Consider the following 57,470-nt stretch of genomic DNA (forward strand, 5'->3'; position numbering starts at 1 on the left):
TGACTCTGCGCCGAAAATGTACCGGGGCTAAATACACCACCGAAGCTGCGGATTGATACCAATGGTATCAGTGGTAGGGGAGCGTTCTAAGGACAGTGAAGTCAGACCGGAAGGACTGGTGGAGTGCTTAGAAGTGAGAATGCCGGTATGAGTAGCGAAAGACGGGTGAGAATCCCGTCCACCGAATGCCTAAGGTTTCCTGAGGAAGGCTCGTCCGCTCAGGGTTAGTCAGGACCTAAGCCGAGGCCGACAGGCGTAGGCGATGGACAACAGGTTGATATTCCTGTACCACCTCTTTATCGTTTGAGCAATGGAGGGACGCAGAAGGATAGAAGAAGCGTGCGATTGGTTGTGCACGTCCAAGCAGTTAGGCTGATAAGTAGGCAAATCCGCTTATCGTAAAGGCTGAGCTGTGATGGGGAAGCTCCTTATGGAGCGAAGTCTTTGATTCCCCGCTGCCAAGAAAAGCTTCTAGCGAGATAAAAGGTGCCTGTACCGCAAACCGACACAGGTAGGCGAGGAGAGAATCCTAAGGTGTGCGAGAGAACTCTGGTTAAGGAACTCGGCAAAATGACCCCGTAACTTCGGGAGAAGGGGTGCTTTCTTAACGGAAAGCCGCAGTGAATAGGCCCAAGCGACTGTTTAGCAAAAACACAGCTCTCTGCGAAGCCGTAAGGCGAAGTATAGGGGGTGACACCTGCCCGGTGCTGGAAGGTTAAGGAGAGGGGTTAGCGTAAGCGAAGCTCTGAACTGAAGCCCCAGTAAACGGCGGCCGTAACTATAACGGTCCTAAGGTAGCGAAATTCCTTGTCGGGTAAGTTCCGACCCGCACGAAAGGTGTAACGATTTGGGCACTGTCTCAACCAGAGACTCGGTGAAATTATAGTACCTGTGAAGATGCAGGTTACCCGCGACAGGACGGAAAGACCCCGTGGAGCTTTACTGTAGCCTGATATTGAATTTTGGTACAGTTTGTACAGGATAGGCGGGAGCCATTGAAACCGGAGCGCTAGCTTCGGTGGAGGCGCTGGTGGGATACCGCCCTGACTGTATTGAAATTCTAACCTACGGGTCTTATCGACCCGGGAGACAGTGTCAGGTGGGCAGTTTGACTGGGGCGGTCGCCTCCTAAAGTGTAACGGAGGCGCCCAAAGGTTCCCTCAGAATGGTTGGAAATCATTCGTAGAGTGCAAAGGCATAAGGGAGCTTGACTGCGAGACCTACAAGTCGAGCAGGGACGAAAGTCGGGCTTAGTGATCCGGTGGTTCCGCATGGAAGGGCCATCGCTCAACGGATAAAAGCTACCCCGGGGATAACAGGCTTATCTCCCCCAAGAGTCCACATCGACGGGGAGGTTTGGCACCTCGATGTCGGCTCATCGCATCCTGGGGCTGTAGTCGGTCCCAAGGGTTGGGCTGTTCGCCCATTAAAGCGGTACGCGAGCTGGGTTCAGAACGTCGTGAGACAGTTCGGTCCCTATCCGTCGTGGGCGTAGGAAATTTGAGAGGAGCTGTCCTTAGTACGAGAGGACCGGGATGGACGCACCGCTGGTGTACCAGTTGTTCTGCCAAGGGCATAGCTGGGTAGCTATGTGCGGAAGGGATAAGTGCTGAAAGCATCTAAGCATGAAGCCCCCCTCAAGATGAGATTTCCCATAGCGTAAGCTAGTAAGATCCCTGAAAGATGATCAGGTTGATAGGTTCGAGGTGGAAGCATGGTGACATGTGGAGCTGACGAATACTAATAGATCGAGGACTTAACCATATAATATGTAGCAAATGTTATCTAGTTTTGAAGGAATATATATTAAAATTTCTTCTTGACATTTCGAAAGAAATGTTTATAATGGTAAAAGTCTGGTAATGATGGCAGAGAGGTCACACCCGTTCCCATACCGAACACGGAAGTTAAGCTCTCTAGCGCCGATGGTAGTTGGGACCTTGTCCCTGTGAGAGTAGGACGTTGCCAGGCTAATATTATTCCGCAGTAGCTCAGTGGTAGAGCTATCGGCTGTTAACCGATCGGTCGTAGGTTCGAGTCCTACCTGCGGAGCCATTATGCTTCCATAGCTCAGCTGGTAGAGCACTTCCATGGTAAGGAAGAGGTCACCGGTTCAAGCCCGGTTGGAAGCTTGGGAATAGGTTTAAAACTTTTTTGGCCCGTTGGTCAAGTGGTTAAGACACCGCCCTTTCACGGCGGTAACACGGGTTCGAATCCCGTACGGGTCACCACTTTTGGAGGATTAGCTCAGCTGGGAGAGCACCTGCCTTACAAGCAGGGGGTCGGCGGTTCGATCCCGTCATCCTCCACCATATATATTTAAAATGTCGGAGGGGTAGCGAAGTGGCTAAACGCGGCGGACTGTAAATCCGCTCCTTCGGGTTCGGCAGTTCGAATCTGCCCCCCTCCACCATTTTCTTTAAAATAACCTGAGAGGGTTTATTTTTTTGAAAAGATAACCATACTAGTAAATATTAATGGGCTATAGCCAAGCGGTAAGGCAACGGACTTTGACTCCGTCATGCGCTGGTTCGAATCCAGCTAGCCCAGCCATTTACGAGCCATTAGCTCAGTTGGTAGAGCATCTGACTTTTAATCAGAGGGTCGAAGGTTCGAGTCCTTCATGGCTCATCATTTTTGCGGAAGTAGTTCAGTGGTAGAATACAACCTTGCCAAGGTTGGGGTCGCGGGTTCGAATCCCGTCTTCCGCTTAATTAATAAGGGGCCTTAGCTCAGCTGGGAGAGCGCCTGCCTTGCACGCAGGAGGTCAGCGGTTCGATCCCGCTAGGCTCCATCTAAATAAAAAAGCTTACATCATACGATGTAAGCTTTTTTTGTGTTTAAAAAGACAACTTTTATACTTGTCGTTTAAAATGAAGAAAACGTAAAAATAAGGGATGGGGAGATAATTGTGAAAGTTGTTATTGCATCTGATTCATATAAAGAAAGCCTAAAAGCTATAGAAGTATGTGGAGCTATTGAAAGAGGTTTTAGAGCAATTTTTCCTAATGCAGAGTATGTGAAAATACCAATTGGAGATGGAGGAGAAGGGACGGTTGAATCACTTGTTGATGCTACAGGGGGGAGAATTATATCAATTAGTGTGACAGGACCGCTTAGAGAAGGTATACAAGCTTTTTATGGCATTTCTAAAGATAAAAAGACAGCGTTTATTGAAATGGCAGCAGCATCAGGATTACAGCACGTTCCAGTTGAAAAGCGCAACCCACTTATTACAACGACAAAAGGAACAGGAGAACTTATATTACATGCGCTAGATCAAGGAGTGGAGTACATAATTTTAGGACTTGGAGGAAGTGCTACAAATGATGGCGGGGCAGGTATGTTAGAGGCTTTAGGAGTAAGGTTTATAAATGGTAAGGGTGAAGTAATAGATCCATCTGGAGGCACATTACACTCGATTGTTACTATTGATTTTTCACGAATGGACCCACGCTTAAAGGGGGTAAAGATAGAAGCGGCATGTGATGTGGATAATCCATTAGTCGGAATGCAGGGAGCATCTTTCGTATTTGGGAGACAAAAGGGTGCAAATATCGAGATGATGAAAGAGCTAGATGAGAATTTACAACATTATGCGAATATGCTTAAACGATATGTATCTTTTGATGTATCTGAAATACCTGGTGCAGGGGCAGCGGGAGGAATGGGAGCGGCTGTTATTTCAGTGTTAAAGGGAGACTTGCGTAGGGGCATTGAAATTGTATTAGATTATACAAATTTCGATAAACATATAGAAGATGCACATCTTATTATAACTGGTGAAGGTAGAATAGATAAACAAACTGCATATGGAAAGGCTCCTGTGGGTGTTGCGGGGCGTGCAAAACGTTTTTCTGTGCCTGTAATTGCTATTGGAGGGTCTGTATCATCTGATTATTCAGCTGTGTACGAGAAAGGAATAGATGCGGTATTTAGTATCACAACGAGACCGATGACACTAGAAGAAGCATATAAAGTAGCAGAAGAAAATATTGAAATGACAACGAAGAATATTGCAACAGTATGGAAAATAGCATCAGAAAAACACTTCTAAATATAGGAGTGTTTTATTATTATTATTTAATAATAGTGATTGCGATTGTTTCATTAAGTTAACTTTATACATAGAATAGTCTTAAAATTTGGTTTTCAACGTGAATATAAGTGAATAAATTGTATATCCATACAGAAAAATGTCGAGTTGAGTCAGACTATATAAAAGATTTAAAATATTTAGTGAAGGCATAAAAGGGGGATACTATCTATGAAAAAAGAAATCTCAGTTATTGGAGTTCCAATGGATTTAGGACAGATGCGTCGTGGAGTTGATATGGGACCGAGCGCGATCCGTTATGCAGGGGTAATTGAAAGAATTGAAGAAATTGGATATGACGTTAAAGATATGGGAGATATATGTATAGAGAGAGAAAAAGAGATAGATGAAAATACAAAATTAAGAAACCTTACACAAGTTGCAACTGTATGTAATGAATTAGCAAGTAAGGTGGATCATATTATAGAAGAAGGTCGTTTTCCACTTGTATTAGGTGGTGACCATAGTATTGCTATCGGTACATTAGCTGGTGTAGCAAAACATTATAAAAACTTAGGCGTTATTTGGTATGATGCACACGGTGATTTAAATACAGAGGAAACTTCACCATCTGGAAATATTCATGGTATGTCACTTGCAGCAAGTTTAGGTTATGGACATTCTTCACTTGTAGATTTATACGGAGCATATCCAAAGGTGAAAAAAGAGAATGTCGTAATTATCGGTGCGCGTGCATTGGATGAAGGAGAAAAAGATTTCATTCGCAATGAAGGTATTAAAGTGTTCTCAATGCATGAAATTGATCGTATGGGGATGACGGCTGTGATGGAAGAAACAATCGCATATTTATCTCATACCGATGGTGTACACTTATCATTAGATTTAGATGGTCTTGATCCTCATGATGCACCAGGTGTTGGAACGCCTGTAATTGGCGGTCTATCTTATCGTGAAAGTCATTTGGCGATGGAAATGTTAGCAGAAGCTGATATTATCACATCTGCTGAATTTGTTGAGGTAAATACGATTTTAGATGAGAGAAATAGAACGGCAACAACAGCAGTTGCTTTAATGGGTTCTTTATTCGGTGAAAAACTAAAATAAATGTAAGAAAAGCAACTGAGAAGTTGCTTTTTTTATTTGAAAATAAGCGTATAATAATGATTTATATTATACTGTACAATAAAAATGTTTGACATCTTACCAATTTGAGCTAAAGGGGGTTGTTTGTAATTGTCGTTTGTTTCATGTATGGTATAATTAACTAGTTGTTGGAAATACATACAGATAGAGCATAAAACAATATTTCAATATATGGATAGAATTGCTCGTAAGTAGGAGGAAGGGATAGCATGCCTTTTGAAGATACGACCATTTTGAAATATCTTAGTACGGCATTAGATATTGCCATTGTATGGTTTATTATATATAAGCTAATTCTTATAATCCGAGGGACGAAGGCTGTTCAACTTTTAAAAGGGATTACAGTTATTATCGTCGTTAAGATGATCAGTATTTTCCTTGAATTGCGTACGCTATCTTGGCTAACTGAACAAGTATTAACGTGGGGATTTTTAGCCGTTATTATTATCTTTCAGCCAGAATTGCGAAGAGCACTTGAGCAGCTAGGGCGCGGGAGTTTATTTTCGCGTGTTGGAACGCATGAGGATGATGAACCTGAAATGGTTGCAACAGCGATAGCAAAAGCAACCGAATATATGGGGAAACGTAGAATTGGTGCATTAATTACTTTGTCAAAAGAGACCGGTATGGGTGATTATGTGGAAACGGGTATTCCGCTTAATGCAAACGTATCATCGGAATTACTTATTAATATTTTTATTCCAAATACACCTCTTCATGACGGAGCGGTAATTATGCAAGGAAGTACAATTAAAGCAGCAGCATGCTATCTTCCATTATCAGAAAGTCCGTTTATTTCTAAAGAATTAGGAACTAGACATCGTGCTGCAATGGGAGTTAGTGAAGTTACTGATAGTATTACAGTAGTTGTGTCTGAAGAAACTGGTCAAATTTCTTTAACGAAAAATGGTAAGTTGCATCGTGATTTGAAGACAGAACAGCTGAAAGATATGTTATTAGCTGAATTTAGTGGAAACGAAAAAACGACTTCTTCGTCTTTATGGAATTGGAGGAGAAAGCGTCATGGATAAGTTAATGGAGAATCATTGGTTTTTAAAAGGGATCTCATTACTATTGGCGTGTATGCTTTTTATGTCAGCGACGTTAACTGAAAAAAATACGACATCAGGTATATTACCTTTTGCAAATGATACGAAAGAAACATTAACTAATTATGCTATTAATCTTAAGTATGATGAGGAGAAATATATTGTAAGTGGTATTCCGGCAGAGGGCGTTAAAGTAAAATTAGAAGGCCCAAAAGCATCAGTTGCTACAGCAAAAGCAAAAAAACAATTTGACATACCGGTTGATTTGCGAGATAGTCCAAAAGGAACTTATGAGATTTCTTTAAAAACGAACGGGCTTCCAGATGATGTGAAAGGAACAGTTCAGCCATCAACAATTAAAGTTACTCTTCATGAAAAGGCGAGAAAATATGTTCATGTAGATCTGAAATTATCAAATGAGGATCAGATGCCAGCGGGGGCTACTCTAGAAAAATCAAGCCTTAAACCGGATACTGTTGAGGTAGTTGGGACGAAAGAAGAAATTGAAAGCATTTCCTCTGCCAAAGCGTATGTTGATTTAAAAGGTGTTAATAAAACTGTTACAAAAACGCCCGAAGTTACATTATACAATAAAGAAGGAAAACGTTTAAATGTAAGAACAAGTCCATCTAAGATTAGTGTAACGTTGAATGTGGCAACGCAAACTACAGCCAATAATACTGAAAAAACTGTTCCTGTAACGTATACGAAGAAGGGGAGTTTAGCAGAAGGATTGGCGGTTACAAATATCAGTGTTGAACCGAGAGAAGTAACGATAGCTGGTCCAAAAGATATTTTGGATAATATACAATCGCTAGAGGGGGTCGAAGTAGATCTTAGTCAATTGACAGAGTCTACAACATTCGATGCCTCTGTTTTATTACCCAAGGGTGTAACAAGTGCAAAACCGAATCAAGTGAAGGTTTCGGTGGGAGTGCAAAAAACAAAACAAACGAAAACAAAAACGATTGATGGTATCCCAATCCAGAAAAATGGACTGTCTAAAGATGTTACTGCTCAGCTACTTTCGCCGCAAGATGGAAAGATAAGTGTTGATATTTCAGGAGAAGCAAGTATAGTAGATAAAATAACAGCTGCTCAAATAACAGCGGTAATTAATCTGCAAAATGTATCCTCAGGGACGAAAGATATTTCCATTCAAGTGAGCGGTCCTGGTAATATTTCAATAGAGCCAAAACAAAAAAGTGCTAAAGTTACTATTGTGAAGAAAGAAAAACCAGATAAAGAAGTACAGGGTAACGGTCAACAACCGGATTCAAATACGGATCAAGAAAATCAAAATGAGAAACCAAAAAATCCTGAACCTGATTCAGAAAAAGAACAGGAAAAGAATCAAAACCAAAATCAAAATCAAGATAAAGATAAAGAAACGAGTCAAGAACCAACAGTAGATAATCAAAAAGAGCAAGAAAAAGGAGCGAATCATAATGGGTAAATATTTTGGTACAGATGGAGTACGCGGAGTTGCAAATAAGGAGTTAACACCTGAATTAGCTTTCAAAATTGGACGTTTTGGTGGTTATGTATTAACAAAAGATACAGATCGTCCAAAAGTAATTATCGGTCGTGATACACGTGTATCTGGTCATATGTTAGAAGGAGCTTTAGTAGCAGGTCTATTATCAACTGGAGCAGAAGTAATGCGCCTTGGCGTTATTTCTACACCGGGCGTTGCTTATTTAACAAAAGCACTAGATGCACAAGCGGGTGTTATGATTTCTGCATCTCATAATCCAGTACAAGATAACGGTATTAAATTCTTTGGTTCAGACGGCTTTAAATTAACAGATGAGCAAGAAGCTGAGATTGAAGCTTTATTAGACAAAGAAGTTGATGAACTACCACGTCCGACAGGTACTAATCTTGGACAAGTGAGCGATTACTTTGAAGGTGGACAAAAATATTTACAGTACATTAAACAAACTGTTGAAGAAGATTTCTCTGGCCTACATATCGCTTTAGATTGTGCACATGGTGCAACTTCTTCTCTAGCTCCATACTTATTTGCAGACCTAGAAGCTGATATTTCAACAATGGGAACTTCTCCAAACGGTATGAATATTAATGAGGGTGTAGGATCTACACATCCAGAAGGCTTAGCTGAATTGGTAAAAGAAAAAGGTGCGGACATCGGACTTGCTTTTGATGGCGATGGCGACCGTTTAATTGCTGTAGACGAAAAAGGAAACATCGTTGACGGTGATCAAATTATGTTCATTTGTGCGAAATATATGAAAGAAACTGGTCAATTAAAACATAATACAGTTGTTTCAACTGTTATGAGTAACTTAGGTTTCTACAAGGCACTTGAAGCAAATAATATTACAAGTGATAAAACAGCAGTTGGTGACCGCTACGTAATGGAAGAAATGAAGCGTGGAGGTTACAACCTAGGTGGAGAACAATCAGGCCATATTATCTTACTTGATTACATTACAACTGGTGATGGAATGTTAAGTGCACTTCAACTTGTAAACATCATGAAAATGACGAAAAAGCCATTATCTGAGCTTGCAGGAGAAATGACGAAATTCCCACAATTGTTAGTAAACGTTCGTGTAACAGATAAAAAATTAGCATTAGAAAATGAAAAAATTAAAGAAATTATTCGTGTTGTAGAGGAAGAAATGAACGGTGATGGCCGTATTCTTGTTCGTCCATCTGGAACAGAGCCACTTATTCGTGTAATGGCAGAAGCACCAACACAAGAAGTTTGTGATGCATATGTACATCGCATTGTAGAAGTTGTGAAAGCTGAAGTTGGCGCTGAATAATTAGCTGAATTTATATGAAAAAGGAGCACAAAAAGTGCTCCTTTTTCATATGTTTTATAGACGATGAAAAAAATTTCATTGACGGTTTATCCATGTTTGTTATAAGATGGTCTTGTTCTTTTTCTCAAAGGAAATATTGTAAATTATAAAAGCGCCAGAACTACAAATAGTGTAGTTGACGAGGTGGGGTTTATCGAGATTTCGGCGGATGACTCCCGGTTGTTCATCACAACCGCAAGCTTTTACTTAAATCATTAAGGTGACTTAGTGGACAAAGGTGAAAGTGTGATGAGAGAAGAGGAACGGATGAAAACTAGCTGTATAAGTATATACGGACTTAAACCCAATCGAGAGGAAGGTGAAAGCCGTTACAAGCTTACAGGGCTAGCAATATGTAATCCGTTTTTTAGTATAAATAAAAATGGTATCGGACTATGTCGTTACATGTTCGCAGAGCAGTGTAAGCATTTGTAACGGCGACTAAACATGTGTGGAATCGTAGGATTTATTGGAGAGCAAGATGCAAAGGAAATTTTATTAAAAGGTTTAGAAAAGTTAGAATATCGTGGATATGATTCAGCAGGTATTGCAGTACAAGCAGAGAACGGTGTTGTTGTATACAAAGAAAAAGGCCGTATCGCAAAACTTCGTGAAATCGTAGATGAGAACGTAGCAGCAAGCGTGGGTATCGGACACACACGCTGGGCTACACACGGTGTTCCAAGTAAAGTAAACGCGCATCCGCATCAAAGTACATCAAAACGCTTTACATTAGTTCATAACGGTGTAATTGAAAACTATGAATTAGTGAAAAAGGAATATTTACAAGATGTAACGTTCGTAAGTGAAACAGATACAGAGGTTATCGTACAGCTTATGGAACAACAAGTGAGCACAGGATTAAGTGTAGAAGAAGCGTTCCGTAATACGCTATCTCTTTTACATGGCTCTTATGCAATCGGATTACTTGATGCTGAAAATCCAAACATGATTTATGTTGCTAAAAACAAAAGCCCGCTATTAGTAGGTGTTGGTGACAACTTTAATGTTGTGGCAAGCGACGCTATGGCGATGTTACAAGTTACAGATCAATTTATTGAGTTAATGGATAAAGAAATCGTAATCGTAACGAAAGAAAGTATTACAATTAAAAACTTACAAGGTGAAACGATTGAACGTGCACCGTTTACAGCGGAATTAGACGCAAGTGATATTGAAAAGGGAACATATCCTCATTTCATGCTTAAAGAAATCGATGAGCAACCACTTGTAATCCGTAATATAATTCAAAAGTATCAAGATGAAAATGGCGAAATTGAATTAAATCAAGACATCCGCAATGCGATCTTAGATAGCGATCGTATTTACATCATTGCATGTGGAACGAGTTATCATGCAGGTCTTGTTGGAAAACAATTTATCGAGAAGTTTGCAAAAATGCCAGTTGAAGTACACGTGGCAAGTGAATTCTCTTACAACATGCCATTATTAACAGAAAGACCATTCTTCATTTACATTTCACAAAGTGGTGAAACAGCTGATAGCCGTGCAGTACTTGTGCAAACAAATGAAATGGGCCATAAAGCATTAACAATTACAAACGTGCCTGGTTCTACGCTTTCTCGTGAAGCTGATTATACACTTCCGTTATACGCTGGACCAGAAATTGCAGTTGCATCAACGAAAGCTTACACAGCACAGCTTGCAGTACTTTCAATTTTAGCGGCTGATATTGCTAAAGCAAAAGGTGAAGTTCTTGATTTCGATTTAACACACGAACTAGGACTTGTAGCAAATGCAATGATAGAACTTTGTGATCAAAAAGAAGAAATGGACGCATTAGCAAAACAATTTTTAGCGACAACGCGTAACTGTTTCTTCATCGGACGTAGCGTAGACTTCTACGTAGGATTAGAAGGTGCGTTAAAACTAAAAGAAATCTCTTACATCCAAGCAGAAGGATTCGCTGGAGGAGAGTTAAAACACGGTACAATCGCTTTAATCGAAAATGGTACACCAGTTATCGCACTTGCTACACAAGAGCACGTAAACCTTGGAATTCGTGGTAACGTGAAAGAAGTAGTAGCACGCGGGGCTAACCCATGTATCATCTCAATGAAAGGCTTAGAAATGGAAGGTGACAGCTTCGTATTACCAGCTGTACACGAAGCGCTAGCACCGCTAGTAGCAGTTATTCCATTACAACTTATCTCATACTACGCAGCGCTTCACCGCGAGTGTGACGTTGATAAGCCACGTAACTTAGCTAAGTCTGTTACTGTTGAGTAGGAGATTGGTAGGTTAATAAATATAGTTATACGTTTGAAATAAATTAAAACTAAGAAAAAACTCTGTAAAAATCATTTTACAGAGTTTTTTTAGTTATTTATTGTTTTACATAACAAATTGTTACTTGTTCGTCTATGTGGAAAATCTGTAACGCTTTACCATCTAAATTTTTAACCTCATATGATGAATAAATAGGTCTTTCCAATTTCACTTCTTGACCATTTTGAGTTCCTTTTTCCACCATTAGCGTTAACTGATGGGAAGAAACGTCTGCTTGGTATGTTCCTGTTAAGTAATTATCTTTATTTGGATAAGAACCATTTGCATATGTTTCAAATGTCTTATCTGCTTTTAGGACTAACGTAGTTTTGACTCCGTCTCCGTAATCAATACCCCAATTACCTACAAGCTCTGTACCGTCTTTATAGTTGTTCTGTACATTCTTAAACTTAGCGGAATCCTCATCTGGTGTATCAATTTTTCCTTTGAATATACCAGTTTTATCTTGGGTACTGTATGTTTTAACTGTATTACCACTAGATAAACTCGGTGAGTTAGAAGAACTAGTACCACTTGTTGTAGAAGTAGTTGTTGAACCACCCTTAGCTTCCGCTTTTAACTTATTAAATACAGGTTTCCAAATGCGTTTTGCTTCATCTAATTTATTGTTTGCTTTATCTATGATTGCATCATCCGTATCTTTAAGTGTTTTAGAGTAATCAAATAACTTCGATACTTCTTTGAAAGATTCTTTTAACTTTTGAACAGCTTTTACAATTTCCTTATGATCTTCCTTGTATTTTCCTGGTGCATCTATACGCTCTATTGTATTAAATACTTTATCTAAGTCTTTAATACTATCTCGTACCTCTTCATTTGACTTACTTCCCTTTTTATTATCCCTCACAGAAGCATCATAGTAATCTAGACGTCTTAATAAGTCTTCTTCAATGTCTACCATAAGTTGTGGGTAATCCTCAGGCAAAACCATAATCATCTTAACATCTTTACTTTCTTCTTTTGAGTTAGTTGATTTTTCCTTTGTTTCAGATGATTTACCTTCTGTCTTAGTTTCTTTACTTTCTTGTTTACCAGATTCAGCATTTGTTTTTTCTTTTTCTCCAAATAAATTTGTTACACTACAAGCTGACATAGAAACTACTAATCCAGATGCTAGTAAAATTTTACCTGTACTCTTTTTGAAATTCTTCATATGATTTTTCAATTCTCCCTTTCAAAACATAAAATAGATGTGCTTTAGCCCCTTTAAAACTAAAAAACATACCCCTTCTATATTTATTTTATAATACCTTTCTACGTATAATATTTTACAATTAATTACAGATACGGTCAAAATTTATCTTAGTTTAACGATGTTCACAAAAAAGATGCGAAGCTTTATTCCTTCAAGTAAAGATTCTAAGTGAGTTTTGATTAAAATTTTTTTATAAAAATCTCATACTTAGTTAAAAAGAGTGATTCTATTTTGATCAATCGTTTTTTCAAAATGAATTTTTTTGTTGTTAAATAAAGATTTGTGACTTCATTTTTATCAAATTTTATTCCAAACCAATATATAGTTATAGCTTTAAAATAAATTTACAAATTTGTATCTAAAAGGGGTGTTTTTGTGTCGAAAAAGAACATCTAGAATTGGTAAGTGGATAGAACTCCATAAATTAAAGTTTTACTTTATCGACTTCACTTTTATTTATCTGAATTTTCCGTTATCATTTTAAGTATTCGTGAACAATTTCCTTTATTACGGCAAAAAGAGACGAGAGATTTATGGACATTTCAAGGGGGGATATTGATGAAAGTGAATGAAAAAACATATCTAAGTATAGAAGAGATTATTTCATTGCCAACCGTATCAAGTACAAACATAAGTGATGATGGTAAAAACGTAGCATTTGTTAAGAAGACGGCTGATTGGAAAGACAATACATATAGGAATCATGTATGGATATATGAAAAAGATAAGAAGCAGAGTTACCCATTATCAAATGGTGATATAGATAGTACACACCCATTATGGTCTCCAGATGCTAGGTGTATCGCATATCTTAGTCCAGTTGGTGATGGGAAAAATCAGATATTTGTTAAGTCACTAGATGGTTATAGAGAGGTTCAAATTACCGATGAGAAAGAAGGAGTCAGTACATTCAAATGGGGTCCTACTGGCAAGGGTCTATATTATGTTACGCAGTCAAAAGAATGTGAGGAGATAAAGAAACGTAAGGATCTATATGGAGATTTTCAACATATAGGTAAGGAACACCAGAATAATTGTTTATATTACATTGAAATAGAGAAGGTGATACAAAGTGATACAGATGAACACAAGAACAGAGTTGTTTATCAATTAACGGATGGTAAGGATTTTCATATCCATGAATTTGATATTTCAAATGATGGTAAAAAGGTTGTATTTATGGCGACACCAAGCTCAAATATGGCAGATTATATAAATGGAGATCTATACATACTCCATATTAAAGCTGGAGAGCTACAAAAGCTGAATGTGGATAAGTTGTTGGGAGGGAGTGTTTGCTTTTCTCCTGACGGCAGTGAAATATGTTACACAGCAAGCATAAGAGAGAAGGGTTACTATAGAAACCATATACAAGATAGTACGTTAGAGATATATGATATAAATACCGGAGAGCTAATTCAACCTTTAACAGATTTTGATAGTACGGTTATGCCATTACAGTGGACAGCTAAAGGGGTTTTAATTAGGTGGCAGAATAAAACGAATTATCTTATTGGATTGCTAGCCGAAGATGGCACTGTGGAAATATTAAGCGAAAAAGTAGATGGCTTTATAATGGATGCTTCTATAACAAAGGATGGCAAACATATATCCTACAATAAGGCTATAACAAATGAAACCTTTGAAATCTATTTAGACGATAAAAAAATAACGGATGAAAATAGCTTTTTCAAAGGGAAACTTAGAAGTAACAGGGAAATCATCTCATGGAAAAGTAGCGATGGTCTTGAAATAGAAGGTGTTTTATCAACGCCAGTAGAGTTGGACACTAATAAAAAATATCCTTTATTAGTAGTAATTCACGGCGGTCCGGCTTGGGCATCTTTTCCGATATTTTCAGACTGCTTCAATGAGAAATATCCGATTGAACAGTTTGTTGAAAAAGGCTTTATCGTTTTAGAACCAAATTACAGAGGAAGTTCAGGTTATGGTAATGAATTTTTAAAAGCTAACTATAGAAAACAGGGGATTGCTGATTACGATGATGTTATATCTGGAGTGGATGAACTAGTAGAAAAAGGGATGGTAGACAAGGATAGAGTAGGAGTTATGGGATGGAGCAACGGTGGATATGTATCAGCTTTCTGTTCTACGTTTAGTAGTCGGTTTAAAGCTATTTCAGTTGGCGGTGGAATAACTAACTGGAGTACCCATTATGTAAATACAGATATACCTTACTTTATTAGAATGTATTTAGGAAATACTCCATGGAATGATCCAGAGATATATACGAAGACATCACCTATGACGTATATTAAATCAGCTTGTACGCCTACCTTAATTCAACATGGGGAAAAGGATGCAAGAATTCCAATTACAAATGCATATGATCTATATCAAGGATTAATGGATATGGAAGTTGATACAGAATTAATTATATTTAAAGGAATGGCATATAGTTCTGACCAACCAGGAGTTCATGTGGCTATTATGAAGCAGAACTTAATGTGGTTTTCACACTATATTCTTGGAGAGAGTATGGAGGGTTTTAGGACTTTGTAAGGGATGTTTGTACAAGACATAAGGTTGAAACGGTCTTCATATTGAGATGATTTATTATAAAATATATACTTAAACTACTATCAGTACATAAATCAGGGAGGACTAATATGACAGGAAATAAAAATGACTTACTAGTAGAAAAACGTGAAGAGTTATTGAAAGTATTGCAAGCTCGTTTTGAGAAAAACATGAACCGCCATGAAGGTCTTGAATGGGCTAAAGTTGAAGCGAAGCTGACTACTAATAATGAAAAAATGTGGTCACTTAACGAAATGGAAGTAACTGGTGGTGAACCGGATGTTGTTGGTTATGATGAAGAAAAGGACGAATATACTTTCTATGATTGTTCAAAGGAGAGTCCTAAAGGCCGCAGAAGTCTTTGTTATGATCTTGAAGCGTTAGAATCAAGAAAAAAACATAAACCAGAAAATAACGTTATTGATGTTGCCAATGCTATGGGCATTGAATTATTAACGGAAGAACAGTATCGGGAATTGCAACAACTTGGCGATTTTGACATGAAATCATCAAGTTGGGTACAAACACCTTCAGATATTCGAGAACTCGGTGGTGCTTTATTTTGCGATTATCGCTTTGGACATGTTTTCGTGTACCATAATGGAGCAGACTCCTATTATGCTGCTAGAGGATTCCGTGGCTCGTTAAAAGTTTAAATTAGGAGAAATAAGAAAAAGAGCCTATATTCAGGCTCTTTTTCTTATTTATATTTTAAAAGTAAACTGTTACTATGCAGTTTTACTTAATTTATATGTTCCGTGGTTGTTTTTACGGAAAAGTTTAGGGAAAACATAGCCATCTAATCCAATACGTCCAGCGTTCTGCCCTGCAACTAAAATGAACATAGTCAAAATAAGCAGGTTTGGGTTTACACTAACGGTTCCACTTAATAAAAATGAAAGATTCATTATGATTCCGAAAAATGCAGCTGTTTTTGTTAATCCGCCTAAAATTAAACCTAGACCTACTAAAATTTCTCCCCATTGAACTAAAAAGCTAAATAGGTCTGCGTTTGGAAGGACAAAATGTTGAAGAAAATCTGCCCACCAACTTTGTACTGCAGGGTGGTCACCTGATGCTTGAGCAATAGCACCCTTTAGAAAGCCACTTGCGTCAAAAGATTGTCCGAAGACTTTGCCTATCCCAGCAGCGAGCCATGTATACCCTATGTAAAGCCGTAAAAGTAATAATATGAAAGTAGCACGTTTATCAGTTCTTAAAAAATTGATAACCATTGAAATCCCTCCAATATTGTATTTACAAGTTTATTATATATTCAATGTGAAAAGATTCACAATGGATATAATGTGAACAAATTTATGATTTTTTATTTGTAAAATTGTACATAAAGCATTTTGAAATTTATTTTTGGAAGGTGAAGAATAAATGTGGTATGGGAGCTATCTATTTTAGTAGAGAGCTCCCAGAGTAAACAGATTCATGTAGTTTCTTTAGCATATCTGGGCATTACGTATTATTTCTCTGGTTTTATATAAGGAACAACTTGCGCAGTCACCCCTACAGAAGCACCGCGAATAAAGTCTTGGTTTTCTAATGCCTTAAAGTTTTCGGTTTTTCCTGTTAGCATAACACCTAAAATTTTCACTTGATCGAATGGTTTGTTTTTGTTTGCTTTTAAAAACTTCTGGATATCTTCGTCATGTCCATCGTCATCGTATTGGTTAAGTGAATCAACAAACTCTTTGTAAGCTTCTTCAGGAGATGTGTCTGGATTGAATCCGTAAACGGGCATACCGGCAGGTCCTTTACTTTCATCTCCAATGGGTGAGGTCATATATAGCCATACGATATTTAAGTTATCTGGTATTTTTGTTTGAACTTCTTTTAATGTATAGGGTTGATTGAAAGAGATGGCAACTTCGGCAACATAGTTGTTCATTTGTGAAACTTCACCTAATTCATTTTGGACACCATCATGATAATCTTTAATATTCGGGTTATAAAATGTCGCAAATTTATTTTTTGTTTGTTTATCGTACTCATAAAATTCTGCATTGGACCTGGACCAATAAAAACCAGGCGTTAATTCATTGGAATCGATATTGATACGGATCCAACCATAGGAGCTTGTTAATGTGTTCCATGGGACGATATAACCATTAATATTTTTGGAACGATTTGATATAATATTGCCGCCAAACATAGATGAATTACTCGTTACTTGAGAATCAATTTGCACATTTGGTTCTGCAATTGCGTTATGTAAAAATAGTCGTTCGTGAAGCTTCGTAGAGCTTTTCGCCGCGAAGTAATTGCCCACTTTATAAATGATAGGGATAAGTATGATGACAACGATAATAGAAGTAATGATGATTTTAAGTAATTGTTTCCTTTTAGCTTTTTTTAACGCATTTTTTAAAGAAGTATCCATTAAGGTTTTCCCCCTACTGTAGAATGAATTGTTTTACGTGCGCGATGTAATTTTTGTTTGACGCTGTTAACTTGAATATCGAGTATTAGGGCGATTTCTTCATATGAAAAATCATAATAATATTTTAAAAAGAAGGCTTCTTTATATTCTGGTTTTATATCTTTTAATAAATAGAAAATCTCGTCTTTATTTAAAACAGCATCCAATTCTCGGTCTGTATATTGTAGTTTTGAATAAATTTCTTCAGTTAAATGGATATTTTGTTGCTCTTTTTTTCTCTTCAAGTCAATGTATTCATTTAATGCGACCCTAAAAAACCATGGTCGTATGCTACTCTCGGTTAGGTCATCTAGCAACGTATATACTTTATAGAAAGTATTTTGGATGATGTCTTCTGCATCTTCTTTTATAGCCCCTTTCGCTAATAATAGTTTGAACACTTCCTCTCCTAAATTGATAAGATAGGAGGTCAATATATTTTCTTTTCCCATCATTTTTCCTCCCTACACTTATACAACGAATAGGTAATGATAAATGTATACACTTAAATTTAAATTAGTTATTCACTATGGTTTATAGTACACGGTACTTTATAAATAGGAGTGGTTCTTTTATTTTTTGAAATATTAAATCTTTAGTGCTAAAATAAAATTTGGAGATATATGTAAAGGAGACAAAGACTCAATATGTGGATGAACTTGTAATGATTAGAAACTAGATAGATGAATTTTGCTCTCATAAGCGAGGGTTTATTTAGTCATCTGTAAATCATTCAAGGAATGCATATTTGGATTGTACATCCCTTTTATAAGGATAGGTGCCTATTTTATGTATCTGTCTTTTTTGTGGGAAAGTTTATATCTCTTATATAAAATATGCGTCCTTTAAACTTGGAGGAGTATATGATGAACCAATTAAAAAATAAAGTAGCAGTTATTACAGGGGTAAGTCGTCTAGATGGTATAGGCGCAGCGGTTTGTAAAGAATTAGCTGAATCAGGATACGATATATTTTTTACGTATTGGACAGCTTACGATAAAGAGATGCCTTGGGGCGTTGATAAAAATGAACAAATACAATTAAAAGAAGAGTTACTAAAAAACGGTGTTAAAGTCTCAAGTATGGAGTTAGATTTAACTCAGAATGATGCACCGAAAGAGCTTATAAATAAAGTTACTGAACAATTAGGGTACCCTCATATATTAATTAATAATGCAGCATATTCTACGAATAATGATTTCTCTACGTTGACTGCTGAAGAATTAGATAAGCATTATATGGTGAATATTCGTGCGACTACATTGCTCAGTAGTCAATTTGCCCGAGGATTTGATAAAAAATCTGGTGGTAGAATTGTGAATATGACTTCGGGGCAATTTCAAGGTCCTATGGTAGGAGAACTAGCGTATGCAACAACGAAGGGAGCTATTGATGCTCTTACTAGTACGTTGTCAGCAGAGGTAGCTCATTTAGGAATAACAGTGAATGCAATTAATCCAGGACCAACTGATACAGGATGGATGACTGAAGAGATAAAACAAGGGTTAAAGCCGATGTTTCCTTTTGGCAGAATTGGTGAGCCAAAGGATGCAGCTAGACTCATTAAATTTTTAGTAAGTGAAGAAGCTGAGTGGATTACTGGGCAAGTTATTCATTCAGAAGGTGGATTTAAAAGATAAAAAAGAAGGTATCTCACCTTAGTGAGATACCTTCTTTTTTAATCTTTCTTCAACCTTCGTGCAATACCATTCCCTAAAGACTGTAATCCTTGAACGAGGATAATTAAAATAAAGACAGTTGCATACATTACTTCAGGTTCATAGCGTAAATGTCCGAAGCGATATGCTAAGTCCCCTAGCCCACCAGCGCCTACAAGACCAGCCATTGCTGTTGCGCCGATTAAGCCAATCGTTGCAATTGTTAATCCAAGTACAAGGGAGGGACGAGCTTCTTTCACCATAACGTGCCAAATAATTTTTATAGTAGAAACGCCCATCGCTTGATAGGCTTCAATAACGCCGCGATCTACTTCTAATAAAGCAGTTTCCATTAATCGTGCAATATAAGGGGCCGTGAATACGACAAGCGGTACGATTACGCCTTGTACACCAATGGAGGTTCCCATTAGAAACTTTGTAAAAGGTAAAATGAAGAATAATAGAATGATAAATGGAAGAGAGCGAATGATATTAATAATTGTATTAAGAATTGGGTAAATGATTTTATTTTCGTGCTGCCCACCAGGTCTTGTTAAAACAAGTGTGACACCAAGTGGTAGTGCAATAAGGATAGAGATGAATAGTGAAATAGATGTCATTTGAAATGTTTGAATGGTTGCTTCCCATATGACTTTACCCCATTCATCCAAAAAGGACTTGTTTCCCATAATCTGTTCTACCTCCTTCTACGATGATTCCTTGCTCTTGTAAAAATGATAAAGCACGGTGGATTTCATTTTGTTCCCCTTGCATATGAATGACAAGTTTCCCGTATGCCTCATGTTTTAACTGTGTAATATTACCGGATAAAATATTTGGATACACTTGGAAACGTTTTGTAGCGATAGCTAACGCTGGTTCACCAGAAGAATTTCCTATAAATGAAAGTGTTACGATTTCTCCGGTTCTTTGTAGTTCTTTTTGTACTTCAGCTGGGATTTTTGCTGCAAATGCACTATTTACAAATTTCTTCGTTGTTACATGTTGTGGGTTTGTGAAGATCTCCTTCACAGTCCCGCTTTCAATTACTGCTCCATGTTCCATAACAGCAACTCGGTCGCATATACGTTGGATGACATTCATTTCATGTGTAATTAATAAAATTGTAATCCCGATTTCCTCATTAATCTTTAATAATAGGTCAAGAATAGAATCAGTTGTTTCTGGATCTAAAGCACTCGTTGCTTCGTCGCTTAATAACACTTCCGGTTCATGTGATAGTGCACGTGCAATGGCAACACGTTGTTTCTGGCCACCAGAAAGTTCACTCGGATAGGCATCTTTTCGATTAAAAAGATCGACAATACGTAAATACTTTTCTACCCTTTTTTCAATTTCTAATTTTGGAACGCCAGCAAGGCGTAACGGTAATGCGATATTTTCATAAACGGTAACAGTTTTGAGCAAATTGAATCCTTGAAAAATCATCCCGATTTTTTGTCTCGCTTTTGCTAGTTCTTTTGTAGACAGTGTTGTTAAATCTTGCTCGTTTACAATAATATTTCCTGTCGTTGGTTTTTCTAATAAATTTACACAGCGAATTAATGTACTTTTGCCAGCGCCACTATATCCAATGATTCCAAATACTTCGCCCTTTTTTACTTGGAGGGAAGTGGACTTAAGAGCTTCCACATTCCCCTTTTTTGTTGTAAATACTTTGGATACATTTTTTAATTCAATCATTATCGTCAGCTCCTACCAAGACGGTAAAACAGAACCATCAAATTTTTTCTCGATAAATTCTTTTACTTCTTTAGATTGATAAGCTTTCTTTAATTTATTTACAACAACATCATCTTTATTTTCAGTACGAACAACGACCCAGTTCACATAAGGCGAATCTTTGCCTTCACGGAAAATGGAATCTTTCGCAGGGCTTAATTTTGCACCTAATGCAAAGTTTGTATTAATTGCAGCTGCTTTTACTTCACTTAGTTGTGTTGGTAATTGAGATGCCTCTAACTCAACAATCTTTAATTTTTTTGGATTTTCAATTACATCTTTCGCAGTCGCTTTTTCTGTCGCTTTTGGATCCACTTTTAAAACCCCTGCTTTTTCAAATAACTTTAAAGCACGAAGTTCATTCGTTGGGTCATTTGGGACAGCGATTGCGTCGCCATCTTTTAATTCTTTTACATCTTTTATGTCTTTAGAATAGACGCCCATAGGGAATGTTACTGTTGAAAATACTTCGGTTAATTTCATATTACGTTCAGCTTTAAATACGTCTAAATATGATTTCGTTTGATAGCTATTTACATCAAGGCTTTTTTCATCGAGGGATACGTTTGGTGCTACATAATCATTAAATACTTTTATATCAATTTCGAGACCATCTTTCGCTGCAACTTCTTTTACCTTTTCAAAAATCTGCTCATGCGGCCCGCCTGTTACACCGACAGTAATCTTTTTCTCATCTAACGCTTTTACTTGTTTATCTGAACCTGCGCTACATGCGCCTAATAATAGTACCGCTCCGCTTACAATGCTTAATAATACTTTCTTCATCTATGATTCCCCCTTCATATACGTTCCAAAATAAAAAGCACCTCTCAAAATAAGAGAGGTGCCGAATAGACGAAATAGGTTCCTCTCTTATCTTCCAAAACGAAAACTCGTTTTGCAGGAATTAGCACCTTAGCTTATACGTTATAAGCTCGGTTGCCGGGCATCATCGGGCCAGTCCCTCCGCCACTCTTGATAAGAGTATGTGTATGTAGTTTTTTAATATGGTACTAATAGTAAATCTTACAAAAAAAATTGTCAATGTTATTTTCAGAAAATATTTTATTTTATGGTAATCGAAACGTTCCCCTTTTTATGTCCTTTTTCTACATATATATGAGCTTCAGCAATTTCTTCTAATCGGTAAGTTCTATCAATAACAGGCTTTAGCTTTTCTGTTTCAGCTAGTTGTTTTAGTAGGTTCATATCTTCTTTACTGACTTTTGCCATCATTCCGTTCACAGATACATATTTTCCATTAGGCATTAATGCATCTGTACAAAGAGACTTATTATATTTTCCAACTGCATCAAATATAATGTCATAGTGCTCGCCCCGCTTAGTAAAATCTTCTTTCATATAATCAATTACGTTGTCTGCCCCTAAAGCTGTTACTAAATCGAAATTCGAACTACTACAAATGGCTGTGACAGTCGCCCCGAAGTATTTCGCAAGTTGTACGGCAGCTGTCCCTACTGACCCAGAGGCGCCGTATATAAGTACTCGTTGCCCTTTTTTTATCTGTCCTTTTCTAAGGAAGTGCAATGCTGAAGTTCCGCCAAAAGGAATAACGGCAGCTTCTTCATATGTCACATTGGTAGGTTTTAATGCTATTAATCCACTTTCATGCACGCATGTGTATTCGGCATAACCACCAAGGTTTAGTTCTGTTAATGCAAAAATTTGATCTCCTTTTTTAAATTGAGTTACATCTGTTCCAATGTCTTCGATTTCACCGGATAACTCTACGCCAAGTATAGGTTTTCTCGGTTTTCTGAAACCTAATATGATCCGCATAGGAATCCAAAATAAGAGGGGGCTATTAAAGCCACGTATTCTACAATCTCCAGTCGATACACTTGTTGCGTGAATTTTAACTAATACTTCATTTTTTTTAGGTTTAGGCTTTTCTATATTTTGAAGTTGGAGAACATTAGGTGGTCCATACTTTGTGCAAATAATAGCTTTCATAATGACCTCCTGAAATGAGTTGTTATTATTTACATCATATTTAAACTTTTTCTCAAACATGTTGCTATATAGGAAATAAATTTAAAGAAGAATATTACGAATTATATAGATTTCATAGGAAAAGAGATGATATTATTTTTGGGAAGGAGGGGACGTTATGAAAAAAATTATTTTAATTTCAAGTTTAGTACTTGCAGTCGGTCTAGGAGTAGGGTGTAGTAATGAGAAAGCAAAAAAGACTGATGAACCGAAAAAAGAAGCTGTGCAGAAAGAAAAGGAATTAACAGCGAAGGATGTTTTTAATAAAGCGAATGAAGCTTTTAAAAACGAAGAAAATGTAACGATGACATATGATGTGGGAATAAAGGCTGAAGGAACAGAGATGAATGTAATAAAGGCCAAAATGCAATTAGAGCCGAAGAAAAAAAATTCTCGTTCTGAAATGAATGTTTCTGGTACAGAGGTTGTTGTTTATGATGTGGGTGGCAAAATTGCTGGTCAGTTGAAAAATCCTAATACGGGTGAAGTTATGTCTGTACCAGAGGAACAATTAAATGCTAACGGAATGAATGCGACTCAAGGAATGGTAGATAATTTAGAGATTCCATCGGAAATTTTAAATAAAGTGAAGATGGAGAAAAGTGGAGATAATTATAAGCTGAAGTTTGCATTAAAAGGGCAAGAGACAGAGAGTATGTTAGCTAGTATGGATGAAAAGCAGAAACAAATGCTACAAGGCCAAAATGCAAAGATAGAAGAAATAGATGGAGAATATATTATTACAAAAGATTTTAAATATGAATCAGCAAAGATAGATATGGTTATGAGTAGCAATGGTGAGGATAAAGCGCACATTATTACGGATGCGAAGTTTACATCGTATGATAAATTTGATCCAATACAATTGCCAGCAGCAAAGTAATCACTGTCAAGAGAGGTACCTGAAAGAACAGGTATCTCTTTTTGTTGCTAATAAGGAGAGTGTCCTTTGAAAAAAAGAAAGATAGTAGTGGTCATTGTTGCATATACGGTTTTGCTTGCAACGTCTGTACATACGTATAAAAAACAAATTGATCATCCTATTATGAGTGATGTAGGTAAATTGCTTCCGACAAAAATAAAACGTGTTGAAAGTGCTACGGAAGAGCACTCGTTAATAAAATTAGTGCGAGATGCAAAAGTTTCAGGAGAGAAAATTTCCATTGCAGGCATGCAACATAGCCAAGGAGGACAGACATATTATCCAAATGGCACGATGCTCGATATGAAAGGATATAATAAAATATTAGAATTTGATCCAGAGAAGAAGCAGATTACAGTTCAAAGTGGTGTCACGTGGAATGATATTCAGAAGAAAATAAATCCATATGGCCTTGCGGTACAGGTCATGCAGTCTCAAAATATTTTTACTGTTGGTGGTTCATTAAGTGTAAATGTACACGGGCGTGATATTCGTCATGAGGCACTAATTGATACAGTAGATTCATTTAGATTGTTAATGGCAGATGGCACGGTACGTAATGTAAGTAGAGAAGAAAATGCAGAGTTATTTCCATATGTCATTGGGGGTTACGGTTTATTTGGAGTTATTTTAGATGTGACGCTGAAGTTAACAGATGATGAATTATATGAAATGCACACGAGAATGATAGATTATAAAGAATACGTATCTTATTTCAAAGAGAAAGTGAAAAGAGATGAAAATGTTCGTATGCACTTAGCGCGTATTTCTGTTGCTCCAAATTCATTTTTAAAAGAGATGTATGTGACAGATTATACTTTGGCACAAAATCAAAATATGAGAGAAGAGTACAGTGAATTAAAGGAAGAAAATATTATAGCGGTACCGAAATTTTTACTTGGATTATCACGTTATAGTGATTGGGGAAAGAATACATTTTGGGATATACAAAGAGGTTATTTTGAACGTACAGATGGAAAGTATGAGACGCGTAATAATGTTATGAGATCAGATAGTGCTTTTATGGAATATGAAAATCCAAATAGGACCGAAGTGTTACAAGAATACTTTGTGCCTATAGATGCTTTCACGGAGTATATAGATGATTTACGTAACGTATTAAATGAAGAAGAGTTTAATTTACTCAACATTACGATTCGTTACGTGGAAAAGAATGAAAATGCAGTTTTGTCCTATGCGAAAGATGATATGTTTGCGCTGGTTCTTTTGATTAACCAGGGACGCTCAGAGAGTGAGATAAAGAAAACAGAGGATGTCATTCGGAAGATGATTGATGTTACTTTAAAGCATAACGGTAGTTACTATTTGCCGTACTATTCTTATCCAACGAAAGAGCAGTTAAAGAGGGCATATCCTCGTATTGAAGAATTTCTCAAGAAAAAGAAGGAAGTAGATTCAGAAGAGAGATTTGTGAATTTATTTTATAGGGAGTATACGAAATGACATATAGAAGATTTGTGGCTTCGCAAAGTATCATCATGATGGCAGGAAGTATGGTATTTCCTTTTTATATATTATTGCTTCGAAACGTTGGAAATAGCTTCTCGCAATTTGGCTGGGCGTATGGCTTATTTGCTTTAACATCAGCACTTGTATATCCACTAGTGGGAAAGATATCTGATCAAGTAGGTGATAAAAAATTATTAATCATATACGCTTGGTCCATGGCAATCTTAATGCTTTGCTTTCCGATTGCCACGGAAGTATGGCATGTATATATTCTTCAAATTGTAATGGGCATTTTAGGTGCTGTGCAGCGTAATACTGAGAAGACTTCGTTAGCACGAAAGGTTGCGCAGGAAAAGGCTGGTTATGAGATTGGAAAATACCATGTGTGGACATCCATTGGCGGAGCAGTAGCGGTTATTGCCACGGGATATTTAGTAGATTTCTTTACGATTGGTACAATTTTTTATATTGCATCTATTCTATATGTAGTGAGCGGGATTGTATTAAGTAGTAAAAAAATATAACTATTCCTATTTTCACCTTAATACCCTTTATTTGTTATACTAAAAGGGAATACAAAAGAAAAGGGGACAGTGCCTTTGATGAAATTTGTAGTTTTAGCTATTCTTACTTTGTTTTTGATTCCATGGACAAGAAGTAGTAGTAAGCTTCGAGCAGTGGATAAGAAGGGAGATAAGAAGGTTGTAAAGGGTAAGAAATCATCTATTTTAGTTATTCCTGTTTTATTTTGGATAGGTATTGCAATCTATGAATACTTTTGGCTAATTGATGATCGGGTAGACTCGATTCTTACTCATTATTCTGTTGCAGTAGCAATTTTAATTGGGCTTGTTTTATTTTCACAAGATCAAATAGGGAAATTAGAAGGCACATTAAAAGGACTTCTAATGTTTATTTTACTCGCAAGTTACGGCTACTTTGGTTATTTGCATGATATAGTAATCTCGCAAAAGAAATATGATTCTGTTGTTAAGGTAGAGAAAGATATTTCAGAGCCATTTACTGAAAATGACCAGCCGTTTACAGTGCCGCCAAAGACAGCGGAGAATAAGATGAAAAAAGTATTTGGTGATATTCCAAAAGTAGCTTATTTTGAGCTAGGAGAATTAACGCCACAAATGGTAAACGGCGAGGCTTTATATGTAGCGCCGATTGAAGTTTCAGGATTTTTTAAAGCGCGTAAAGCTGAGACAATTCCAGGGTACGTAACGATGTCAGGTACGAATCCTGATGCGGAAGCGAAACTGCACCTCGGTTATAAAATGAAATATGTGCCAAGCATGTTTTTTGGTAATAATTTAGAGCGTGTGGTAAGGCAAGCAGAACCAAATTTAATCTTTAAAGGAAAACCTAAATTTGAGGTTGATGATAAAGGAAAACCATATTATACAATGACGTATGGTGAATTTATTTCAGGAAGATCTGGATTTGAGGTAGAAGGTGTTGTCGTAGTAGATGCACAAACAGGTGAAGTGAAAAGATATGATAAAGGAAAGGCACCTAAATTTGTTGATGGTGTATTAAATCATGAGACTGCATCTACGTTAAATACGTACTTTGGTAAATATATTCACGGATTTTGGAATACGAAATTCTCACAAACAGATATGAAAATTCCGACTGAGTGGGGAACGAAAGAAGGCGTGACCCCGATCTTTGGTAAAGATGGAACACTGTATTATTTTACAGACTTTACTTCTCCAAAAGAAGGAGTAGATTCAGCCCTAGGCTATTCATTAGTAGATGCACGCACAGGCAAGCTATATTACTATAATGGAAAAGAAGTAAAGGGGATTATGGATGGTTCAGCAGCTACAGAAGTAGTAGATAATTCCTTTAAGAGAGAGAAATGGCATGGGACAATGCCTGTCATTTATAACGTATACGGTAAACCAGCTTGGATTATTCCGGTTGTCGATGACGGAGGCCTAGTACGTGCACATACAGTTGTATATGCTGCTAATGCAAAAATATTTGCGACAGGTTCTTCGCAGAAAGAAGCGCTTGAGAATTATAAAAACGTAATGAGCGGTAATGGTGATACATTTAGACCAACCTCAACAGGAAAAGAAGCGCAAAAAGAAGGTATTGTACAACGTGTATATAAAGAAAAATCAGGTGAAAATACAATCGTGTACGTACTTTTAGAGAATGAACAAAAGGTATTTATGATACCGGTGAAGAAATTCCCATATGCTATGTTTACAGAAGTAGGAGACCCAATTCAAATTACATATTTAGATACGGGAGAGATGATGTCCTCAGTATCTAAATTTACGAATAGCAATGTGAAAAAGTAAAGCGATAGAATTTCTATCGCTTTTTTTACATTATGAAAGAGGAAAATGCGCTGTACTTGACGTATGTTTATGATGTAACTATAATTGTTACGATTCAGTTTGTATAGGAAAGGGTGAATTGAAAAAGTGAATGAAGTTAATCACGAAATATATAAACCTGTAAAGGCAAACAGGTTATGGATGATTCTTGTATTAGGAACACTTACGGCGATTGGACCATTATCTATTGATATGTATTTGCCTTCATTACCGAAGTTAACGGATGATTTGCAAACAGGTGCATCCCTCGCGCAGCTTACATTAACAGCTTGTTTGCTTGGGCTGTCAGTAGGACAATTATTTGTTGGCTCAATTAGTGATATTTACGGAAGACGCAAACCTCTTATTATTGCTCTTATTATTTATGTTGCTTCTTCTTTACTTTGTGCTGTTGCGCCATCTATTTGGACATTAGTGTTATTGCGCTTCCTACAAGGAGCTTCAGGATCAGCCGGGATTGTTATATCACGTGCGATGGTACGTGATATGTATTCAGGTTCTGAAATGACGAAGTTTTTCTCACTGCTTATGTTAGTAAACGGAGCAGCGCCTATTTTGGCACCGATTATTGGGGGGCAATTATTACAGTTTACAACGTGGCGCGGTGTTTTCATCGTTCTTGGAGCAATAAGTGTATTCATGTTAATCTCAGCTACTTTTGTATTGCGTGAAACATTACCTCCTGAAGAAAGAGAAACGGGTGGTTTGTCAGGGACTTTGGCGACGTACGGAAAATTGTTAAAGGACCGTCTGTTTATGGGATATGCATTGTCACAAGGATTAGTAACAGCGGCAATGTTTGCATACATTTCGGGCTCACCATTTGTGTTGCAGAACATATACGGAGCATCACCACAGCAATTTAGTTTATTCTTTGCGATTAACGGCATCGGTATTATTATTGCTAGTCAGGTAACGGGTCGTTTAGCGGGGAAAGTGAATGAGAAGACATTATTTGTTGCTGGTATTATTATCGCAGCTGTTGGTGGCCTATCTTTACTACTGACAATCGTACTAGGAATAGGTTTAATCGGTGTTTTATGTTCGTTATTCCTTGTCGTATCAAGTGTCGGGGTTGTATCAACAACTGGGTTTTCATTAGCGATGAGAAATCAGAAACAAGCTGCAGGAACAGCATCAGCTTTATTAGGCTTATTACAGTTCATTTCAGGAGCTCTTGTTGCGCCGCTAGTAGGTATCGGTGGAAGTAATACAGCATTACCGATGGGGGTTGTTATTGCGCTTTGTGAAGTAGGAGCAGTGTTATGTTATCTATTTATGGCCAGAAGAAGTGAGAAGCAGTTTGAACTGCAGCAAAAACAAAATTTAGAGGCTTAACAAAAAAGAACTGATTCAAAGGGAATGTTTGAATCAGTTCTTTTTTTCATTTCTTTGAAATACCTCATACATATTATTCATGATCGTATCATATAAAACAGCAAGTTTATCCCACACCCAGCGATTACTATCGACTTCTTTTTCCCCACAGTCGATAATATCGGTATGGTCAGTAATTTTATACGCTTTTTTAACGATAATAGGAGCAATCTTCGGTATACGTGGGATTTCCTTTAAGGTATCTGCAAAGTTTCCAATGTAGACATGACCGATGATTTCGATTGTTAATGATTTATCCGATATATTGAGCACGGTATGAAATTGATTTGTATGTTGTTGTTTTAAATATTGAGCTAACTTAAATGGAGCATGCTTCTTCTTTAATACGCGGCGAAGGCTCTCTGTATTTTCGATATGAAGTGATTTTTCGCGAATAAGGACACGAATATCTTCTCCCATAAAAGGTATTGTGTTGTACATAGATGATTCTCCTTAAAACCTTACATATGTTTGCGTTATGCATATGTAAGTCTAGCATGGTTTGTTCTTTATGTGTGCTTACAGTTTTGTAAGGTGAGTAGTAAAGCAGTGCAAAAGTTATTTGTATAAAGTGACGATACTGTGACAAACATGTTGGTATACATGTTACGATGTCGTCTTAAGTGTAAAAAGTAGGATGTTCTCGGTATAATAACAAGTGGAGATAAAAGAAACTATAATGAGTAGTAGCTGTAGATAAAAGGAGAAGAAGAGATGAAGAAGGTTTTGGGTATTGCTGTAATGGGAAGTATGATCCTTCTAGCAGGATGTAATGGAAATAAGGATACGAAAGAACCGAAAGAAAAGGTAGAGCAATCTACAGAACAAACAGAAGAAATGAAAGAATACCTTGCAGTACATGAAAAATACGATTTGAAAATGAATAAAGAAATTAATAACGCACTGCAGTTATTTGAAGTGGCAAAAGAAAAGGGCGGTAAGGAAATAACGACTGCTACATATAAAGAAGATGTGCAAAAGGTAACAACTAGCATGTTAGAAGATATTGATCATATACGTAAAGAAATTCGTGTTCCAAAATCGAAAGAGCAAGAACATGAGGTATATGTTGGTTTCTTGAATGAATCAGAACAAGCAATGAAAAAATTACAGAAGTTAGCTAAAGAAGAAGATTCATCGTTGATTCGTGATATAGAAATTAATTTTGCAACAGCATCGACATACTATAAACGTTTTCAAGCAGAAACGAAAAAATAACCTTGCCTATGCAAGGTTATTTTTTCTTCTTGCCATCTCCATCTTCATCCTCGGATACTAATATCTTCTGTTCTTCGTGAAATTCGGAAATAGTTTGCCCGGTAATATTATCGAAAGGGGTATAAAAAGAAGTGATACTTTTCTTTTTGATGAAGAGTTTGTAGAAGCCGATGATGACAAGTATAACGATTGTTAAGGGTAATCCTATAGTAGCTAGAAGTAAGGGGTCCATCTTATAACTCCTTTCATATCTTTTTTTATTATAAGCGAAATACGATATAGATAAATAAAAGTATTAAAAACTGATTTTTCTAAATATATCCAATTTGATTGACTTTTCATTTTTTCAGAATTATAATTCGAAATATACAATTTGAACCAAATAATAATATAGCAATTTACTTATCCAGAGAGGTAGAGGGACTGGCCCTATGACACCTCAGCAGCGGGTTCTGTAATAGGAACACCGTGCTAATTCCAGCAAGCAAGTCTTGAAAGATAAGTGATGGGCCTTTGTTTATTAAGCCTTGATCTTATTTTTTAAGATCAAGGCTTTTTGTATTCTAAAAAGAGAAAAGGGAGTAATGGAAAAAGTACGTTTATAAAACTAAGTAAATATATGTGTTTAGGGGGTTATTAGGGTGTATGTAATTAAAAAATTATCAGTTATGGTGTTCACGCTATGGGTTATTACGACGGTGACATTTCTAATTATGCATATTATTCCGGGGGATCCATTTTCATCAGATGCAAAAATCTTTCCTGAAGAAGTGATCCAAAACATGAGAGCGAAGTATCACCTTGATGAACCGTTATGGAATCAATATGTTGCTTATTTAGACGGCGTAGTTCATTTTGATTTTGGTGAATCTGTTCAATCAACCGGGCAAGGTGTATCAGAAATTATAACAACTGGTTTTGGTCCATCAGCAATTATTGGTTTACAAGCACTTATTATTTCATTGCTAGTCGGAATTGCTGCAGGTACATTTGCTGCTCTCTATCATGGGAAGGTAATTGATTACGGTGTAAGTTTACTTGCCATCCTCGGTATTTCTATTCCGAGCTTTATTTTAGCACCACTATTTATACAAGTATTCGCTATTCAATTCGAGCTCTTACCAGTAGCTTCTTGGGGTACATTTGAACATACGGTATTGCCATCCTTTGCATTAGCGTTAGGACCAATCGCAGTGATTACAAGATTTGTTCGCTCTAATATGATCGAAGTACTGCAGAGTGATTATATTAAGTTAGCGAGAGCGAAAGGTATACCGATTAAGAAGATTATTATAAGACATGCTCTTCGAAATGCAATTGTTCCGGTACTTACATTTGTTGGACCATTAATGGCGGGACTTTTAACAGGTACTTTCGTTATTGAAAAGATTTTTTCAATTCCTGGTCTCGGAAAATATTTTGTAGATAGTATTTTTAATCGAGATTATCCAGTGATTATGGGAACAACCATTTTTTATAGTGCACTTTTAATTGTATGTATTTTTATTACAGATATTATTCATCGTATTGTTGATCCACGTATTCGTTCTATTACGTAAGGAGGGGGATGTTTAGATGGGAGCTTATGAAATTAATGACCAGTTATTAACAAATGAAGAGAAGAAAGAATTAACGATAAATAAAGATCAGCAAAAGATTAGCCGAAAGAAAGAAGTGTTTCGTAAGTTTGTATCGAATCCAATCGCAGTTTTAGGATTAGTGACGTTATTACTCATTATTGTTTTCTCACTTGTTGGTGAAAGTTTAACGCCATTTACTGCGAGTGAACAAGTAAAAGAGGCAACAAACTTACCACCTAGTAGTGAGCATTGGTTCGGAACAGATGATTTGGGAAGAGATATATGGGCACGTACTTGGGCTGGTGGGAAGATTTCACTAACAGTTGGATTAGTAGCAGCTGCCCTCGATATAGGTCTTGGTGTACTGATTGGTGGATTTAGTGGATATGTGAGAGGACGTAATCGCCTTGGAACGCTAATTGATGAGTGGATTATAAGAGGAATTGAAGTATTATACGGCATCCCATATTTATTAATTGTTATTTTACTATTAATTGTTATGAAACCAGGTCTTTTCACCATTATTATCGCTCTTGCATTAACGGGATGGATTGGAATGGCTCGTCTCATTCGAGCACAAGTATTGTCTTTAAAACAACGAGAGTTTGTTATTGCAGCAGAGCGATTAGGTACATCACATATGAAAATTATATATGGGCATTTAATTCCGAATTTAACAGGGATTATTATCGTGAATTTATCATTTACAATTCCAGCAGCTATTTTTTCAGAATCATTTTTAAGCTTTATCGGACTAGGAGTGCAATCACCGGCAGCAAGCTGGGGGACGATGACGAATGATGCACTTGGGACATTATTGAGTGGGGAATGGTGGCAGCTATTCTTCCCAGCAATCATGATTGCTCTCATTATGTTCGCATTTAATGCAATTGGTGATGGTTTGCAAGATGCGATTGATCCAAAAATCGTCAAACGAAATCGAAAGGAGAAAAAACATGGCACAAATCTTATCTTTAGAAAACGTAACGTTAGCCGTTGAAAAAGAGAATAGTAAGCAAGCGATTGTGAAACATGTTTCCTTTTCTATTAACGAAGGTGAAATAGTTGCACTTGTAGGAGAAAGTGGTTCGGGAAAAAGTGTCACAGCACAATCCATTATCGGCTTGAATCATGAATCAATTCATATCGATGATGGGAATATAGCTTTCCAAGCAAAGGAATTAACGAATTTACAAGAGTCAGAATGGAATCAAATTCGCGGAAAAGATATTTCCTTTATATTTCAAGATCCGCTTTCATCTTTAAACCCAACGATGAAGGTAGGCAAACAAATTACAGAAGTAGTTTTGCAACATGGGAAAAAATCGAAAAGAGAAGCGAAGGAAATTGCGATTAACTTGTTAACAGGTTTAGGGATACATGAAGCAGAGAAACGCTTTGAACAGTACCCACATCAATTAAGCGGAGGTATGAGGCAGCGTATTTGTTTAGCAATTGCGTTTGCTTGTCACCCAAAGCTTGTAATTGCAGACGAGCCGACAACAGCGTTAGATGTAACGATTCAGAAACAAATTATGGGGCTATTAAAAGAAAGAAAAGAAAAACAAAATACGAGTATTTTATTAATTACACATGATTTGGCACTTGTACGTGAAGTAGCTGATCGAGTAGTTGTTATGTATGGGGGACGTGTCGTTGAAAAAGGAACGATAGAGGAAGTGATAGGTTCCCCTAAACATCCATACACAAAAAGCTTACTACAAGCAATTCCGAATATGGATGATTCTGAAAAGGTATTACGTGCTATAGAAGGAACGACACCTTCCATTGAAACATTAAATAGCTTTGGTTGTCCTTTTGTAAATCGTTGTCCAGTAGCGATAAAAGAATGTATTCATCGTTTTCCAGAGAGAACCACATATTCTAAGGAGCATAGTTCACATTGTTGGCAACATGTTCTAGAGCATAATAAAGCGAAATCAAAAGAGAAGGTGAATGCCTCATGACGACAGATTTAATTACTATAAAGCAAGTAAAGAAAACGTATGGAAGTAAAAGTAAAGAAATCACAGCGTTAAAAGACATATCACTTTCTATTCCGAAAGGAACAACACTTGGCATTATTGGTGAAAGTGGTTCAGGAAAAACAACACTTGGTAAGCTCATAGCTGGGATCGAGAGCCCAACGTCTGGTGAAATTGATTATAACGGTCAAGTCGTTCACAAGTTGAAGGCAGCTCATAAACGTGATTTCTTACAGAAAGTACAGTTCATTTTTCAAGATTCCACAGCAGCATTAAATCCGCGCTGGAAAGTACGCGATAGCGTAACGGAAGGTTATATTTCATTCCGTTTAGGTGATAAAGGATTAAAGGATAAAGTAGCAGGTGATGCGCTAGAACGTGTGGGATTAGATAGACGATATATCGATCGCTATCCGCACGAATTTAGCGGAGGACAACGTCAACGAATTGCTATTGCAAGAGCGTTATTGTGTGAGCCAGAAGTATTGATTCTTGATGAACCAATTTCAGCATTAGATGTTTCATTGCAAATTCAAATTGTACATCTGCTGCAAAAAATTCAAAAGGAACAAGGCTATACATATTTATTTATCGCACATGATTTGCCGATGGTTCACTATTTATGTGAAAAAGTGGCTGTCTTATATAAAGGAGAACTTGTTGAATTTGGAAATACGGACGAAGTGTTCCGTAATCCACAACATTCTTATACAAAAACATTGTTAGCATCAACACCAAAAATTTCGGGTTAAAGGAGAGTGTAGGATGAAGAAGTTTTTACTGTTTATCATTATGACTGTTTTAGCGATTACTTCGGTCGCTTGCGGTAAGAAAGAGACGCAAAAGGCGAGTGCTGGTAAGGGAGAAGGCGATCGATTAGTAACGAATATTGGTAGCGATCCATATACACTTGATTCCGCTATTGCGACAGATAGTACTTCAGGTTATGTAATTGGACATTTATTCTCAAGCTTATATACACAAGATAGTGATGGAAAATATCAAAATGAATTAGCAGAGAAAGAAGAAGTAAATGCTGATGGAACTGAGTATACAATTCATTTAAAGAAAGATATTAAATGGTCAGATGGTTCTCCTATTACAGCAAATGATTTTGAATTTGCATGGAAGCGATTATTAAATCCGAAAACGGGTTCTATGAATGCGACAGAAATGTATTTTATTAAAGGGGCAGAGGCATACAATACTGGAAAAGGTGAAGAAGGACAAGTTGGTATTCAAGTTGTTGATCCTCAAACATTAAAGGTAACACTTGAGCACCCAGTGTCTTCCATTAAACAAAAATTAGCAAGCTCATTATTCATTCCATTATCAAAAAAATCAATTGATGATAATAATAAATTAAAAACAGATCCAAAAGAGTTAATTACGAACGGACCATTCACATTAAAAGAATGGAAGCATAATCAGGCTATTACGGTACAAAAAAATAAAGAATACTATGATAAAAAGGTAACATTAAAAGAAATTGAGTTTCGTATTATTCCAGATTCTAAAACAGCGTACCAATTATACAAATCAAAAGAATTAGATTTACTAAGTAGTTTACCGCAAGAAATGATTGAGAAAGAAAAAGGAAATAAAGAATATAAACGTGTTGCAGGATTTTCATCTTATATTTATTCGTTTAACGTAGAAAAAGAGCCGTTCACAAATGCGAAAGTACGTAAAGCATTCTCATTAGCAGTTGATCGTAAGTTTATTGTTGAAAAACTGTATAAAAACAATGCACAAGAAGCAAATGCATTCGTTCCAGAAGGAGCAAAAACACAAAGTGGGCGTGATTTCCGTAAAGAAAAAGGTGGTTACGTTAAATTTGATCCAGCAGAAGCGAAAAAATTATTAGAAGAAGGTATGAAAGAACAAGGCTGGTCTACATTACCTGAAGTAACATTAAAATTCACTACAGATACACAACATAAAAAAGTAGCAGAAGCAATGCAAGAAATGTTTAAGAAAAATCTTGGCGTAGATATTAAATTAGAAAATAAAGAGTGGAAGAGTTACATCGACACATATAAGCAAAGTGATTTCCAATTAGCTTATATGGGATGGGGCGGTTCTCTATTAGACCCAATTACTAAATTAGATTTATATGCAGGTGATGGTCCAAACAATTATGCAAAATGGCATAATAAAGAATTTGATGCTTTAGTGAAGGAAGCAGAAGTAGAACAAAATGAAGATAAGCGTTTTGATTTATTGCATAAAGCGGAAGATATTATGTTTACAGATTCACCATTAATTCCAATTATATTCCCGTCGGATTCCTATTTACAAAAACAAACGGTATCTGGACTTCAATATTATGTTGGATCTAAACCAGATTTAAGATATGCAAAAATAAAGAAGTAGGCAACCGCCTACTTCTTTATTTTATTTCTCTTTTATATTCTTTTTTCGTTCCATCAGAGAAGACAACTTCTAAATCGAATTTTTGATAGTCTTTATCAAGTTTGAACACGTTCACTACTTGATCGATTACTTCTTGGTCAGGAGTATCTTTATCAAATTTTAATTCTTGTAGAAGTGGGCTTAATTTTGTGATAGCCTCGTCTCCTGTTAATTTTACATCTGCTTTATGATCTTCAATTTTTGCTTCCATTTTCTTGTCAGCTGCTACATTTTTATAGTCTGCTTCGTAGTCTTTCTTTGTATCTTGGTAGTCTGCCTTTAAATCGAATTCATTGAAGTTTAGTTTTAAATCTGCAGGAGCCTCATTTTTTGCTTCTTCAGTCGTCTTTTTATTAGAAGTTGTGTCTTCTTTGGCAGGAGCTTTACATCCTGTTAATGCAGGTACTAGCATAAGAGCTAATAAAACTGATAGTAGAATTCTCATTATAAATTCCTCCTTATGTAAATTCGTTCTATACAAGTTTTTCCCAAAAACATGTAATTATGTATGTGTTGAAAATAAATTATTATCCTGCAGTCACAAGGACTAATCCGCAATTTAAATCAAAAACGATTTGTATGTATATGGTAAATTGAAGTTGTGAGGGAGGGGCTAAAATGCATGAAGAATATAAAGAGATAATAAAAAAATCAATTGAATATATAGAGAATCACTTACATGAGGAGCTTACAACAGAAAGAGTGGCATCCCACAGTGCAGTATCGATGTACCATTTTCATCGCATCTTTCAAAGATATGTTGGGATGAGTGTAACAGATTATATTCGAAAGAGAAGGTTAACTCATGCTGCGCAAGTTTTAGTGTCAACGGAGAGAGCTGTTATTGATATTGCAGTGCAATACGGTTTTTCCTCACAAGAGGCATTTACGAGAGCTTTTAAAAGAATGTTTCAATTACCACCAAAGAAATATCGAAAGTACTTTCAGTCATTTTATATAGAAAGAGAGGGTGTTTCAATGCAAAAAGGTATACCGAAAGGATGGATCTTAAGTGGAAGTCATCCTGCTGAATATGAGATGGGTTTAGATTATGAAGTTGTCCATCAAGGAAAAGTATCTGCATACATAAAAGCAAAAGAGAATGTTACGCATGGAGGATTTTCAACATTAATGCAAATGTTCCGAGCGGATAAATATGTAGGGAAGAGATTACGTTTTACAGCATTTATTAAGAGTGAAAATGTAAGAGATTGGGCAGGATTGTGGATGCGAGTAGATGGAAAAGATACAGAACCGCTCGCTATGGATAATATGCAAAATCGCCCCATTAAAAATACGAATAACTGGCAATCGTACTCGGTTGTATTAGATATAAAAGAAGAAGCACTTGGTATTGCATTTGGTGTTTTATTATCAGGAGAAGGTTGTGTGTGGCTAGATAGTATTCGATTTGATGAAGTAGATGAAAAAATCCCTTCAACAGATTTGGCAGAGAACTTTTATGAAACACTTTTAGAAGATCCGGTGAATCTACAGTTTGAAGAAGTAGAAAAATAAAAACAAGGAGAAAAGATATGCTCAAATATGTAAAACTAATAAGTATTAGTTTAGTAATATCGTCTTGTATTATGGGAATTAATTATTTAGTTAGCTATCTTTGGTCAGGGCATATACCTTCTTTGACGTGGAGAACATATTTGATGTTTGTGTTTATATTTATGATGAGTTTTGGTTCAATGCAAAAAGAAGGAAAAGAGGATTATTGACAATAGTCTTTTTCGCCTTTCTTTCATTAACACAAATGGTTGTAACTGTGCCACATGAAATGCTTTCTAAAACATATCAAACAATTAGTGAATTATTTCCTGCAACATATGCAGCGAATGGCTATTATACAATAATATTTGGAGGAGTTAGTTTAGAGAGAAATATTATTTCATTATTAGTTATTGTATTGGTTACACAATCAGTAGCAGTGATGACTTTAGCTATAAAAGGAATGGTAAAGGGAAGAAGAAGCTCTGTAGTTAAAGAAGTATAAAATAAAAAGGTATCCTCGGTGGGATACCTTTTTATTAGCACTTATTATTTTGTAACTTCTGTCCACTTGTAGTTAAACTCACCACCGAAGTCAGTTGTTACAAGTCCTTTAATGAAAGAGCGTTGTAAGTAAGAACGGCCTTGTTGGTATAAAGGAGCGACAGCGCCGTCTTGTAATAGAATTTTTTCAGCTTGCTTCATTGCTTCAAAGCGTGCTTTTTCATCGCCAGCTAAATCTGTTTTCACTTTATGAATTAGCTCATCGTACTCTTTGTTAGAGTATTTATCGAAGTTATAAGCACTATCTGTTGTAAATAAATCTAAGAATGTAATTGGATCAGCGAAGTCAGGGCCCCAGCCGTCAATACCAATTTCATAGTCACCACTTAATAGTAGTTTCAACTGTTGTTTACGTGGTTGTGGTTTTAAATTCACTGTTAATCCATCTAGGTTTTTTTCTAATTCACCTTTTAAATATTCACCAGTCTTTTTAGCTAAAGCATTGTCACTTGTTAATAGTTCGATTGTTACTTTGTCAGTACCAAGTTCTTGTTTTGTTTTTTTCCAGTTTTCTTTCGCTGTTTTCACATCATCCTTGACTAGATTTCCATTTTCTTTACGGAAGTCATTGCCTTCTGGACTCTTTGCAAATTTCGCAGGAACCATTCCTTCAGCTGGAATAGCACCGTTATTTAAAATTGTTTCTACGTAAGCCTTTTTATTCATTGCGCCGTTAATAGCAAGGCGTGCATGTTGATTTTTTAATGTTTCATTTTTCTGATTTAGTCGTAAGAATTGAATGCCGACTTCAGCGCGTTCCTTGAAGTTTGGATCGCTCTTATATTTATCAACAAACTCTGCAGTTAAAGCAACGCGATCAATTTGTCCTGAATCATATAAGTTCACTTCTGTAGACTTATCTTTAACGACATTGAAGTTGATTTCTTCTAATTTTACCGTTTTAGCATCCCAATAGTTAGGGTTTTTCTTCAATTGGAAACTTTGTTCGTGTTTCCAGTTATCTAATGTGAAAGCACCGTTGTAAATTAAATGATTTGTTTCTAAACCGTATTTATCGCCCTGAGACTTTAAGTACTCTTCATTAATTGGCAAGAATGTTGAGAATGTCGTTAAGCTTAAGAAGTAAGGAACAGGACGGTCTAGTTGTACTTCTAACGTTTTGTCATCAACAGCTTTGACCCCTAGTTGATCAATTGGTAATTGTTTTTGGTTTATTTGTTTCGCATTCTGTACATCGAAGAATAAGAATGCGTATTCAGCTGCTGTATCAGGATTTACGGCACGTTGCCAAGCAAAGACGAAGTCCTTTGCTGTAACAGGAGTACCGTTTGACCATTTTGAATCACGCAGATGGAATGTATATTTTGTTTTATCGGGACTAATGTCAACCGACTCAGCAACACCAGGAATCGGTTTGTTATCTTCTCCCATTGCATATAGCCCTTCAAAAACATTACGCATTACGTTCATGGATTCCCCATCCGTTGCTTTTGCAACATCCATTGTTGGAATTTCTGAAGCGAATGATAAGTTAATTGCCTGTTTATCAGGTGCTTTATCGTTTGCTTTCGCTCCGCTTGCATTATCTTTATTTCCCCCGCAAGCAGTTAGTAATAGACTTGCCCCTAAAACAGATGCAACAACAGGTACAACTTTTTTCTTCATTGTTCGTTCCTCCCTAAATGTGTTGTTCGTAACGTCATAATGTCCGTGTCTTGAAGTAGCTATAGAAGGAGATAAAACCTATTATAAATATTTGTTTATAGGTAATCAGGTGTTCTATATGTATATACATGTCGAACTATAATCTATCGTTATATGTTTCAACGTAGTAGACATTATATTTTGATGGTGAAATATTTTGTTTCTTTGATTATTTAGAATATTAACACTGAAAAGAACTATATGTCAATAATAAAAATAGATTGTTAATTTATCAGAATAATATATTAAAAAAGCAGATTCTCATGTGTGAGAGAACCTATTTTTAATATATTTTGCTAAAAAAACAATTGGTGTGGGCTAATAATAAGTGGGGATGAAGAAACCCCCGCTTATTAAAGTTTCACTTTATTTTTCAATTTTTGTCCACTTGAAGTTTAATTGACCTGCAAAGTCTACTTGCACAATTCCTTTCACATAAGAACGTTCTAAATAAGATTCGCCTTTTTGGTAAAGAGGAGCGATAACAGAGTCTTTAAATAATATTTTCTCGGATGCTAGTAATGCTTCCCAGCGAGCTTTTTCATCACCAGCTAAAGTTGTTTTCACTTTTGCTATTGTTTCATCGAATTCCTTATTAGAGTAATGATCTAAGTTATAAGGGTTATTCGTTGTAAATAGCTCAAGGAATGTAATTGGATCCGCAAAGTCAGGGCTCCAGCCATCAATTCCGATTTCGTAGTCACCTTTTAATAAAAGCGAAACTTGTTGCTTACGCGGCTGAGGTTTTATATTTACTATTAATCCATCTAGATTCTTTTCTAGTTGTCCTTTTAAGAATTCACCAGTTTTCTTATCAAGGTCAGCATCACTCGTTAATAATTCTAATGTTATCTTTTCAGAACCAAGCTCTTGTTTAGCTTTTTTCCATAACTCTTGTGCAGATTTTGTATCAACTTTTGTTAAATCGCCGTTTGCAGTACGGAAGTCTTTTCCTTCAGGTCCTTTTGCAAAGTTTTTTGGAACGAGACCAAATGTTGGTGTAGAGCCATCATTTAATAACGTATTTACAAAGGATTTTCTATCAATTGTTTGATCAATTGCTTGGCGTGCAGAAACGTTTTGAAGTACTTTGTTTTGTTGATTCATACGTAAAAATTGTACGCCTACGTTTGGACGTTCTTTAAAGTTAGCATCCTTTTTATATTTATCGACGAAGTCAGATGTTAGTTTTATACGATCTAATTGTTTTGACTCGAATAAATTTACTTCTGTTGATTTTTCTTTTACGACATTAAAATTGATTTCTTCTAGTTTGACAGTATCTTTATCCCAATAGGTAGGGTTCTTCTTAAATTTAAAGCTTTGTTCGTGCTTCCAATCGCTTAGTGTAAAAGCTCCATTGTACAAGATTGTATTATCTTCTAAAGCGTACTTATCACCTTGTACTTTAAAGAATTCCTCATTAATTGGTAGAAATGTTGGGAACGCTGTTAAGCTAATAAAATAAGGAACAGGACGCTCTAATTCTACCTCAAACGTATGGTCATCAACTGCTTTTACACCAAGTTGGTCGGCTGGAAGTTCTTTGTTGTTAATTTTTGTTGCGTTTTTAATATCAAAGAATAAAAATGCATATTCAGAGGCTGTTGCTGGATCTACGGCACGTTGCCAAGCGAACACAAAATCTTTAGCTGTAACAGGAGTGCCGTTTGACCATTTTGAATCTCGCAAATGGAATGTGTATTTCGTTTTATCGCCACTTACTTCATGAGATTTTGCAACACCAGGAACAGGTTTGTTACCTTCACCAAGATTATACAAACCTTCAAATACGTTTCTCATTACTTGACCAGAATCAGTATCTGTAGCACGAGCCGTATCCATTGTTCGTATTTCAGTAGGTGAAGATAAGTTTAAAACCTGTTTACTAGGTGCCTCGTCTTTTGCATTTGCTCCGCTTGCTTCGTTTTTATAACTACCGCAACCAGTTAATAAAATACTTACTCCTACAACTGATGCAATACCGGGTACAAACTTCTTTTTCATTTGATTTTCCTCCTAAATAATTAAGTTTGGATGATGATGAGGGAAATGAAAAATAAAAAATCCCTCTTTTCATATTGAGAAAGAGGGATTTTTACGTACAAGTTATGCACCCGTATATAAACGAAGTCCCTCATTCTATCTTTCAAGCATAAAGCTTGCAGGAAGTGGCACAGTATTCAAAATGAACCTGTTGCCGAGGTTTCAAAGGGCCAGTCCCTCCACCTCTCTTGATACAATGAGTAAACGAATAAATTTTATTAATTTTTGTGTTTCTTTGATAATTCAAAATCTTACACCTTGAATAATGAAGTGTCAACTAAATGAAATATAGTTTAAATTTTCAGTTTTATTAAATAGAAAAACCACTGCATATGGCAGTGGTTTTTCTACTAGAAGTTAAAGTTATCTGGATCTGGACCAACGCGACGATCTTCATTTAAAGCTTGAATTGCTTTCATATCATCAGCACTTAATTCAAAGTCGAAGATGTTTGCATTTTCAATAATGCGATGTTCTTTAATTGATTTGGGAATTGTTACAACTTCGTTTTGTAAATCCCAACGTAAAATAATTTGCGCAGTTGATTTATTATATTTTGTCGCAATTTCTTGTAACGTTGGATTATCTAGTAGTTGTCCTTGCATTAATGGTGACCAAGCTTCAAGCTGGATATTATGTTCTTTACAGAATGCATGTAGCTCTTCTTGTGCTAAACGTGGGTGATATTCCACTTGGTTGACCATTGGCTTAATTTCAGCAATTTCAAATACGTCTTGTAAGTGGTGAATGTGGAAATTACTCACACCGATAGCGCGAACACGGCCATCTTTATAAAGTTTTTCTAATGCTTTCCATGATTCAGTATATTTCCCTTTTACAGGCCAATGTACTAAATATAAATCTAAATATTCTAGACCTAATTTCTCTAATGTAGTTTCAAATGCTTGAAGTGTTGTTTCATATCCTTGATCGCTATTCCATACTTTTGAGGTAATAAATAATTCTTCACGTGAAACACCGGATTCACGAATCGCTTGTCCAACGCCTTCTTCATTTTGATAGATTGCTGCAGTATCGATGCTGCGGTAGCCATTTTTAATTGCTGCTTTTACAGAATCAATTACTTCTGAACCATCTTCTACTTTAAAAACACCTAAACCAAACCAAGGCATTTTTACACCGTTATGTAATGTTGTATAATCTTTTAAACTTGTTAAAATCATATTATTTCCCCCTAGCTTTTTTGTTTGTTGCTTCTACTGCTTTTTGAATTGCCTCTGAAAAATTATATTCGTATAAAGTTTTGAGACCCTCAGCTGTGGAACCACCTGGCGTTGTTACTTGTTCGCGAAGGTTAGCTGGATTTTGCGTTTGTTCAAGCATAGAAGCAGAGCCAGAAATCATTTGAATGACAAGGTGTTTTGCGGTTTCTTCATCAACTCCATAACTTTTTGTTGCTTCAATTAAGCTTTCAGCAAAGTAATAAAGGAAGGCTGGTGCACTTCCAGTAACTGCAGTAAGCTGATGAACTTCTTCCTCAGTACAAAGTTGCGAAGTACCAATACCTTTTAAAAGTAGTTGCAGGGTTTCTTGATGTATCTCGTTTACTGATTGTCCCATTGTATATAAGGAGATAGACTTTCCAATTTCAGCAGCTGTATTAGGCATAATCCAAGCAACAGGCGTGCCTTTTGGGAGTCTAGCTTCTAAATAAGATGGTCCAATGCCAGCTGCTACTGTTACGACTAGTTGATTTGATATTAACGGAGATAGCTCAGCTAATAACTCTTCATGAGCCGAAGGTGGCATTGCTAAAACAACCGTATCAACAGATGTAACATGCTGTTTCCAATCTGTTGTAGTAGACACATTATATTGATGTTGTAACTGTTTTAGCTTTTCTATGTTGCTTCGGTTAGAGACGATAATTTCTTCGATGTACTCTTTGCTTGTTTTAAGTAATCCGGAAAATATAGCTTCTGCCATACGACCGGCACCAATAAATAAAATTCGATGTTTAGTTAGCATATCCTTTATTCCTTTCTAGTAGAGATATGTTATAAAAACGATATCATCTTTAAGAGAATTTTGTAAAAAGAAAAGACTTACCGTAGATGGAATGGATAATGAGAAGGAGGAAATTCATGCTAATATTAGCTATTATTAATCTCTTTATATGTGTAGCTGGTTTGCTAGAGTGGAAGAGCAATTATAAGGGGCAAGAACATACAAATAATTATATCTAGAAAATAATTAGAATTAAAAAACCCCTGAAGTACATATGCTTCAGGGGTTTACTAATAGAATATAAGATTATGCTTTTGTCATACCAAGTAATACAGCGCCGCCGATAATTAAAACACTACCTAGTGCAATAAAGATCAATTGACGTTTTGTTTTCTTTTCACCTAAGAATACAATCGCACCGAATGTTGAGATAACGATTCCAGTTTGAGATAATGGGAAGCTTGTTGCTACTCCAACACGTGGTAATGAAAGAAGTAAGAATAAGTTTCCAGTTCCCCATAGTAAACCAGACAAAGCATTACGGATTGCATATTTGTTAAATGGTTTATGTTTAGACGTCAGTACAACCGCACCAACAAACATACCAACTGCTTGTGGTAAAATAGCAGACCAACCATCGATATTATACCAACGAATAATAATTACATATACAAGATAGCCGAAAGTAGAAACAATTAAAGTAAGAAGTCCTTTTTTCAATTGTCCAGGTGGCTGAGCATTTTCTTTATCATCTAATGATGTGAATACAACACCAACTACGATTAATAGGATTGCAATCGTTCCCAGAATGATCGTTGTAGTAGTAGTCCACTCACGGAAAGCGATAACCCCAAAGATAGAAGTTGCAACAAGTTGCATACCAGTAGAAATCGTTACAGTAGTTGAAACACCTAGTTTTTCAACTGTTTTTAATTGGTTTACTTGTCCTAAAGCCCAGAATAAACCTGAAATAAAACCAACAATTAAGATTGTCATTGTTAAAGCTGGTTGAGTAAATACATACATAATTGTTGCGAAGAATAGAGCACCGATTGTCATACCTACCGTTTGGCTATATGCACCACCGCCCATTTTTACGCTTACTAATAAGATGTTTCCCCATGCAATTGCAGGAAGAAGCGCTAATAAAATGTCCATTACAAGACTCCCTTCGGTTTGCTATACCAATATAGTTACATATCGTTCTAACGATCGGTAATGCCCCACTAATAGAGTAGAAGATTACCGATCGCTAAAACAGGATGAAGAATTCACGATATAAATGCGTTTTCATTTCTTCATTTTTTGAAACACCTCCATATAATAACAGGAAATTGCCTATTTTAGAAAGTGAATTCAAATAAAATGTATATTTTAATAAGAGGTAAAATTCAGTTATTTCCCGGTGGTATATTTTATTTCCTAAGAAATAAAGAAGCAGCTTCGAAAAAAGCTGCTTTAAGAGTTAGTAATTCTTTTATTAATAAGTTGAATACATAGTAGAAATACGAGTGACATACCGATAGTAATAACTACAAGTGTCCATGCGAGTTGCATATTACTTGCATCAATAGCCATGTAAATTGCAGTTGGGATTGTCTGTGTTTTACCAGGAATGTTCCCGGCAAACATAAGTGTAGCACCAAATTCACCGAGCGCGCGGACAAAGCTCAAAATCATCCCGCTTAGTAAGGCAGGAAATGCGAGCGGAAGTGTAACGTGCAGAAAAACTTGATATTCACTTGCGCCAAGGTCACGAGCACTTTCTTCAATTTGTACATTTGCGATAGAAAATCCCGTTTTCGCTGATTGGTACATAAGCGGAAATGCAACAACTGTAGAAGCAATAATCGCAGCAGTAGATGTGAACATAATAGACTGCTGAAATAATGATTCAACCCACCTTCCGATCGGGCTGTTGTTTCCAAAGATGATAATGAGAAAGAAGCCGATAACAGTTGGTGGAAGTACCATTGGTAATAAAAATATGGTTTCTAATATTACTTTATATCGCCATGAGGAGCGAGCTAGTGCTCGCCCGACAATTGTCCCTAAAATTGTAACGAGAATAGTGGCGCATGCAGCTACTCTTAAAGATAGAAAGACAGGCGATAAAATAGCATCAATGCTCATAGTAATTACGACAGGACTGTAAATCCATATTTTTTAAAGATAGATTGTGCATCTTTTGACTGCAAATACTCATAAAATGAAGTCGCCTCTTTCTTATGTTTAGATTCCTTTATAACACCTAAAGGATAGTGGATTGGCTCATGAGAAGTAGCTGCTGCTGTCTCACCAATCTTTACTTTATCCGAAATGAGAGCATCTGTTTTGTATACGATACCAGCATCGACATTCCCTGTTTCTACATATGTTAACACTTGGCGAACATCTTTTGTAAATACGACTTTATTTTGAACATCATTCCAAAGGTTTTCGTGTGTTAGAGAAGCCTTTGCATATTTGCCAGCAGGTACAGATTCAGGTGTACCAAGTGCAATTTTTTTTATTTTTTCATCTTTTAAATCTTGAATTTTTGTAAGAGAACTATCTTTTGGGACGACTAGAACGAGTTCGTTTCCAAGGAGATTTTTCCCCTCTTTTTCATTAATGAATCCTTTTTTTACAAGGGTTTGGAATTTATCTTCTGCTGCTGAGAAGAATAAATCAGCAGGTGCACCTTGTTCAATTTGTTGTTGAAGTGCTCCAGAAGCACCGAAGTTAAAAGAAAGTTTGATATTTGGCTCTTTTTCTTTATATTGTTTTTCGAGTTCTTTTAATGCATCTTGTAAGCTTGCAGCAGCTGAGATAGTCAGTTCAACTGGTTTATCCTCTTTAGCAGCTGACTTTGTATGCTTTTCCCCACTTGTACAAGCAGCGCTAAATATAAGAAGGAAAGAAAGTATAAGTGCCCCGATGGAACGTAATATAAATTTATTCATAAAAAAATCCCCTTTCATTTTGACACATCTAATTATAACTAAATATAACTAAATATAACTAGTTATAATTGAATATAATTTGAACATATGTCTATTTTTAAAAAATAGGAGAAATATTCTTTTCTTTGTTACAATGAAAGGAGAAAGTGAGGAATCGTCTATGGATCATCATTCCTACACAACGGAAGAAGTAGCAAAGCGATTAAAAGTATCAAAATTAACTGTATACGACTTAATTAAAAAAGGAGAACTTCCTTCTTATAGAGTTGGTAGACAGATGCGCATTGATGCAGCAGATTTAGATCAATATATAAAGCAAATGAAAACAGGGAAAGTACAAGTTAATCCTGTGAAAAACGATGGTAGTAGTATCTTGAACACGTGTATTATTAGTGGTCAAGAACTAACGTTAGATATGTTAGCTAAACGTATAGAAAATCGTTTGCCAAGTTCTAATGTTTTAAGAGCGTATCAAGGTAGCTTAACGAGTTTAGTGAAAATGTATCAAGGAGAAGGAAGTATCGTTAGTTTGCATTTGTTTGATGGTGAAACGGGTACATATAATATTCCTTACGTAAAACGTATTTTAGTAGGACAGCCATGTCTTATGATTAATTTATTGTCCAGAAATGTAGGGTTTTATGTTCAAAAAGGAAATCCGAAGAAAATAAAGACATGGGCTGACATATCCGGGTCCACTATAAAGTTTGTGAATCGAGAAAAGGGTTCTGGTATTAGAGTGTTAGTGGATGAACAATTACGAATCCGAAAATTAAATAAAGCTGATATTAGTGGATATGAATGGGAAGAATCGAATCATCTTGGTGTTGCCACGCAAGTTGCAAATGGAAAAGCTGATGTAGGAGTAGGTTCAGAAAAGTTTTCGCAAATTGTAAATGTGGACTTTATTCCAATCATGAAAGAACAGTATGATTTAGTAATTTTGAAGAATAAAGAAAATGAAGAGCTGATTGAAGTTGTGAAAGACATTCTGCAATCGGAAGAATTTCATAATGAATTAAATGCGATTGGCGGATATGATATTACGAAAACAGGTCAAATTGTATATGAAATAAAGTGAAACTTTAATCAGTGTGGGGGTTCTTCATCCCCCACTGATTATTAGCCTTCACCAATCGGACTTTTATGGGCAGCCCGACCCCCACCTAATTTCTTTGCTTTCGCTGAATTTTGAGGTGGGGGTCTTACTGCCCATTAAAGCGGGACAAACTAAAAAGCTGCTTGTCTATAAGACGAGCAGCTTTTTCTATATATAAAGGGGTTTGGGGAAACAAAGTGTTAAATAAGACCTTGAGCAAGTGTATAAATGAAAGCCGTAAGAAGAGTAGCTCCACTTGCAAGTCCGATAAAGTCTGATTTGTTGAAAGTAATGTTGTTCATTATAATCTCTCCTTATTTGTTTAATGTAGTTGCAACAGCTTTTGCATCGACAAGTGCGGATAGCACCATGCCCATTGTATTTAAAAATTTATTTGATTTCATATTGTTCATCATGCGTATCCGCTCCTTTTCGAATAGTTGTTGCCCTGCTTATGTCTTAATTATAGGGAATATGGATACTTCCAACTATCGAATTAGCTTACGAAAGACTTACACTTTTGTAAGAAAAAAAGACATTCATGTAAGAATGTCTTTCACAGCATATTGATATGATGATGGTCTTCAATAGTTTTTAAAAAACTACGCATTGAATTCGTCATATAGCTATCTTTACGGCGTATGAAAACCGTTGAAATACTGCCGTATTTTTCAGGGATTGCATGACAATGTACCTTACCTGCTTTAGAAAGATGATGGACAGCAGACTGTGGTACGAGTGTAATTCCGAGACCGAGTGCAACACTGTTTAATATTGTCTCTAATATATTGAATTCCATAATTCTTTTTGGTAGCAAACCTTCGTCTTTAAGCCAACGTTCTAGTTTGGAGCGGTATCCACATCCTTGGTTAAAAACGAGTAGAGGCGTTGTTGTAAATTCTTCTATATGAAAGGCTTTATTTTGTGTTATAAGCATTAATTTCTCTGTACTAACATCGTATTGTTCGATTAGTGGATGTTTAATAGGACCTGATATAAAGGCGCCATCTAATTGATGATCAAGTACTTCTCTAATTAATTCTTCTGTTAGACCCGCTTGTAATGATAAATCGACATTCGGATAGCTTTTATAGTAAGAAGATAAAATGGTAGGCAGTGTACTTACTGTTTCGACTGTACCGATTTTTAATATACCAGAAGGTGTTTCGCTATCTAAAAATACTTGTTTTAGTTCGTCGACATCTTGCAAAATTTTACTAACATAAACGAGCATTTTTCTTCCTTCAGCTGTTAAAGTCATTCCTCGTTTATGGCGGTAAAAGAGTGGGGTTTTTAATTCGTTTTCTAGTTGTTTAATACGTGCAGTTACATTTGATTGTACATAATTTAATTCCTTTGCTGCGCTACTTACACTACCCTGATCGGCAACGCTTTTAAAGATTTGTAAGTCTCTTAATTCCATTTTGTAATCCCCCTTGATGTTAACTATCATTATAAATGATAGTTAACATCATTTTGAATCATTTTACGTGATATATTTTTTCTTTTACAATTCTCTTTGTGCAAATAGAAAGAAACGGGGGATTGCGGTGAGAAGAGGTCAAATGATAATAGGGGCTTTGGCGTGTTTAATTGCGAGTATGTCATGGGGAGCGATGTTTCCAGTTGCTGATCATGCGCTAGAATACATAGATCCATTTTATTTTTCGCTTATTCGCTATGGAGCAGTGGCGATAATGCTGATTGTATTGTTGTTAGTGAAAGAAGGAAAACAGGCATTTTGTTTAGAGGGAAGAGGAAAGTTACTCGTCTTTTTTGGAACGATGGCATTTACAGTATATAATGTCCTCATATTTTTAGGGCAAATGTTAATGGGTAAGTCGGGTGTAATGGTAGCTTCCATTATGGAAGCACTTATGCCGATGATTTCTATTTGTATTTTATGGGGATATAAGCATATAAAACCGAAGAAGTATATGATAACGAGTATGGTTATTGCTTTTGTAGGAGCTGTGTTTGTTATTACAAAAGGTGACATGAGTTTCTTTGTAACATTGAAAGATAATATGTTCCCATTAGCATTTATATTTATTGGTGTTGTAGGGTGGGTTATTTATACGATGGGTGGTCAAACTTGTAGTGATTGGTCAACATTACGTTATTCTACGTTGACGTGTGTATTCGGTACGACTGTTACAGGAATTATAACGGTAATTATTACGTCGCTTGGATATATTTCAGTTCCGAGTATGGGAACGATTTCTATTGTGAAATATGATTTGTTATTCATGATGACATTGCCAGGTATTGTAGCGCTACTTGCTTGGAACTATGGTGTGAAAATTTTATCATCCATTAATGGGATTTTATTTATTAATTTTGTACCAATTACGACTTTAGCTATTATGATGATGCAAGGGTATCAAATCACAATGTTTGATATTATAGGGACTGTACTTGTTATTGCAGCGCTTATTCGCAATAACGTTTGCCAGAGAAAAGAAGAAAATATAAATAAGAGAGTTTTACAAGAAGAACAATTACGTCAAGCTGTTTAATAGGCAAATGGAGGATTTCACATGTTAGAAAGTTTATTGTTTTTCTTCGCCGTCGGAGTTGCCTGTGAGCTTGCAGCAATTAATCGAAATGGTCGTAAAAAGATAAAACAACAAGCTGAGCTGATACAGCTTTTAAAAGAATTGAAAGAAAGAAAAAATTAAAAAGACGACCGGGCATAGACGGTCGTCTTTTTCTATATAAAGGGGAAAGGGGACACAAAGTTATACAAGCGTAGCAGCGTAAATGAAAGCAGTAAGAAGAAGAGAGCCGCTAGCTAATCCTAAAAAATCTAATTTGTTAAAAGTAATGTTATTCATAATACATTCTCCTTACTTGTTTAATGCAGAAGCAACAGCTTTTGCATCGAAAAGAGCCGATAATACCATGCCCATTGTATTTAAGAAATTGTTCGTTTTCATTTTGTTCATCATATTGATCCACTCCTTTTCGAATAATTGTTGCCCTGTTTCTGACTTAATTGTATGAAATATAGTAAGAAGTAACTATCGAATTAGCTTACAAGAAAATTACACTTTTGTAAGAATTGAAATTTAACAATTCATCCTTAATTTTATTACCAACTCCTAAAACTTAGTGTTATAATTATTATAAGAATATGATTATACTTCGGATGTTTAGAAAGGAACGAAATAAATGTATAAACCAATTACATTTTTGTTGAAATATATATTTAAAACAGCTGGGAAAGTAGAAGTACAAGGAAGAGAAAAGCTACCAGAAGGTGGACCCTATGTTGTTGCATGTACACATACAAGTTTTATGGATGTATTAATGTTAGCTACAGGGATGTATCCAACTCAAATTCATTACATGGCCAAAAAAGAATTATTTGAAGGGAAATTCAAAAATTGGTTCTTTAAAAATGTAAATGCATTCCCTGTAGATCGTGCGAATCCAGGACCAAGTACACTTAAAATTCCATCACGTTTATTAAAAGAAGGAAAGGTAGTAGGGATTTTTCCGAGTGGAACAAGATCAGCGGAAGATGTTTCATTAAAAGCGGGTGCTGTGACAATTGCGATGCGTTCCAATGTTCCGTTAGTACCAGCAGCTTATGTTGGTCCATCAAGTGTAAAAGAATTAATAAAGGGGAAAAAGGCACAATTGATTTTTGGAGATCCAATTCAAATTGAGGCTGGAGAACAAATAGATCGAAAAACCGCTATGAAAATGATGACGGATCAATTAAATGAGAAGTTTGAGGAGTTAAAAGAAGCTTTGCAATCAAATCAAAAATAAGAAAAGACGACCGGGCATAGACGGTCGTCTTTTCTATTACTATTTATAATAAAGGGGAAAGGGGACACAAAGTTATACAAGCGTAGCGGCGTAAATAAAAGCAGTAAGAAGAATCGAGCCACTAGCTAGTCCTAAAAAATCTAATTTGTTAAAAGTGATGTTATTCATAATACATTCTCCTTACTTGTTTAATGTAGAAGCAACAGCTTTTGCGTCGATAAGAGCGGAAAATACCATGCCCATTGTATGTAAGAAATTGTTCGTTTTTATTTTGTTCATCATATTAATCCGCTCCTTTTCGAATAGTTGTTACCTTGTTTCTGACTTAATTGTATGAAATGTTGCGGAAAGTCACTATCGAATTAGCTTACAGAAAAATTACACTTTTGTAAGAGAAAAGAATGAAGGTGTAATGATAAGAAGATTTGACATATGTTCATGAGATTCATTAAGTTAAAGGTAGAGGTGAGTGTATGGCTAATATTAAAGATATTGCAAAGATGGCGGGAGTTTCAGTTACGACTGTTTCGAGAGTGTTGAATGATCACCCATATGTAAGTGAAGAAAAAAGAAAAGCGGTTATAGAGATAGTTGAGAAATTGAATTACTCGCAAAACGCAAATGCTGTTCATTTATCAAAAGGAAAAACGAATATTGTTGGTGTGATTTTACCGTATATTAATCATCCGTGTTTTGATGCGATGGTGAGCGGAATGATGGAGGCTGCGTTAGCGCATAATTACAGGGTGCTACTTTGCCAAACGAATTATAATAAAAAAGAAGAAATGAAAAGTTTACATATGTTAAAAACAAAACAATTGGATGGTCTTATTATTTGTTCACGTGCAAATGATTGGGAAACGATAGAACCGTATGCTTCTTACGGCGCAATAATTGCTTGTGAAGACAATGATATTTCAAACATCTCAAGTGTATATACGAATCATTCAGCGGCCTTTCAATTAGGAATGGATTATTTGATTGAGAAAGGTTATAAAAAAATTGGTTATTGTACGGGAAGAAAATTAGGGCCGAGTAGTCAAAAGCGTTTTGATGTTTATAAACAGCAATTGCAATCTATAGACGAAGAGGTTAATGAAGAATGGATTTTTACAGAATGTTTTACACTAGAAGATGGTGTAAAAGTGGCTCATAAGTTAAAAGAGATGCAGGATCTTCCTGAAGCATTAATAGTAGCAGGTGATGAAGTTGCGATTGGGGTTATGACAGAGGTTGAAAAATTAGGGATTCAAGTTCCTGAGGATTTAGCGATTATTGGCTTTGATAATCAACCTATCTCGCAAGTGTTACAATTGACAACTATTGATCAAAATTTAAAGGAGATAGGGAAAACTGCTTTTGAAATGTTGCATAGAAAAGTGAATGACGAGAGTTCTGAACAAGAAAAGCTGGAAATTCCATACGAACTTGTGGAACGCTCTACAGTTTAATCGTAATCCGTTATGTGTATAATCGCATAACGGATTATTTTTTTGAAATATCTTTGACAGGAAACGCGTTTCATACTTTATAAAGGAGTTAAACCGGTCTGTAATAATCCATGGATTCTTTTCAAGTGTTAATGCAGTGAATAGAATTTGGAGGAATATGCATGAATGAACTTTTATCGAGTATGAAAAAGTATGTAGATGATGATGAAAAGATTCTGGCTTTTGTGGTAGGGATATTTGAGAAGGATAATTTTATATTATCGTATCAACATGGGGTTTTTGTTGCCACTACTAGACGTCTCCTTTTTTACGGGAAATTTCCGTACTATTCTTCAACATTTAAAGAGTATTCATATTTGTATATAGATAGCATAGATTTTCATCCGTATTTTGAATTTACTTGTGGTCATGAAACCATTCGCGCTAAGTATATTCAGAAAGGGAATGTGGAGCGATTTGTCCGTGCAGTTAGAGCAAATATGAATAATTAATCAACCCTCTGTTTAAACATGATATTTCAATTTTTAAGAGGGAAAATGCGGAATAAAAACCACTTCTAAACCTCTAGGAGATAGTGATACAATGTCAAATGGGGGGAGGGTATGAACTATGGTTAATCAACGTATAAAGGAAATAACACTAATTACAATTGGTTCATTATTATTCGCAATTGGTATTAATTACTTTGCAATTCCAAACCGTTTATCGGAAGGTGGAATTATTGGTTTAACGGTTGTTACGTACTACTTATTTGATTGGTCACCAGGAATTGTGAACTTTGCTATAAATGCAATTTTACTAGCTGTTGGTTATAAATTTTTTGATAAGAAAACAATGATTTATACAATTTTAGGGATTGTAGAAACATCTTTGTTTTTATACGTTACAGAACATATTGAGTATCATGTAAATAGTGATACATTATTAGCAGCTTTATTTGCTGGTTTATTTGTGGGAATTGGATTAGGTTGTATGTTCAAAGCCGGAGGTACATCGGGAGGATCAGCAATCTTAGCTCAGTTAGCAAATCAATATTTAGGTTGGAGTGTAGGTAAAGGCGTACTAATTATTGATATTGTTGTAATTGCTGGTTCTGTATTTATAATAGGGCAAGAAAAGGCGATGTATACACTTGTGGCTGTGTTCATTGGAGCGAAGGTGATTGATTTCATTGTAGAAGGAATGGATACAAAAACGGCTGTTACAATTATTTCGAATCAACCAGATTTAATTCGTGAAGCTATTACGAAAAATATGACACGCGGTGTTACTGTATTAGAAGGGCGCGGCGGATATACTGGTAAAAATAAAGAAGTTTTATATGTTGTTATTAATAAACAAGAGCTTGTTAAGTTAAAACAAGTTATTAGCCGGGTAGATGAAGATGCTTTCGTTGTTATACATGATGTACGTGATGTACTTGGCGGTGGCTTTAAAGCAAGCTAAAAGGTGAACGAGCAAATTCGTTCACCTTTTTTAATTCTTACAAAAATGTAAGTGTAATGTAATGAGATTCAATAGTAGATTTTATTCCCCCTTTTTAAAATGGATGTATATATATCCTGCAGAGGAGGAATGTTTATTATGAAGAAAAAAATGATCACTACTATAATAGCGATGATAGTGATAGTAGTAATGTTACTGCCTACGAAACTTGGACCAGTTATCGATAAATATAATCCATTTTATAAGACGAAAGAATACTATACGGTTGTGAATACAATTGGTCAGCATATTGGTGATGAGTGGTATGAATATGAATTTATTGCATTCGATGAACGTGGTAGAGAGCAGAAAATAAAGAAAACGGTTAAGCATATGTTAAAGAGAGATGAAGCATTAAAGGTTTTTGCAAAAGGACGTTACGGTGAATCGATTGAAGAGATTGAGGTTGCAAATATTCCTATAAATGCGAAGAGCAAACTTTTAACGATGAGATAGTGAAATATACCCCCGGCTATTTTTTGTCGAAAATAAAAATACTGGGTAAGGGTATTTTTGAGATTAACAAAAAAGCCTTAGTCCATATAGACTAAGGCTTTTTTATTATATAAAGGGGAAGGGGGTACATTGTAGTAGCATGGGTGAAAGGTATAAGAAGAGTAGCTACTAGCAATGTAATTTGGTTATGTGAGTGTTCTTCTTATTTGGCTTACTTTCTAACTTTATTGTACGAAATATAAGTAAGGGGAACTATCGAATTACATTACACATAACTTACAAACATGTAAGCCTTCTGTAATGTAATTCGATAGTTAAAAGATAGTAATTTTCATATAGTGTAACTAGAAAGTCTCAATGTATTACTTTCTGTTTGTAATGAAGAATGAAAAACCAACTAATTTTTAATAATCCTCATCTGAATAAAGATGGGGATCTTTTTTTAAACCTTACAACATTGTAAGGTTTACGTAAGTTAATTCGATAGTAAATTTGTCATATTTTTTGCATAATAGATACAGATAGAAAAATAATTAGGGATCTAGTAAGAAGGGAGAAGAATGGGATGCGTAAAGAAGAAGTAGTGAAGTTACCAATTAAAGATTTCTGTAGCTACTTTACTGTTGCCGTAGTGTGTATTGGATTATTTGATATCATAACAAACTTAATTGTTAAATAATATAGATGCTAAAACAAGAAAGGAAGTCCTTTCTTGTTTTTTTATGGGGGCATAAAGATGAAATGGATTGATAGTCATATACATGTTGATCAATATAAGGATGAAGAGAAGAGCAGATTGCTAAAAGAGGTGGAAAATAGTAAGGAAATAAAGGGGCTTATTGCGGTATCTATGAATTATCAATCTTGTAAGGAAACGTTATCTTTAGCGAAGAAGTATCCCTTTATATATCCAGCGATAGGGTTTCATCCAGAGCAACAGATCCATAAAGAAGAGTGTGAACAGATTTATCAACTTATTGAACAGAACGCAGAGGAAATTGTTGCGATTGGTGAAGTAGGTTTGCCCTATTATTTGAGAAAAGAAGATGAAAGAATTGCTGCAGATCCATACATAGCTGTATTGAAAAAATTTATAGAACTAGCTAGTAAGTATAATTTGCCGATTGTATTACACGCAGTTTATGAAGATGCTGACATTGTATGTGATTTGCTAGAGAAATATAAAGTTTCACGTGCACACTTCCATTGGTTTAAAGGAAGCGATGAAACAATGAAACGGATGATGAGAAATGGTTATTATATTTCGATTACACCGGATGTTTTACATAAGGAGAAGATTAGAAAAATCGTTTCGTATTATCCGCTTGAATATATGATGGTAGAAACAGATGGTCCGTGGGAATTTCAAGAAGATGTTATAACGCACCCAAGAATGATTCGAGAGGTATTAAAGGAAATTAGTTCTATAAAAAACATATCCATTGATAAGGTCGCAGAAACAATATATGAAAATACAAGTCGATTTTATTTGAAAGGATAGGAGAATTATAGTTTTAATCATGTAACGGAAGAAGTAAAAGTTGAATTTATTTAATAAAATGCCACGGTTTGATATAGGACAAAAAACCACCAAGCGGTCCGCTCGGTGGTTTTGTATTAGGATTCTAATTTTTTCGCACGTTTTAATAATAAAAGAAAGACAATGATAACGAACCCCAGTATAAGGAAGAAGCCATATTGCTTTATATAATCAATTATGTCATTCGCACTGGTTGGTTTTTCAACGTGAATGCCGTCTTTATTCGTCGTAATATGAATATCTTTCATTTTTACTTCATTCTTTTCCTTTTGTAAATCAATCCATTCTATATTTGGAATACTTTCTAGATCCTTTAACACTTCTTTTAATGGTTTCGCACCTAAGTAAGGATGATAGAATGCACCAATAACTCCATCGGATAATTTAGAAACAGATAGAGCACGCTCTTTCATTTTAGCAGTAGTTTGTGGCGTATCTTCTTCAATAAATCCGACTGTTTCAGGCAATAGTTTCATTCCATGTAAAAATGATGGAGTACTTGTATAATATGGTGAGTGCATGGATTTCCAAGTTGTATCATTTAACTGTAGTTGTCCTACATAAGTTGAAAAGTACCTTGATAATATTTCATATCCTTTTTGAGACATCGTGTAATGAGGTGCTTCAAAGGCAACAGGATATAGTTTAGCATCTACAAGTTCTTGAATTCCTT

The 57,470-nt window shown here is 35.9% G+C and carries 56 protein-coding genes, 9 tRNA genes, 2 rRNA genes and 3 riboswitches (2 of these 70 only partly in view); of the genes, 44 read left to right on the plus strand and 23 right to left on the minus strand.

What is annotated here, in order from left to right; all coding sequences use genetic code 11:
• From ACUL40_RS20560 to glmS, 18 genes are all read left to right on the plus strand, one after another.
• Positions 1–1,764, plus strand: a 23S ribosomal RNA gene (locus ACUL40_RS20560); it begins 1,158 nt to the left of the window's first position.
• Between the two features lie 91 nt (positions 1,765–1,855).
• A 5S ribosomal RNA gene (gene rrf / locus ACUL40_RS20565) occupies positions 1,856–1,971 on the plus strand.
• A gap of 9 nt (positions 1,972–1,980) precedes the next feature.
• Positions 1,981–2,055: transfer RNA gene (locus ACUL40_RS20570), tRNA-Asn, on the plus strand.
• A gap of 4 nt (positions 2,056–2,059) precedes the next feature.
• Positions 2,060–2,132, plus strand: a tRNA-Thr gene (locus ACUL40_RS20575).
• Between the two features lie 24 nt (positions 2,133–2,156).
• Positions 2,157–2,231: transfer RNA gene (locus tag ACUL40_RS20580), tRNA-Glu, on the plus strand.
• Between the two features lie 5 nt (positions 2,232–2,236).
• Positions 2,237–2,312 (plus strand) — tRNA-Val (locus tag ACUL40_RS20585).
• A 17-nt stretch (positions 2,313–2,329) separates the two neighbouring features.
• Positions 2,330–2,413: transfer RNA gene (locus ACUL40_RS20590), tRNA-Tyr, on the plus strand.
• Positions 2,414–2,478: 65 nt separating this feature from the next.
• Positions 2,479–2,553 (plus strand) — tRNA-Gln (locus tag ACUL40_RS20595).
• A gap of 5 nt (positions 2,554–2,558) precedes the next feature.
• A tRNA-Lys gene (locus ACUL40_RS20600) sits at positions 2,559–2,631 on the plus strand.
• 8 nt (positions 2,632–2,639) lie between these two features.
• A tRNA-Gly gene (locus tag ACUL40_RS20605) sits at positions 2,640–2,711 on the plus strand.
• A gap of 10 nt (positions 2,712–2,721) precedes the next feature.
• Positions 2,722–2,794: transfer RNA gene (locus tag ACUL40_RS20610), tRNA-Ala, on the plus strand.
• Positions 2,795–2,911: 117 nt separating this feature from the next.
• A complete protein-coding gene (locus ACUL40_RS20615; RefSeq protein WP_445423060.1) occupies positions 2,912–4,057 on the plus strand; it encodes a glycerate kinase in 1,146 nt (381 codons plus the stop codon).
• A gap of 210 nt (positions 4,058–4,267) precedes the next feature.
• Positions 4,268–5,161 (plus strand): arginase, encoded by an 894-nt coding sequence (gene rocF, locus ACUL40_RS20620; protein ID WP_000711563.1) that lies wholly within the window; start codon positions 4,268–4,270, stop codon positions 5,159–5,161.
• A 248-nt stretch (positions 5,162–5,409) separates the two neighbouring features.
• The gene (cdaA, locus tag ACUL40_RS20625) at positions 5,410–6,231 is read left to right on the plus strand and encodes a diadenylate cyclase CdaA (RefSeq protein WP_001115697.1); all 822 of its coding nucleotides are present in this window, start codon (positions 5,410–5,412) and stop codon (positions 6,229–6,231) included.
• A complete protein-coding gene (locus ACUL40_RS20630) occupies positions 6,224–7,705 on the plus strand; it encodes a CdaR family protein (RefSeq protein WP_000359601.1) in 1,482 nt (493 codons plus the stop codon). The genes cdaA and ACUL40_RS20630 overlap by 8 nt, the downstream gene beginning before the upstream one ends.
• The gene (glmM, locus tag ACUL40_RS20635; RefSeq protein ID WP_000521476.1) at positions 7,698–9,044 is read left to right on the plus strand and encodes a phosphoglucosamine mutase; all 1,347 of its coding nucleotides are present in this window, start codon (positions 7,698–7,700) and stop codon (positions 9,042–9,044) included. Before ACUL40_RS20630 ends, glmM begins: the two co-directional genes overlap by 8 nt.
• Positions 9,045–9,332: 288 nt before the next feature.
• Positions 9,333–9,518, plus strand: a complete 186-nt coding sequence (locus ACUL40_RS20640) for a hypothetical protein (protein WP_001206405.1) — start codon at positions 9,333–9,335, stop codon at positions 9,516–9,518.
• A gap of 12 nt (positions 9,519–9,530) precedes the next feature.
• Positions 9,531–11,333 carry a glutamine--fructose-6-phosphate transaminase (isomerizing) gene (gene glmS, locus ACUL40_RS20645; protein WP_000334163.1) on the plus strand — a complete coding sequence of 601 codons (1,803 nt, stop codon included), beginning with the start codon at positions 9,531–9,533 and terminating at the stop codon, positions 11,331–11,333.
• A gap of 97 nt (positions 11,334–11,430) precedes the next feature.
• Here glmS and ACUL40_RS20650 read toward each other — a convergent pair whose 3' ends face one another.
• Complete coding sequence (locus ACUL40_RS20650) at positions 11,431–12,558, minus strand: DUF3994 domain-containing protein (protein ID WP_445423059.1); 1,128 nt, start codon at positions 12,556–12,558, stop codon at positions 11,431–11,433.
• A gap of 588 nt (positions 12,559–13,146) precedes the next feature.
• On the opposite strand from ACUL40_RS20650, the gene ACUL40_RS20655 reads away from it, so the two are divergent.
• On the plus strand, positions 13,147–15,111 hold the full coding sequence (locus ACUL40_RS20655) for a S9 family peptidase (protein WP_048655828.1): 1,965 nt from the start codon (positions 13,147–13,149) through the stop codon (positions 15,109–15,111).
• A gap of 107 nt (positions 15,112–15,218) precedes the next feature.
• Positions 15,219–15,785, plus strand: coding sequence for a DUF4256 domain-containing protein (locus ACUL40_RS20660; protein WP_000147394.1), 567 nt, complete (start codon positions 15,219–15,221; stop codon positions 15,783–15,785).
• Positions 15,786–15,857: 72 nt separating this feature from the next.
• On the opposite strand, the gene ACUL40_RS20665 is transcribed toward ACUL40_RS20660, so the two are convergent.
• The 3 genes from ACUL40_RS20665 to ACUL40_RS20675 form a co-directional block, all read right to left on the minus strand.
• The gene (locus tag ACUL40_RS20665) at positions 15,858–16,364 is read right to left on the minus strand and encodes a DoxX family membrane protein (protein ID WP_000236367.1); all 507 of its coding nucleotides are present in this window, start codon (positions 16,362–16,364) and stop codon (positions 15,858–15,860) included.
• A 239-nt stretch (positions 16,365–16,603) separates the two neighbouring features.
• Entirely contained in the window at positions 16,604–17,521 is a 918-nt protein-coding gene (locus ACUL40_RS20670; protein WP_074047586.1) for a sigma factor regulator N-terminal domain-containing protein, read from the minus strand.
• Positions 17,521–18,012 (minus strand): RNA polymerase sigma factor, encoded by a 492-nt coding sequence (locus ACUL40_RS20675; RefSeq protein ID WP_074047587.1) that lies wholly within the window; start codon positions 18,010–18,012, stop codon positions 17,521–17,523. Before ACUL40_RS20675 ends, ACUL40_RS20670 begins: the two co-directional genes overlap by 1 nt.
• A gap of 411 nt (positions 18,013–18,423) precedes the next feature.
• On the opposite strand from ACUL40_RS20675, the gene ACUL40_RS20680 reads away from it, so the two are divergent.
• Positions 18,424–19,200: an SDR family oxidoreductase gene (locus ACUL40_RS20680; protein ID WP_002182367.1), complete on the plus strand. Its 777-nt coding sequence runs from the start codon at positions 18,424–18,426 to the stop codon at positions 19,198–19,200.
• Positions 19,201–19,238: 38 nt separating this feature from the next.
• Here the strand turns inward: ACUL40_RS20680 and ACUL40_RS20685 are convergent, their stop codons facing one another.
• The 4 genes from ACUL40_RS20685 to ACUL40_RS20700 all read right to left on the minus strand — a co-directional run bounded on the left by ACUL40_RS20685 (position 19,239) and on the right by ACUL40_RS20700 (position 22,935).
• Positions 19,239–19,907: a methionine ABC transporter permease gene (locus ACUL40_RS20685; RefSeq protein WP_000527136.1), complete on the minus strand. Its 669-nt coding sequence runs from the start codon at positions 19,905–19,907 to the stop codon at positions 19,239–19,241.
• Positions 19,882–20,922 (minus strand): methionine ABC transporter ATP-binding protein, encoded by a 1,041-nt coding sequence (locus ACUL40_RS20690; protein ID WP_445423058.1) that lies wholly within the window; start codon positions 20,920–20,922, stop codon positions 19,882–19,884. The genes ACUL40_RS20685 and ACUL40_RS20690 overlap by 26 nt, the downstream gene beginning before the upstream one ends.
• 12 nt (positions 20,923–20,934) lie before the next feature.
• The gene (locus ACUL40_RS20695; protein WP_050252107.1) at positions 20,935–21,747 is read right to left on the minus strand and encodes a MetQ/NlpA family ABC transporter substrate-binding protein; all 813 of its coding nucleotides are present in this window, start codon (positions 21,745–21,747) and stop codon (positions 20,935–20,937) included.
• An 84-nt stretch (positions 21,748–21,831) separates the two neighbouring features.
• Positions 21,832–21,946: riboswitch (SAM riboswitch) on the minus strand.
• A gap of 80 nt (positions 21,947–22,026) precedes the next feature.
• Complete coding sequence (locus ACUL40_RS20700) at positions 22,027–22,935, minus strand: NAD(P)-dependent alcohol dehydrogenase (RefSeq protein ID WP_144561154.1); 909 nt, start codon at positions 22,933–22,935, stop codon at positions 22,027–22,029.
• Between the two features lie 157 nt (positions 22,936–23,092).
• Here ACUL40_RS20700 and ACUL40_RS20705 point away from each other — a divergent pair, with 157 nt between their 5' ends.
• The 5 genes from ACUL40_RS20705 to ACUL40_RS20725 all read left to right on the plus strand — a co-directional run bounded on the left by ACUL40_RS20705 (position 23,093) and on the right by ACUL40_RS20725 (position 29,064).
• Positions 23,093–23,857 carry a DUF6612 family protein gene (locus ACUL40_RS20705; protein ID WP_000720580.1) on the plus strand — a complete coding sequence of 255 codons (765 nt, stop codon included), beginning with the start codon at positions 23,093–23,095 and terminating at the stop codon, positions 23,855–23,857.
• Between the two features lie 66 nt (positions 23,858–23,923).
• A complete protein-coding gene (locus ACUL40_RS20710) occupies positions 23,924–25,360 on the plus strand; it encodes an FAD-binding oxidoreductase (protein WP_000746311.1) in 1,437 nt (478 codons plus the stop codon).
• Positions 25,357–25,890, plus strand: coding sequence for an MFS transporter (locus ACUL40_RS20715; protein ID WP_000222361.1), 534 nt, complete (start codon positions 25,357–25,359; stop codon positions 25,888–25,890). The genes ACUL40_RS20710 and ACUL40_RS20715 overlap by 4 nt, the downstream gene beginning before the upstream one ends.
• A 78-nt stretch (positions 25,891–25,968) precedes the next feature.
• On the plus strand, positions 25,969–27,687 hold the full coding sequence (locus ACUL40_RS20720) for a DUF3981 domain-containing protein (RefSeq protein ID WP_000674047.1): 1,719 nt from the start codon (positions 25,969–25,971) through the stop codon (positions 27,685–27,687).
• 117 nt (positions 27,688–27,804) lie between these two features.
• On the plus strand, positions 27,805–29,064 hold the full coding sequence (locus ACUL40_RS20725; RefSeq protein ID WP_224200803.1) for a multidrug effflux MFS transporter: 1,260 nt from the start codon (positions 27,805–27,807) through the stop codon (positions 29,062–29,064).
• Positions 29,065–29,097: 33 nt separating this feature from the next.
• On the opposite strand, the gene ACUL40_RS20730 is transcribed toward ACUL40_RS20725, so the two are convergent.
• Positions 29,098–29,544: a hypothetical protein gene (locus ACUL40_RS20730; RefSeq protein WP_000282860.1), complete on the minus strand. Its 447-nt coding sequence runs from the start codon at positions 29,542–29,544 to the stop codon at positions 29,098–29,100.
• A 273-nt stretch (positions 29,545–29,817) separates the two neighbouring features.
• Here ACUL40_RS20730 and ACUL40_RS20735 point away from each other — a divergent pair, with 273 nt between their 5' ends.
• On the plus strand, positions 29,818–30,321 hold the full coding sequence (locus ACUL40_RS20735) for a hypothetical protein (RefSeq protein WP_000756525.1): 504 nt from the start codon (positions 29,818–29,820) through the stop codon (positions 30,319–30,321).
• 16 nt (positions 30,322–30,337) lie between these two features.
• Here ACUL40_RS20735 and ACUL40_RS20740 read toward each other — a convergent pair whose 3' ends face one another.
• Positions 30,338–30,553 (minus strand): DUF3951 domain-containing protein, encoded by a 216-nt coding sequence (locus ACUL40_RS20740; RefSeq protein WP_000371388.1) that lies wholly within the window; start codon positions 30,551–30,553, stop codon positions 30,338–30,340.
• A 167-nt stretch (positions 30,554–30,720) separates the two neighbouring features.
• A riboswitch (SAM riboswitch) is annotated at positions 30,721–30,826 on the plus strand.
• A gap of 136 nt (positions 30,827–30,962) precedes the next feature.
• Between ACUL40_RS20740 and ACUL40_RS20745 the strand changes: the two genes are divergently transcribed.
• The 5 genes from ACUL40_RS20745 to ACUL40_RS20765 are packed head-to-tail and all read left to right on the plus strand — an operon-like array spanning position 30,963 to position 36,262.
• Positions 30,963–31,880, plus strand: a complete 918-nt coding sequence (locus ACUL40_RS20745; RefSeq protein WP_000289310.1) for an ABC transporter permease — start codon at positions 30,963–30,965, stop codon at positions 31,878–31,880.
• A 16-nt stretch (positions 31,881–31,896) separates the two neighbouring features.
• The gene (locus ACUL40_RS20750) at positions 31,897–32,901 is read left to right on the plus strand and encodes an ABC transporter permease (RefSeq protein ID WP_074047592.1); all 1,005 of its coding nucleotides are present in this window, start codon (positions 31,897–31,899) and stop codon (positions 32,899–32,901) included.
• The gene (locus tag ACUL40_RS20755) at positions 32,858–33,868 is read left to right on the plus strand and encodes an ABC transporter ATP-binding protein (RefSeq protein WP_445423057.1); all 1,011 of its coding nucleotides are present in this window, start codon (positions 32,858–32,860) and stop codon (positions 33,866–33,868) included. The genes ACUL40_RS20750 and ACUL40_RS20755 overlap by 44 nt, the downstream gene beginning before the upstream one ends.
• Positions 33,865–34,638 carry an ABC transporter ATP-binding protein gene (locus tag ACUL40_RS20760; protein ID WP_074047593.1) on the plus strand — a complete coding sequence of 258 codons (774 nt, stop codon included), beginning with the start codon at positions 33,865–33,867 and terminating at the stop codon, positions 34,636–34,638. The genes ACUL40_RS20755 and ACUL40_RS20760 overlap by 4 nt, the downstream gene beginning before the upstream one ends.
• Before the next feature lie 13 nt (positions 34,639–34,651).
• Positions 34,652–36,262, plus strand: a complete 1,611-nt coding sequence (locus tag ACUL40_RS20765) for a peptide ABC transporter substrate-binding protein (RefSeq protein WP_233935630.1) — start codon at positions 34,652–34,654, stop codon at positions 36,260–36,262.
• A 16-nt stretch (positions 36,263–36,278) separates the two neighbouring features.
• Here ACUL40_RS20765 and ACUL40_RS20770 read toward each other — a convergent pair whose 3' ends face one another.
• A complete protein-coding gene (locus ACUL40_RS20770) occupies positions 36,279–36,746 on the minus strand; it encodes a YusW family protein (protein ID WP_001221552.1) in 468 nt (155 codons plus the stop codon).
• Positions 36,747–36,919: 173 nt separating this feature from the next.
• Here ACUL40_RS20770 and ACUL40_RS20775 point away from each other — a divergent pair, with 173 nt between their 5' ends.
• From ACUL40_RS20775 to ACUL40_RS20785, 3 genes are read left to right on the plus strand one after another with little or no spacing between them, the layout of a single operon-like run.
• Positions 36,920–37,819: a helix-turn-helix transcriptional regulator gene (locus ACUL40_RS20775; RefSeq protein ID WP_000544202.1), complete on the plus strand. Its 900-nt coding sequence runs from the start codon at positions 36,920–36,922 to the stop codon at positions 37,817–37,819.
• Positions 37,820–37,836: 17 nt separating this feature from the next.
• Positions 37,837–38,028: a hypothetical protein gene (locus ACUL40_RS20780; protein ID WP_000922547.1), complete on the plus strand. Its 192-nt coding sequence runs from the start codon at positions 37,837–37,839 to the stop codon at positions 38,026–38,028.
• Positions 38,025–38,303 (plus strand): hypothetical protein, encoded by a 279-nt coding sequence (locus ACUL40_RS20785; protein WP_000156944.1) that lies wholly within the window; start codon positions 38,025–38,027, stop codon positions 38,301–38,303. The genes ACUL40_RS20780 and ACUL40_RS20785 overlap by 4 nt, the downstream gene beginning before the upstream one ends.
• 44 nt (positions 38,304–38,347) lie before the next feature.
• On the opposite strand, the gene ACUL40_RS20790 is transcribed toward ACUL40_RS20785, so the two are convergent.
• From ACUL40_RS20790 to modA, 7 genes are all read right to left on the minus strand, one after another.
• Positions 38,348–39,988 (minus strand): ABC transporter substrate-binding protein, encoded by a 1,641-nt coding sequence (locus tag ACUL40_RS20790; RefSeq protein WP_445423056.1) that lies wholly within the window; start codon positions 39,986–39,988, stop codon positions 38,348–38,350.
• Positions 39,989–40,393: 405 nt separating this feature from the next.
• Positions 40,394–42,034, minus strand: a complete 1,641-nt coding sequence (locus ACUL40_RS20795) for a peptide ABC transporter substrate-binding protein (protein ID WP_139847212.1) — start codon at positions 42,032–42,034, stop codon at positions 40,394–40,396.
• 132 nt (positions 42,035–42,166) lie between these two features.
• Positions 42,167–42,271, minus strand: a riboswitch (SAM riboswitch).
• A gap of 152 nt (positions 42,272–42,423) precedes the next feature.
• Positions 42,424–43,257, minus strand: coding sequence for an aldo/keto reductase (locus ACUL40_RS20800; protein WP_000604196.1), 834 nt, complete (start codon positions 43,255–43,257; stop codon positions 42,424–42,426).
• 1 nt (position 43,258) lies between these two features.
• Entirely contained in the window at positions 43,259–44,062 is an 804-nt protein-coding gene (proC, locus tag ACUL40_RS20805) for a pyrroline-5-carboxylate reductase (RefSeq protein ID WP_000956251.1), read from the minus strand.
• 285 nt (positions 44,063–44,347) lie between these two features.
• Positions 44,348–45,199: a GRP family sugar transporter gene (locus tag ACUL40_RS20810; RefSeq protein WP_000353544.1), complete on the minus strand. Its 852-nt coding sequence runs from the start codon at positions 45,197–45,199 to the stop codon at positions 44,348–44,350.
• Between the two features lie 300 nt (positions 45,200–45,499).
• Positions 45,500–46,174, minus strand: a complete 675-nt coding sequence (gene modB / locus ACUL40_RS20815; RefSeq protein ID WP_050292905.1) for a molybdate ABC transporter permease subunit — start codon at positions 46,172–46,174, stop codon at positions 45,500–45,502.
• 5 nt (positions 46,175–46,179) lie between these two features.
• Positions 46,180–46,986, minus strand: a complete 807-nt coding sequence (gene modA / locus ACUL40_RS20820; protein WP_139847213.1) for a molybdate ABC transporter substrate-binding protein — start codon at positions 46,984–46,986, stop codon at positions 46,180–46,182.
• A 160-nt stretch (positions 46,987–47,146) separates the two neighbouring features.
• Between modA and ACUL40_RS20825 the strand changes: the two genes are divergently transcribed.
• The gene (locus ACUL40_RS20825; protein WP_002180310.1) at positions 47,147–48,067 is read left to right on the plus strand and encodes a substrate-binding domain-containing protein; all 921 of its coding nucleotides are present in this window, start codon (positions 47,147–47,149) and stop codon (positions 48,065–48,067) included.
• A gap of 218 nt (positions 48,068–48,285) precedes the next feature.
• Here ACUL40_RS20825 and ACUL40_RS20830 read toward each other — a convergent pair whose 3' ends face one another.
• Entirely contained in the window at positions 48,286–48,387 is a 102-nt protein-coding gene (locus ACUL40_RS20830) for a DUF3948 family protein (protein ID WP_001060017.1), read from the minus strand.
• A 254-nt stretch (positions 48,388–48,641) separates the two neighbouring features.
• On the minus strand, positions 48,642–49,508 hold the full coding sequence (locus ACUL40_RS20835) for a LysR family transcriptional regulator (RefSeq protein WP_000423031.1): 867 nt from the start codon (positions 49,506–49,508) through the stop codon (positions 48,642–48,644).
• Between the two features lie 127 nt (positions 49,509–49,635).
• On the opposite strand from ACUL40_RS20835, the gene ACUL40_RS20840 reads away from it, so the two are divergent.
• On the plus strand, positions 49,636–50,604 hold the full coding sequence (locus ACUL40_RS20840) for a DMT family transporter (protein ID WP_002182372.1): 969 nt from the start codon (positions 49,636–49,638) through the stop codon (positions 50,602–50,604).
• Positions 50,605–50,625: 21 nt separating this feature from the next.
• Entirely contained in the window at positions 50,626–50,766 is a 141-nt protein-coding gene (locus ACUL40_RS20845; RefSeq protein WP_000894065.1) for a YrzO family protein, read from the plus strand.
• 60 nt (positions 50,767–50,826) lie between these two features.
• On the opposite strand, the gene ACUL40_RS20850 is transcribed toward ACUL40_RS20845, so the two are convergent.
• Complete coding sequence (locus ACUL40_RS20850) at positions 50,827–50,922, minus strand: DUF3948 family protein (protein ID WP_001060007.1); 96 nt, start codon at positions 50,920–50,922, stop codon at positions 50,827–50,829.
• 337 nt (positions 50,923–51,259) lie between these two features.
• Here ACUL40_RS20850 and ACUL40_RS20855 point away from each other — a divergent pair, with 337 nt between their 5' ends.
• Positions 51,260–51,865, plus strand: a complete 606-nt coding sequence (locus ACUL40_RS20855) for a lysophospholipid acyltransferase family protein (protein ID WP_000277778.1) — start codon at positions 51,260–51,262, stop codon at positions 51,863–51,865.
• 72 nt (positions 51,866–51,937) lie between these two features.
• Here the strand turns inward: ACUL40_RS20855 and ACUL40_RS20860 are convergent, their stop codons facing one another.
• Positions 51,938–52,033: a DUF3948 family protein gene (locus tag ACUL40_RS20860; protein WP_001059999.1), complete on the minus strand. Its 96-nt coding sequence runs from the start codon at positions 52,031–52,033 to the stop codon at positions 51,938–51,940.
• 305 nt (positions 52,034–52,338) lie between these two features.
• Here ACUL40_RS20860 and ACUL40_RS20865 point away from each other — a divergent pair, with 305 nt between their 5' ends.
• The 5 genes from ACUL40_RS20865 (at position 52,339) to ACUL40_RS20885 (ending at position 56,758) form a co-directional block, all read left to right on the plus strand.
• Positions 52,339–53,316 (plus strand): LacI family DNA-binding transcriptional regulator, encoded by a 978-nt coding sequence (locus ACUL40_RS20865; protein WP_065212382.1) that lies wholly within the window; start codon positions 52,339–52,341, stop codon positions 53,314–53,316.
• A 161-nt stretch (positions 53,317–53,477) separates the two neighbouring features.
• Positions 53,478–53,807, plus strand: a complete 330-nt coding sequence (locus ACUL40_RS20870; protein WP_445423055.1) for a PH domain-containing protein — start codon at positions 53,478–53,480, stop codon at positions 53,805–53,807.
• A gap of 118 nt (positions 53,808–53,925) precedes the next feature.
• Positions 53,926–54,762: a YitT family protein gene (locus tag ACUL40_RS20875; RefSeq protein ID WP_000248045.1), complete on the plus strand. Its 837-nt coding sequence runs from the start codon at positions 53,926–53,928 to the stop codon at positions 54,760–54,762.
• Between the two features lie 138 nt (positions 54,763–54,900).
• The gene (locus ACUL40_RS20880) at positions 54,901–55,257 is read left to right on the plus strand and encodes a YxeA family protein (protein ID WP_000728422.1); all 357 of its coding nucleotides are present in this window, start codon (positions 54,901–54,903) and stop codon (positions 55,255–55,257) included.
• Between the two features lie 736 nt (positions 55,258–55,993).
• Entirely contained in the window at positions 55,994–56,758 is a 765-nt protein-coding gene (locus ACUL40_RS20885; RefSeq protein WP_000871102.1) for a TatD family hydrolase, read from the plus strand.
• Positions 56,759–56,874: 116 nt separating this feature from the next.
• Here ACUL40_RS20885 and ACUL40_RS20890 read toward each other — a convergent pair whose 3' ends face one another.
• A protein-coding gene (locus ACUL40_RS20890; RefSeq protein ID WP_326038119.1) for a polysaccharide deacetylase family protein crosses the window boundary here: on the minus strand, positions 56,875–57,470 show its 3' portion. 1,054 nt of this gene lie beyond the right edge of the window; the window shows 596 of its 1,650 coding nt (coding positions 1,055–1,650); its start codon lies beyond the right edge, outside the window — the gene reads right to left on this strand; it ends in the stop codon at positions 56,875–56,877.

The sequence above is a fragment of the Bacillus sp. KNSH39 genome (assembly GCF_052656585.1).

Excerpts from the sequence above, each read along its gene's own strand:
- ACUL40_RS20680 (WP_002182367.1), top strand. The coding sequence starts at position 18,424 with ATGATGAACCAATTAAAAAATAAAGTAGCAGTTATTACAGGGGTAAGT.
- ACUL40_RS20640 (WP_001206405.1), top strand. The coding sequence starts at position 9,333 with ATGAGAGAAGAGGAACGGATGAAAACTAGCTGTATAAGTATATACGGA.
- ACUL40_RS20850 (WP_001060007.1), bottom strand. The coding sequence starts at position 50,922 with ATGAATAACATTACTTTTAACAAATTAGATTTTTTAGGATTAGCTAGC.
- ACUL40_RS20655 (WP_048655828.1), top strand. The coding sequence starts at position 13,147 with ATGAAAGTGAATGAAAAAACATATCTAAGTATAGAAGAGATTATTTCA.
- ACUL40_RS20825 (WP_002180310.1), top strand. The coding sequence starts at position 47,147 with ATGGATCATCATTCCTACACAACGGAAGAAGTAGCAAAGCGATTAAAA.
- ACUL40_RS20810 (WP_000353544.1), bottom strand. The coding sequence starts at position 45,199 with ATGGACATTTTATTAGCGCTTCTTCCTGCAATTGCATGGGGAAACATC.
- rocF (WP_000711563.1), top strand. The coding sequence starts at position 4,268 with ATGAAAAAAGAAATCTCAGTTATTGGAGTTCCAATGGATTTAGGACAG.
- ACUL40_RS20830 (WP_001060017.1), bottom strand. The coding sequence starts at position 48,387 with ATGAACAACATTACTTTCAACAAATCAGACTTTATCGGACTTGCAAGT.
- ACUL40_RS20770 (WP_001221552.1), bottom strand. The coding sequence starts at position 36,746 with ATGAGAATTCTACTATCAGTTTTATTAGCTCTTATGCTAGTACCTGCA.
- ACUL40_RS20880 (WP_000728422.1), top strand. The coding sequence starts at position 54,901 with ATGAAGAAAAAAATGATCACTACTATAATAGCGATGATAGTGATAGTA.
- ACUL40_RS20660 (WP_000147394.1), top strand. The coding sequence starts at position 15,219 with ATGACAGGAAATAAAAATGACTTACTAGTAGAAAAACGTGAAGAGTTA.
- ACUL40_RS20685 (WP_000527136.1), bottom strand. The coding sequence starts at position 19,907 with ATGGGAAACAAGTCCTTTTTGGATGAATGGGGTAAAGTCATATGGGAA.
- ACUL40_RS20755 (WP_445423057.1), top strand. The coding sequence starts at position 32,858 with ATGGCACAAATCTTATCTTTAGAAAACGTAACGTTAGCCGTTGAAAAA.
- ACUL40_RS20790 (WP_445423056.1), bottom strand. The coding sequence starts at position 39,988 with ATGAAGAAAAAAGTTGTACCTGTTGTTGCATCTGTTTTAGGGGCAAGT.
- ACUL40_RS20690 (WP_445423058.1), bottom strand. The coding sequence starts at position 20,922 with ATGATTGAATTAAAAAATGTATCCAAAGTATTTACAACAAAAAAGGGG.
- ACUL40_RS20865 (WP_065212382.1), top strand. The coding sequence starts at position 52,339 with ATGGCTAATATTAAAGATATTGCAAAGATGGCGGGAGTTTCAGTTACG.
- ACUL40_RS20795 (WP_139847212.1), bottom strand. The coding sequence starts at position 42,034 with ATGAAAAAGAAGTTTGTACCCGGTATTGCATCAGTTGTAGGAGTAAGT.
- ACUL40_RS20760 (WP_074047593.1), top strand. The coding sequence starts at position 33,865 with ATGACGACAGATTTAATTACTATAAAGCAAGTAAAGAAAACGTATGGA.
- ACUL40_RS20800 (WP_000604196.1), bottom strand. The coding sequence starts at position 43,257 with ATGATTTTAACAAGTTTAAAAGATTATACAACATTACATAACGGTGTA.
- ACUL40_RS20780 (WP_000922547.1), top strand. The coding sequence starts at position 37,837 with ATGCTCAAATATGTAAAACTAATAAGTATTAGTTTAGTAATATCGTCT.
- proC (WP_000956251.1), bottom strand. The coding sequence starts at position 44,062 with ATGCTAACTAAACATCGAATTTTATTTATTGGTGCCGGTCGTATGGCA.
- modA (WP_139847213.1), bottom strand. The coding sequence starts at position 46,986 with ATGAATAAATTTATATTACGTTCCATCGGGGCACTTATACTTTCTTTC.
- ACUL40_RS20700 (WP_144561154.1), bottom strand. The coding sequence starts at position 22,935 with ATGAAAGCTATTATTTGCACAAAGTATGGACCACCTAATGTTCTCCAA.
- ACUL40_RS20735 (WP_000756525.1), top strand. The coding sequence starts at position 29,818 with ATGAAGAAGGTTTTGGGTATTGCTGTAATGGGAAGTATGATCCTTCTA.
- ACUL40_RS20855 (WP_000277778.1), top strand. The coding sequence starts at position 51,260 with ATGTATAAACCAATTACATTTTTGTTGAAATATATATTTAAAACAGCT.
- ACUL40_RS20775 (WP_000544202.1), top strand. The coding sequence starts at position 36,920 with ATGCATGAAGAATATAAAGAGATAATAAAAAAATCAATTGAATATATA.
- ACUL40_RS20675 (WP_074047587.1), bottom strand. The coding sequence starts at position 18,012 with ATGGGAAAAGAAAATATATTGACCTCCTATCTTATCAATTTAGGAGAG.
- ACUL40_RS20705 (WP_000720580.1), top strand. The coding sequence starts at position 23,093 with ATGAAAAAAATTATTTTAATTTCAAGTTTAGTACTTGCAGTCGGTCTA.
- ACUL40_RS20630 (WP_000359601.1), top strand. The coding sequence starts at position 6,224 with ATGGATAAGTTAATGGAGAATCATTGGTTTTTAAAAGGGATCTCATTA.
- cdaA (WP_001115697.1), top strand. The coding sequence starts at position 5,410 with ATGCCTTTTGAAGATACGACCATTTTGAAATATCTTAGTACGGCATTA.
- glmM (WP_000521476.1), top strand. The coding sequence starts at position 7,698 with ATGGGTAAATATTTTGGTACAGATGGAGTACGCGGAGTTGCAAATAAG.
- ACUL40_RS20720 (WP_000674047.1), top strand. The coding sequence starts at position 25,969 with ATGAAATTTGTAGTTTTAGCTATTCTTACTTTGTTTTTGATTCCATGG.
- ACUL40_RS20765 (WP_233935630.1), top strand. The coding sequence starts at position 34,652 with ATGAAGAAGTTTTTACTGTTTATCATTATGACTGTTTTAGCGATTACT.
- ACUL40_RS20665 (WP_000236367.1), bottom strand. The coding sequence starts at position 16,364 with ATGGTTATCAATTTTTTAAGAACTGATAAACGTGCTACTTTCATATTA.
- ACUL40_RS20750 (WP_074047592.1), top strand. The coding sequence starts at position 31,897 with ATGGGAGCTTATGAAATTAATGACCAGTTATTAACAAATGAAGAGAAG.
- ACUL40_RS20695 (WP_050252107.1), bottom strand. The coding sequence starts at position 21,747 with ATGAAGAAAGTATTATTAAGCATTGTAAGCGGAGCGGTACTATTATTA.
- ACUL40_RS20715 (WP_000222361.1), top strand. The coding sequence starts at position 25,357 with ATGACATATAGAAGATTTGTGGCTTCGCAAAGTATCATCATGATGGCA.
- ACUL40_RS20740 (WP_000371388.1), bottom strand. The coding sequence starts at position 30,553 with ATGGACCCCTTACTTCTAGCTACTATAGGATTACCCTTAACAATCGTT.
- ACUL40_RS20885 (WP_000871102.1), top strand. The coding sequence starts at position 55,994 with ATGAAATGGATTGATAGTCATATACATGTTGATCAATATAAGGATGAA.
- ACUL40_RS20670 (WP_074047586.1), bottom strand. The coding sequence starts at position 17,521 with ATGGATACTTCTTTAAAAAATGCGTTAAAAAAAGCTAAAAGGAAACAA.
- ACUL40_RS20870 (WP_445423055.1), top strand. The coding sequence starts at position 53,478 with ATGAATGAACTTTTATCGAGTATGAAAAAGTATGTAGATGATGATGAA.
- ACUL40_RS20835 (WP_000423031.1), bottom strand. The coding sequence starts at position 49,508 with ATGGAATTAAGAGACTTACAAATCTTTAAAAGCGTTGCCGATCAGGGT.
- ACUL40_RS20860 (WP_001059999.1), bottom strand. The coding sequence starts at position 52,033 with ATGAATAACATCACTTTTAACAAATTAGATTTTTTAGGACTAGCTAGT.
- ACUL40_RS20875 (WP_000248045.1), top strand. The coding sequence starts at position 53,926 with ATGGTTAATCAACGTATAAAGGAAATAACACTAATTACAATTGGTTCA.
- ACUL40_RS20845 (WP_000894065.1), top strand. The coding sequence starts at position 50,626 with ATGTTAGAAAGTTTATTGTTTTTCTTCGCCGTCGGAGTTGCCTGTGAG.
- ACUL40_RS20730 (WP_000282860.1), bottom strand. The coding sequence starts at position 29,544 with ATGTACAACACAATACCTTTTATGGGAGAAGATATTCGTGTCCTTATT.
- glmS (WP_000334163.1), top strand. The coding sequence starts at position 9,531 with ATGTGTGGAATCGTAGGATTTATTGGAGAGCAAGATGCAAAGGAAATT.
- modB (WP_050292905.1), bottom strand. The coding sequence starts at position 46,174 with ATGAGCATTGATGCTATTTTATCGCCTGTCTTTCTATCTTTAAGAGTA.